The sequence below is a fragment of the Candidatus Woesearchaeota archaeon genome (genome assembly GCA_021734105.1).
Lineage (GTDB): Archaea > Nanobdellota > Nanobdellia > Woesearchaeales > SKGA01 > SKGA01.
In genome coordinates this window covers 1-47846 of record JAIPJP010000007.1, presented here as the reverse complement: position 1 = coordinate 47846, position 47846 = coordinate 1, and the positions used below count along the sequence as shown (strand labels likewise).

Here is a 47846-nt window from a genome sequence, read left to right as displayed (position 1 = left end):
AGAAAAACGCGCAAAAATAGAAAAACTCAAACAACAGCGTGACGCAAAAATAGAAGCCTATCGCAACGGTAGTAAAAAGCCGCCTTTCTTAGGATTTTTCATGAATAATATTTCTTTATACATTATGGGGGCTGTTGATTTTGCACTGGGCTGGATACCATTTGTTGGTGATTTTATTTCATTTGGTATTTCAGCATTTATTTGGTTTATTCCTTGTCTTATTCTTTTTGATTTAATGACGTACATTAAGATTTTAGGATTTTTGTTCGTTGACTTGTTTATAGGATTAATTCCGGGAGTGGGCGATTTAGCAGATTTAGCTCCTGAAATTCTTTTAGCAAAATGGGGACCTCCGGCTCAATTAAGAAAATCATGGGAAAGTAAACTACCAGGAGTACTTGAAAGAATACGACAAGATTATGATCGTAAAATAGCAATTGTTCAAGCTGACGAGAAAAGCAAACTCGATAAACGACTTGCCCGAATACGAGGACATTTTAGCGGCCTTGCAGCAGAAAATCAGAAGATAGTTTTTTTACTAGCATTTATTGGTATTATTGTTTTAGGACCGTTTGGTGTCGGGGCATTTTCAGAAACACAAATTCTTTCCTCACTGCCAGTTGTTGGTGTTATTATTTTACTTTTATTATTAGGAACTAAACTAGGAATGCTCGAACAAAAAGAAATGTTTGGTTTAATACTTTTTATGGCACTTAATGTTTTACTTAGTGTGATGCTCAAAGCAAATGACTTTTTATCCAGTATTTTTAAAGATAATACTGTTATTGTTATGATACTCTTTGCTGTTTTTAGTTTATTATTCGTTCTGAAAACAATGGACCTAGTAAACACAAAAACAATTATTATTATTATGGTTCTTCTTATTTTAGGATTATCCAGTTTTAATATGATTGGTTATTTTTCAGGAAATCAATTTCAAGCAGATAAAGAACAAACAGTTGCGCAACGAGAGGCCTCATGGGAAGATGCGAATCTACTAGAAAAATTACAATTATGGGTTGCCGAACAAAAACTCAAAGGAAGTGGCGAGTATCTTCCAGATGGAGAAACAGAATCAACGTATGAATTTATGGGTGTACGAATGGAAAACCCAGACCCTTTTAAAGATATATTTTATTCAACAGAACCTGTGCAAATAGATATTGACTATGCAGCAAACTCATATGAACCCATAAGTATTTCTACAAGCTGTCGAACAGGAACGTATATGGGCGAAATACAACCAAGCTATCCTGTAGAAGCAACAGCAAGTTTTTTTCCGCGAGTCAGTTGTATTTTTGAAAAACTTCCTGTGGGAACACATAATGTTGCTGTTAAAGGAGTGTATAATTATCGTTCAACAGTACGATTACCCATTCAAATTATTTCAACAGACTTTGAAACTATTCTTCTCGCTCACAAAAAAGACGCGGGAACAACACTTGATTTGCAAGAGTTCTTAGAAGAATCAAAAGCAATCACTAGTGCAGGACCAATACAAATAGGTGTATCAAACACTAAAGAAATGGGTGCGAATGTTTTAAGGATGCCTATTGCAATGGATGAAGACTCAATTATTTCGCAAGGTCAAGATAACCGTGTACACCGACTTAAGTTTCAACTTCAATTATCCCATGATGATGAAAATGGTAAACAAAAAATAGAACGCGTGACTAAAGCGCAATTTAACATGCCAGAAGGACTAGCTATTTCAAATTGTAATTTCGCACCAGATTTCGACCTGCAACCGTTAACAGAAGACGGTCGATGGATTTACACTGTTATTGATAATTTTAATAAGTGGGAAATTTTTACAACAATTGAATGTGATGTAGGTGTTGATAAACAATATGCAGACGTGTTTTTTCCAGAAGGCGTTGACTGGAGCAAATCAACGATGCTTTTTACTGTTGATTATGATTATAGTATTCAAAAATCAGCAATTGTGAGGGTGGAAGCATGAAACGATTATTATTGCTTTTACTCGTGCTTATTTTATTTCTAGCAAGTTGTACTTCAGGACCTGTTTTTGATAGACGATCAAGCTTTACCCAAGTAGATTATTTTACTGGTAAAGAAGGGCTTTCTATTTCTTTTTTAGAACAAGCACCTCCGGATAAAGTTTTTGAAGGAGCGCCTCTTGATGTTCAGCTCCTTGTTGAAAACAAAGGATCATTTGACATTACTGATGATTATATGGCCTCATTTCACTTAACATTTGACACGTTGGAAATGCTTCGACAAACAACATCTGCACAAGACAGTATAAAGCCAGTCACAACGCAATTACAAATTCATGGCAAATCAACAGCATATCCTGAAGGCGAGCTTTATTATTTATTTAGTGAAGATAATGAGCAATACTATGATCGATATGGAGGCTCTGTGGTTACTTTTAATGCAAAACCAATTGTAGCAAATTTTGAAAAAAATCAAGCAACATTTTATGCAACTGCCTGCTATCCCTACAAAACATTTTTTTCAGACGATGTCTGCATTGATACCGACCCACAAAATGTCGATGTCCGCCAAAAAGTATGTGAGGCAGAAGATAAAAGTTATTCTAAAGGCCAAGGAGCGCCAGTAGCAATTACTGCAATTGAAACGAATATGGTACCTAGAGGCACCTATGTACTTCCCCAATTTGTCGTGCACATCGAGCATTATGGTGATGGAATAGTTTCTGACTTTATTATTGATACTAATGGTGCTTGTAAAGAAATTACTTCAACAGCTGTAAATACTTTTAAAATAGATGCGCGTTTGGGAAATGATTCTTTAGCTTGTTATCCGGAAGTTGTGCGCTTTAGAGATGGAGAAGCAGAAACAGTCTGTAAATTAGAAACAAATTCCATTGACTTAGTAAGTACGAATTATTTATCATCGCTTGTAATAGAACTTTCTTATTTATACACAGAAACTATTTCAAAAGATCTTATTGTAGAACGAATACGACCATTAAATCTTTTTGAAGAAACAGAATTCACAGAAGACTTTTGTCATTCATGGGAGGTTTTTATTCCAGGAGTAGATCGAAATAAAGGAAAATGTATTTCGAAATGTGAAGCTTACGCAATGCAACAAAACACACAACCATTTAGAGATGTTGCACTAAATGATGATCTTAACAATCCACAAGCGAATACTTGGCCTATTTTACAACAAGGAGTTTCTAATCAAGAACTTGCTAGCGCGTGGGATACGCTTAATTGTGTGTATGGCGATGAAAGTCTTTGCCGACAAAACCCTTCAACTTGTATTTTAGCAAATGATTTTTGTCAACCAGGAACGTTTTGTGGATGGCCGACTTGTTTTGAGCGAAATAATAAACCGCGAGTGGAAGAAATAACTGCTACTGATTCATTTATATCTTGGTCTTGTAGAGATGCAGATGATACTATAACGCTTGATCCTCAACAAACCTGTGGTTGTGACACTATTGCTTATTGGACATTTGTAGAAAAACGAATCTTGCAAACTCTTGTTAACGGAGAAATTCCTGGTTGCGAGGATATTCCTGATTTTAAATATGCAGAAAACGAAGTAGAAGGATCTTATGATTCTAATTATAAAGCAATGGATTTTCAAATAGCAACGCCATCATATAATTCAGATGAGACAACAATTTGCCTTAAAGTTGTTGATAAACAAGGAAATGCTGCTTATCAGCGTGTTAACAACTTAAATAGATAATCATAACCAAATAATATATAAATACTTGATTATCATATAAAGAGTGTGAGGACTATGAGACTACCTATACTATTAACGATTTTACTGGTATCCCTGCTTTTTTTAAGCGCTTGTTCAGGAGGAGCATTTCCTGGAGCCAATAGAGATAACCCTAATAAGGATTATTATAGGGGTACGGAAGGAGTTTATATGCGATTTTCAGATCCGTCAAGTCCACCGCCAAACCTATATTATTATCAAGGTGCATCACGGAGCGAAAATGGTTTTCAAGTTCTTGTAGATTTGCAAAATAGAGGCTCTTCGTGGACAAAAGGAGGACTTTATGTTTCAGGATATAATCCTTATATGATTGAATTTGATGGCGTTATGATAGCTAAATATGGCGGGAGTTGGCAAGATTGCCATCTTGATTTAGGTTCATTAGGCGGAACTGCAACAGGACTACTTCGATGCTCAGAACTAGGTCTTGACGGCTATGCAAATCAAGCAGGCGCAGGTCTACGAGTAAATAGTGTAGGCTCTTTACTTCAGCAATTTGGCCTTGCAAAACAAGATACGCTTTTTAACAATATTATTGAAAATGTTGGTTTTAGTCTTGAAAATGATGGCTTAGGGGGACAAGTAAGTGTGAATTTACAAGATATTATTGATATTGACTTTATGAATCATGGAACTGGCATGCTAGTTTTAATTGATAGACTTTCCTTAGACAACTATAATGGTTATGAATATGTCCTTGCACCAAACAGCCCAGAATATCCGGGTGGAGAAAGTGATGTTGTTGCATTTGATGGAAATGTAGTTGGCTGGCAAACAGGAGATGACCGAGCAGATGCGTCGTTTATGGTAACAAATTGTTATGCGTACGCAACATATGCAAATCCTCAAATTTGTGTTGATCCAGATCCTTATAGCGAAAACAGAAAAGTTTGCACGCCAAAGAAAATCACTTATAATGGTGGTAATGGTGCGCCAGTTGCTGTAACGACCGTTGAACAAGAAAACACAAAACGAGGTATTTATTTCACTATTAATTTTAAGAACGTTGGCGATGGGAGTGTCTTTGACTTTGGTTATTTAGAACGATGCAGTCCTTATTATCCAGGAAAACTCACTTCGCAACAACTTGATAAGATTTATTTACTTGATGTGCGGGTGAATGATCAACAACTTGATTGTACGCCAAAACGAGGAGAAGGAATTAGACTTGTTAACGGTCAAGGAAGTGTACGATGTTATTATTCATATGAGTATTTGACATCAACGTCAGCTTATGAAGCGCCATTACACATAGAAGCAGCTTATGGCTATGCAGAATATATACAACGAAATTCCATTATCACTCTAGCAAATTAATGAATTGGAGGAATTATTACTATGAAAACTAATACCATACTCTTGATTGTTTTAACAACTCTTATGCTCTTTGTTACAGCATGTAGTGGTGGCGAAACAAATACGGGAAGCACAAATCCCTATGTGGGTGGAACTAAAGGAATACAAGTAGAATTTGTTGAAGGTATGCCGCCAACACAAGAAGGTGCAATTCTTGACGCAGGAAAAACACCGTTTAGCATTGGGACAAAACTTACTAATGTCGGAGAACATAATATTGCGGAAGGTGATTTCTTGGAGTTACGACTCAAAGGTATTCTTGCTGAACAATTTGATATCACGCCAAATGATATGATTATACAACTCGAAGATCCGCTTCCAGGAGCAAAAAAAGGTTCTGATGGTTCAACACAACAAGGACAATTTACAACGCTCTCATTTGATAATTTACGTTACTTACCGGACTCTCGAGGAGATTTACAAAAAACATTCCAAGTCGAACTTTGCTACGATTATAGTACATCAACAACAACTGCAATTTGTTTAGCTGGAGATACGACGAATGCAATTACTAATCCTAACGCACAAGAAATTTGTAAAATCTCTAGTTTACAAACGACGATGAATTCTGGCGGACCTTTGCAAATAAAAGATTTTAAACAAATTCCTCAAGGAGACGATAAAATAAGTGTTACGTTTACTATTTCCTTAGTAGATACTGTTGGAAAAATTTTCAAACAAGGAAGCAGTAATGGTTGTGATTTAAGTATTACCAATACGGATAAAAATATTGTTCATTTAACATTGTCTTTACCTGATGAAAGCAACGCACAAATTAATTGTCCGGGAATCTCAGGAGGCTTTGGTAGCATTGCACAAGGCGATATTAATTTATATGATGGTGGTCCTCGAGTAGTTACTTGCACAATTCAAGGAAATGCCCCTGCAGATGTTATCTATGAAGATCTTTTAAATATAGACCTTGATTATCGTTTTGGACAAACGGACCAAATGTCTATAACCATTAAGGATTTAGGAACATCGAGTAGTTAGAATTAATTTTTTTCTTTCTTTTTTTTAGATTTTTTATTCTCCAAACGTATTTAGTTATTTTTTATTGTTACTCGTTTTCAACGAGGAGAATAAGATTAGCAAGTAAAGACTCTAATTGAATGTATTCATCGCTACCTTCAACCATTCGAAATTCTGTTTCGCCACAGGCTTTCACAAAATCAAGTTTGGTATGTTTGTTAAAACCAGTAGCATTCCAAATTTCTTTTTGCAACTGAATAACTATATCAAGACCACTCATGCCATATTGGAGCATAATATTAAGAAGCACTTTTCGAGCTATATTAAAATCTTTTTTAGCACATGCGTCGAATACGTGCTCAAGTTCTTTAGGTTTAGCTAATGAGGCAATAGAAAATACTGCATCTTCGGTGATTGTTTTATCAAACGTTGCTGTACTTTGCAAAATATTTTCAACGCGACGAAGATCACCATGACTTGCTTCATAAATAGCTTGTTTAGCGTCATTACTAATGGTTAAGTCTTCTTGTTGAGCAATAACATCGATGAGTTTGAAAATCTCTTCTTTTTCAATTGGTTTAAATTTAAATACTGCACAACGTGATTGAATAGGATCAATAATTTTAGAAGAATAATTACATGAAAGAATAAAACGACATGATGCAGTGTAGTTTTCCATGGTTCGACGTAGTGCTTGTTGCGCTTCTTTCGTTAACGCGTCACACTCATCAAGATAAATAATTTTAAAAGGCACATCGCCTAGCGCTTTAGTTCTTGCAAAGTCCTTAACTTTATTTCGAATAACATCAATACCGCGCTCATCACTAGCATTAAGCTCAAGGAAATTATCGCTCCAAGAATCACCAAATAATTGCTTAGCAACAACAAGCGAAAGGGTTGTTTTACCAACGCCAGCAGGACCAGCAAATAATACGTGAGGCATGTTTTTTTCTTTTACAAACGCTTTGAGTTTTCCAACTACATGCACTTGACCACGAACTTGATTAAACGTTTGAGGTCTATATTTTTCAGTCCAAATAGTGCTTTCTTTCATAATTAGTTGTAATGAGAAACACTATATAATAGTTTTGCTAAAACAATAATAAGAAATAGGGAAAAAAGAAATAAAGACCTTGTATCATTCAGGGGGTAGCGTTCGTCAAACATTAAATAATGTCTTCCTCAGCTACTACAAGGAAATCACCCATTGCAATAACTGCACTGAAAGGAATAAGTGCTTCGCCTTCCTTTGTCTTTTCTAGCTCGAGCTTTTTAGTATACACCGTTGGTTCACGAAGAACTATATGGATGAGCTCGCCAGAGGAAGTTTCAAAAATGATATCTCCCACTTCGCCGAACCGCTTACCGGTCTTTGAAACCACTGTCTTATTAATGAGTTGCTTTGAGAATTTTTTTTCGTCATCAGCCATGAGTATAACCCCTAAACACAATACTACTACCAATTAGGAGGAGTATTTAAACCTTTCGAATACGAAGCCTCTCTTAGGGTCTTTACAACATATTTGCAGAGGTTTTTAGATCTTTTTTACAAGAATAAGACCTTGATTAGATTGTGCGACCATAACTTTATCATCGGGCTTTAAATTATCTTTTGAGAATATATTATTGCTCATTCTTACTGCTTGAAATGTTTCTGGATCAAGCACGAGCAGTTCAGGAATAGTTGCTGCAACCTGTGTTTCTTGAAGTGTTGCAACCTTAATATCTTTAGCAAATTTATATTCAAATGCCATGCTTTTACCTGTTAATAAATCAACGCCTTGAGAAATTTTGCCTAGTCGCTTGATAAGCACGATTTTTTGTTCCTCTTTACGTCGAGCACCAACAGGAATGAAAAAAATAACATCGCCTACTTGATAAGAAGGTAATTCTACTATTACATTTAGACGATAAATATTCTTTGATGTTTGATGATTATGAGAAAATAATTGGGGATTGAGCTTTAAGTTCCCACCAAACTTTGCATGAATTTTTTGTGCAAGTAAACGAATGTATGATTTATTAGTTAAGTATAAGTCAACACCCGTTTTTGTTTCTACACTTTTTGTAATAAAAACTCCCTTATGAGCAATTTTTTTTAACTCTTGTTCAATAAATGAAAAGACCGTTTTAGAGCTGTTACGCAGTTGCAAAATACCTTCGTAATATTGTGTTTTTTCTTTCTGACCAAAATCACATTGCATATATGAAAGCTTTACAGGAAGCCTTACTTGTTGACCATTAATTTCTGCAAGCGCGTGTAGTGTTGTTTTATTTTTTGACTTGGGCTCAAAAGAAAAAGGCTCAAGTGTTAGAGTGATTTTTTTACCTACGGCTTCTTGAACGCGTTTGATAATAACTTCTTCTAAATCATTAAAAGGAATCCAGCGACTTTTGTAGTACTCTCTATTAAACTCAGAAACTTGAACTAAGGGTGTTTTATAATTAAGCTTTTTAACTACGCAATCGCTGCAAAAAACACCTGATTCAATAGCTACGCCGCATTTTGGACAGAATCGCTTTGTCATACAAGAAAAGAATGAAAAGTTCTTTATAAATACACCCTTCGTTAAATCTTGTTCTTTATTATTGTATTGCTCTTAAAAATAATTCTTTACTGCATGCCTGATTGTATTTTCTGAACAAAGAATTGTTATAAGGCGTTTTTACTAAAGAATTTTCATTGTCTACTACGAAGAGATGCTTATTTGCTTTGCAAGGATTAAGTTTTAGTATCATCTACAACAAATTCAATACCGTTGTAGCAAAGCGGACCACATCATTGCCGTTTGTATTTCTTAACAAACCTTTCAAGTGACGAACCAAGTGTCTCCTTAGTAAATCCGTCTTTTTTATAACAACCTTTTTATAGTCTTTCTTAGTCTACGTACTAGATGAAAGCGATGAAACCTGGTAAAGCGAAGCGCAATACACCAAAACGATACAAAAAAAGCACTGTCGAAATGAATTTTTTTCAACGAGCATGGCATTTTATTTGGTATGATGACTCTGCGTTGAGTTGGATAGCAAATATTCTTATCGCATTTATTCTTATCAAATTTATTGTTTATCCACTTCTTGGTTTAGCTTTAGGAAGTGAACTTCCGGTTGTTGCTGTTATTACTTCAAGTATGGATCATCAACCCACAAAAAATTGTTTAATTAGTACACCTGACGGACAATGTTTGCAAGAACAACAAGATAGTTACTTGCTTTGTACAAAAGAATTTAATGAAAAAGTTCATTTGAATAAAGATGAATATTGGCTTTCGTGTGGTGATTGGTATGAAGATAAAGGCATTACAAAAGATATGTTTTTTGATTTTCCTTTGAAGAATGGTTTTAAGAAAGGAGATGTTATTGTTCTTACACGAGCAACCCCTGAAAAATTAGATGTGGGAGATGTCTTGGTTTTTCATTCTGATAGACCATATCCTATTATTCATAGGATTGTTGCCATACAAGAAACAACGCAAGGTTATGTATTTACTACAAAAGGAGATCATAATGCAGATTCAATAAATAGAGATGGCTTTAATGAAGTAGAAATATATGCGGATCAATTAATTGGTCGAGGAGTAGTTCGCATACCCTTTGTTGGCTATCTAAAATTATTTTTTGTAGATTTTTTACGGCTTTTTGGCATAACGGCAGGCTGATGCGAGTTGCATGTTTATGGATAAAACAACATTACTAGCAGGTCCGCATATTGGTAGCGATGAAACGCTCAAAGGCGATACTTTTGGCGGTATAGTAGTTTGCGCTTGTTATAGCGAAGGCACAGAAGATTTTTTAGGGCTAGGCGTAAAAGATTCAAAAAAACTGACTAATGAGCAAATAGCTGCTATTGCAACACAACTTCTTAAGCAGTATCCTCAAAAGTTTGCATGGATTTCATTAGAACCAAAACACTATAATGAATTATTACGCACACATAATCAAACACAACTTCTTAATAAGCTTCATGAACAAGTAGCTCGTGATCTTTGGAAGCGGTTTGGCAAAGTTCCTTTTATTGTTGATAAATTTCCTGGATGTATAGTGGGTGATGTTGCTCAAACTCAAGCAGAGACGCTTTCGTTAGCTGTTGCAGCAGCGAGTATTGTAGCGCGACAAAAAGGAATGGAACAATTCGCAATGCTGCGTAAGCGAGCAGGATTTACTTTACCTTTAGGCTCAACGCATGTAGCACAAGCACTTAGCCAGATTATAGCTTCAGGAAAATCACCTTCTTTATTTGTTAAGCTTCATTTTAAAAATGTACAGCAAGCACTCCGACATGCAAGGAAGGGCCAAAAAACGCTTAGAGACGACTTTTAGCGCTTCTATCATGGTTTTTAATGAGCATAATCTTTATAAATGAAGGCACATCAATTCTTCATGGTGTGAGGGAATACTATTGACTCATATTTTACGAATGGAAATGAAGGGCTTTAAGTCCTTTGCAACAAAAACTGAAATTCTCTTTGATAAAGAGGAAGCTGATGAGCAAGGCAATAAATTTAATTGTATTCTCGGACCCAACGGTAGTGGTAAATCTAACGTTTTAGATGCTCTTTGTTTTGTACTTGGAAAAGCTGGAGCAAAAGGCCTTCGCGTAGAAAAATCAAGTAACCTTATCTATAATGGTGGTAAAACTAAAAAACCTGCAAAAGAAGGAGAAGTTTCTATTTGGTTTGATAACAAAAAAAGAGTTTTTTCCTCAGTTGATGCTGATGAAGTTAAGATTACTAGAATTATTAAAGGAAGTGGTCAGGGAGTCTATAAAGTTAATAATAAGACCACAACACGAACCGCAGTCGTTGATTTACTTAGTTTAGCAAGAATTAATCCTGATGGTTATAATATTATTCTGCAAGGGGATATTGTGCGACTTATAGAAATGAGTCCAAACGATCGAAGACAAATTATTGAAGAAATAGCGGGCATTAATGTTTATGAAGATAAAAAACAAAAAGCCGTACGAGAACTTACGCGTGTTGAAGAAAAACTTAATGAAGCGGATATCATTTTAGCTGAACGTGACTCTTATCTTAAAGAACTCAAAAAAGACAGAGATAAAGCACAAAAATACAAAAATTTAGAAGATAACAGAAAGCGAAATAAAAAAACGCTCATTGTTGATGCAATTGATCAACGAGAAAAACAAATAGCGAAAATTAATCAGGATATTGCTCAAAATAATGATAAAATAAAGAAATTAGAAGATGAGATAACAAATATCAGGTCGGATGTCGCTACGCGAAAAGAAGAGATTATCACCATTAATAACGAAATTGAAGCAAAAGGCGAAAAAGAACAAGTGAAGATGCATAAACTTGTTGAAGAACTCAAGGTAAGTGTTGCTGTTAATAAACAACGACTCCAAACAATTGATACTGAATTGGAAAAACTTGCTGCTCGACAACAAGAACTTAAAACAAGTCAACAAGAACTAGGCGATAAAACAAAAGACATAGAAAAACGAAAGGTAGAACTACAAAAAAGAATACGCATTAGAGAACAAGACCGCACACATATTGAAGAAAAAATCTCGAATTTTAAGAAAAAAAACAATCTTGAACAAGAAACAGATGCAGACAAACAAATTGATAAACTCGATAAGGAATTAGAACAAATTCAAGAAGAAATGAATGATTTGCGTCTTAAACAACAAGATATATTCAGAGAGAAAGATAAGGTCGATTTACAACTCCAAACTATTGATGATAAACTTGAAAAACTTGCGAGTATTAAAGCTGAACATACAAAAGAACTTGAACAACTCAAAGTCAAAAAACAAGAATTCAAAAAAGCGACAATAGAACTTTCAAAAGCATTATCTTCTTCATCAGATTATTCATCACAACTCGCAACTGCAAGAAGCAAACTACTTAGTCGACAAGAAGAACTTGCAAAGCTTGAAGCTAGGAAAGCAAATATTCTAGAATCTATTGCTGGAAGTAGTGCTATTAAAGCAATTTTGGAATTAAAGAAAAAAGAACCAGGTATTCATGGCACGGTTGGTGAATTAGCAAATGTAAAAGAAGGTATGAGTCTAGCACTTGAAGTTGCAGGAGGCAACAAAATTAAAGCACTTGTTGTTGAAGATGATAAAGTAGCTGCAAAATGTATTCGACATCTTAAAGAGAATAGACTTGGCGTTGCAACATTCTTACCTATGAATAAACTCAGAGCACCCCCTATAGATCAAGCTGTTCGTAATATGAAAGGAGCAGGAATTAAAGGTATGGCTCTAGATTTAATATCATTTAAACCACAATATAATAAAGTTTTTGAATATGTTTTTGGAAATACGCTTGTTGTAGAATCAATAGAAACTGCACGAAAGGTAGGTATTGGGAAATTTCGTATGGCAACAATAACTGGCGATATCGCAGAAACTAGTGGTGCTATGCAAGGTGGATTTCGTCAAGCAAAACAGCAAGGACTCTTCGGACAAGAAGAAGTTAATAAAAAAATTCAACAACTCGAAAGCGTTGTTGCCGATGAACAACAAGTTATTTCGCTTCTTGAACAAAAATCCTCTGAGAACGAAGAACTTATTACTCGCCTTCGAAATCTTAAAGGAGAACTTGAAGGAGATATAATTAAAACCGAAAAAGCATTACATCTGGATAGTGCCGATGCAGATTTAGATAAGGATGGTAAAAAAGCACTACAAGAACAAGCAAAAACATTAGACAAAGAAATTGATTCTATTCAAGAAATCATTAGCCAGAAAAATAAATCATTTGCAACACTTAAAATCGAAAGACAACAACTTAGGGATAAACTTACGGATCTTCGAAATCCAGCAAAACTAGCTGAACTTAAAACCTTTGAAGAAAAGAAAATAGAACTTTCCCAAGAAATTATCGCGCTTCAAAGCGATGCAAAACATGTAGCTGCAGAAGCAGAAACGATTATCGGTCCAGAAGAACGAAAAATTCTGGAAATTATGAAACAACACGAAAAAGAAGCAACAGGATTTAAAGCAGAAAAAGTAAAACTGCAAGAAACTATTAAACGTGATGAAACCGATTTAAAGGCGAAAGAAAAACAAGAAGCAGCATTTTACGCACAGTTTAAAGAATTGTTTACCAAACGATCAAAACTAACAGATCTAGTTAGTAAAGCAGAGAATAATATTGCTCAACATAATACAACTCAACGCGGTATTGAAATGAAAAATAATGCATATGCATTAGAAAATGCACGAATTAAAGCTGAGCTTGCGGGCTATTATGAAGAAGACAAAGATTATCAAGGTGTTGAATCATTCACTAGTAAAAATAAAGAGATAATAAAGCGAGAACTTAATGAATTTGATAGACTTACAGCAGACCTTGGCGCAGTTAATATGCGTGCACTTGAAATTTATGAAGAAGTTGCAGAAGAGTACACTAATTTATTGGCGAAAAAAGAAACTTTGCGAAAAGAACGAGAAGATGTACTTCTCATGATGAATGAAATTGATAGCAAGAAAAAAGAACTTTTTATGAAAACATTCGAAGCACTCCAAGAAAACTTCAAACGAATATTCTCAACACTTCTGATGAAAGGAGAAGCAAGCATTGTTTTAGAAAATTCAAAAGACCCTTTTGCAGGAGGCGTAGAAATTAAAGTACGACTCACCGGAAAACGATTCATGGATATTCGAAGTCTTTCCGGCGGCGAGAAAACAATGACAGCATTGGCATTCCTCTTTGCAGTCCAAGAATACGAACCAGCAAGCTTCTATGTACTCGACGAAGTCGATGCAGCACTTGATAAAAAGAACTCGCAAAAACTCGCTGAACTTATTCGAGGTTACTGTGAACACGCACAATATGTAGTTATTAGCCATAACGACGGCGTTATCAGCGAAGCAGACAATCTCTACGGCGTCTCCATGAACGAACACGGTATGAGTAAAGTTACTACCTTGAAGATTTAAAGATTATTTCTTAACCAAAGAACTAGTAGTTATATTGGTTTTCTCTTTATATTACTACAAATTAATAAAAAAAAGATAAAAAAGAAAAAATAATCAGAATTGATTCTGATTAAACTGTTGTCCTTGCGGATTACCCAAACCTTGCTGTTGCTGAGTTGGTTGTGGAGCGGGTTGAGGGATTGGTTGCGGGCTTGGCTGAGTAGTTGGCACTTCCTCTTCTTGCTTGGAATCTGCAGAATTATACTCGAGCGTTTCATCTTCCTCATCCTCAGATTCTTCGTCATCTTCATACTCTACATTATCATCATCGTCATCATCAGCATAATCAATATGGTGCATAATTCCTTGGTGAAGAAAACCAACTTGCAAAATAGTATTTTTCGTTGGATTATCAGTATCTTCTTCATCTTCACCTTCAGTGATGTAGATAACTTTAACACCAAGATTCTTTGCAAACATGAAGAACTTATCCACATCTTCAGGCTCAGCCCATTCTAAATTTGGCATGAAGCTCTTATCGCCGACAACCTCAGTTGTTTTATAGACTGCAAAATTTCCTTGTACGTTACGAATAACCTTTTGTTCGAATGTCTCGCCAGAGACACCAACAACTCCGTTGTTTTGTGTTTCTTCCATTTTATTTACCTGCATTGTATTGTTTAATTTTGTTTTTTGTATTATTATAAGTTTTTTTTAATTGTCGTAAAGTATAGTGTATTACACTTTCGCTCTCTTGTTTAGGGAGAAAATTAATGAATGTTTCTACTTCTTTATCTGCATCAGCTTTCGTTTTTATTCTGCCATAGGCAAGTCGCACATTAGTACAGTTAGAATCGAACGATTGTGGTTTATACTCTTTTTTTTCTTTTCGATGTGTTTTAAAATTCAAAAAATCATCTACTTGTTTTTCTACTTCTTTTTTAGTTACTATGTCTGGAATATCTTTTCTAAATTCTTGATTTGTGATATCGCTTAGCTCTTTGTTTATCATATTCTTTTCCTTTTTTTATACGTATAAAAACTTGTTGTTTATTTAAAAATAATTGCCCAAACTTGTTTGTTGACTACTCTTTTTTTCTTTTTCTAGTGCTTCTATTGCATGATTAACTCGTTCTGTTGAGAAGTCATGGTCTTCCACTAATAATTTGTTCAGGGCTTCTTTATCAATTGATTTCCATTCTAACTCATACTCGTCAGTTGTGGGCATTTTAGCAATAGTATCAAAGACGTCTTTCCAATAAACAGCACATTCTTCTTGAAAATTAACTTCTGTAAATAACCCTTCAAGATCATCACCAAACTTTTTGACTAATGTTAAACCTTTTTTTGGACCAAGACCTTTCACGCCGCCAATATTAAAATCAGTACCAACAAGCATAGCAAGAGCTCGCAGTTGATGAAGAGAAATATCTAATTCTTTAAGAACGTGATTTAATGTGATAATTTCTGGTTGGATAGTTTTATACGTAAGTGCATTAATTTTTTTCCTTTTTGGCGAAAGACCCAGATTTCGAATCATTTTAGGACCGCCATAAATTAAACAATCAACATCTTGCGAGGCAACAAAATCACAATCGCCTCGCGACACCATAAATGCAGCTTGCGCTTCACCTTCACTTGGTGCTTGTATAATAGGAATACCTAAAGCTGTTAAGAGGTCTTTACTTTCTTGAATTATTTCAGAAGTAATCTTTGCAGTTCTGCTCGAAAGTTTTTTCATTTGGGTAATATCTCGGTTTGCTGTTGCTTTTTCTAATTGCTCGCGAGCTTTTTCTTTGAGCTCATTACGTCTTGCACGTTCGGCAGCCTTAAGCGTTGGCATCTCGCCATCGAAGACAAAAACAAGCTTTAGTCCTTTTTGGAGCATGCGGGTTGTCCGTGCAAAAAGACCGGTGAGATGACTGGTGATATTGCCCTTGCTATCTTTAAGCGGCGTACCATCTTGTTGACGAATGGTAGTAACGAATTGATAGAGCATGTTCATAGCATCAACAGCAATTACTTTGTCGTGTAACTCTTCAATACTTGTTTCTTGGGCCTTAAGAAGGCCGCTCATTGCAACACCCATGAATCTTCTTAGCGAGTTTAACTATAAAAATGTGCTGTTTGCACTCACACAAACCTTTTTAAATGGACTTTGACTCTGTATATTTATGCCTGCAAAAAAGACTACTACAAAAACTGCTGCAAAAACCACTCCTCAAGTGGCTACAAAAACTGCTGCAAAAAAAGTAACTACAAAGGAACGTAAAAAAATTGCTAGTGCGCAGAAACAAAAAATTTCTCGTGAAGCTAAAGCAACAAAAGAAGAGCAACCAGTAACAAACCCCCAATTATTAGTAGTTGATAATGCAAGCAAGAAGCAAAAAAATATAGGTCCAATAAAAACGACGTTTGCTCGAGAACGAGTTATTACTGAAGATACGGATCTTGCACGAGAACTTTTTAACCAAAGTGCGTTTGGAACAGTGCTTGAAGATGGGAAGGTACAACTCTCTTTAACTGAAGCATTATATTTAATGGAAAAAAAGAAAATTGTCGTGCTTAATGGAAAAAATAATCAACTTGATTTTCCAAGCTTTGTTTCAAAAGCAAGTAGAGTAGAACCAAAATTCTGGATACGATATGCTGTTTACAAAGACATGCGAAACAGAGGTTATGTTGTTAAAACTGCACTTAAATTTGGAGCAGATTTTCGCGTATATGACAGAGGAATTAAACCAGGACAAGACCATGCACGATGGATAGTCTATCCTGTGCATGAAGGCGAAAAATATACTTGGTTTGACTTTGCAGCAAAAAATAGAGTGGCTCATTCTACAAAAAAAAGACTTATGATGGGCGTTGTTGACGATGAAAACGATGTTACCTACTGGGAAATTAAATGGGTCCGCCCATAACTACGAGTTGCTCACCGGTAGTCCGAACTTAGCATATTCTTACTTTTCCAAAGGTATAAAAAGTCAAGGCTTCTCTTAATTTCTGATGGATAAAGATAAAATTCTTGCTCTTTTAAAGTCTAAAGGGCCGCTTGTGCCTAATGATATTAAAAAAGTACTCGGTGCTGATACGATGATTGTAGGAGCTGTACTGAGCGATCTTGCAGGACGAGGATTTGTCAAAATTTCTCACTTAAAAAAAGGCGGTAGTCCCTTTTATTATCTTGAAGGTCAAGAAGCGCAACTTGAAAAATTCACCGAATATCTTAATCCAAAAGATCAAAAGACTCAGCAACTCTTAAAAGAACAACAAATACTACGAGACCACTCTCTTGAATTATTTTATCGTGTGTCTATACGGCAAATAAAAGATTTTGCAAAATCGTTCACTATGCAAACAACAAATGGAGATGTGCTTTTTTGGCGTTATTATCTACTTTCCGAAACAGATGCAAAAAATATACTTATGGCTGGTAATAAACCAAAAGAAGAACCAAAGCAAGCAACTGCTCCAAAGCCAATACTTGAAGTAGCCTCTGCTCCAGAACAATCAACACCACAACCAGCATCTCAAACTACTGCGCAACCAACAGCAACACCTAAACAACAATCAACACCACAACCAGCAGAAAAGCCGGCTGCAGAGCAAGAAGTACAAAAGCAAAAACCGGTTAATGAAGCTCAACAACAACTTGATGTTAAAACAACAATAGAATCAACGCCATTTTATGAAGACGTTCTAGATTATTTTAAACAATCAGAAATAACCGTTATTGAAGAAAAAACCGTTGCAAAAAATAGAGAATATGAATTTATTATTCGCATACCATCGGCTGTTGGTCAAATGGATATGTTTTGTCTTGCACGAAACAAGAAAAAACTCAATCAAAATGATGTTGCGCCGGCTCTTCTTAAAGCAAAACAAAAAGATATGCAGTGTTTTTTCTTAACTAACGGCGAGTTCACTAAAAAAAGTAAAGATATTATTAAACAAGAATACAAAGGTGTTATTGTAAAGACGTTCTAGATTTTGTTGTTGATGATTTATTAATTTGTTGACGAAAGAGGCTATTTCATTTCTTTGTTTGCGCACATATTTATAAATGAGCAATGGTTTTATTCTTTGTATGGAGCTTGTATTTTTAGGAACTGCAGGGATGGTGCCTACTAAGGAACGCAACGTACAAAGCATTTACTTAGATTATAAAGGAGAAGGCATATTGCTTGATTGCGGCGAAGGAACTCAGCGTCAAATACAGCTTGCAAAACTGAATGCCCAGAAAATTAGAACTATTCTCATTAGCCACTGGCATGGTGATCACGTCTCAGGTCTTGTTGGATTACTTCAAACAATAGGAAATTTTAGTGGACATGACACCAAATCACTTCGACTCTTTGGACCAAAAGGAACAACAAAACATTTGAATCATTTAATGAATAGTTGTATTTTTGAAACAAAAGTAGATTTAGATGTTACTGAAATTGATGCTCAAGAAGTTAAAACAATTTTTGAAACAGATGAGTACACTATTTCCGCAATTAATCTAGAACATTCCACGCCTTGTCTTGGCTATAAATTTGCAATTAAACCAAAACGACGAATGAATCAAAAAAAACTTGTCCAACTAGGCATCACAGGACCAAACGTTGGCAAACTTCAAGAAGGAAAAACAATTACGCACAAGAAGTTAGAAATAAAGCCTGATGAAGTCTCAACAAGTATTCCAGGAAAATCAATTGCATTTATTTTCGATACGCTTTTAACTGATGCTTGTCATGAACTAGCAGCAAATGTAGATTTGGTTGTGAGCGAAGCAGTTTATTTACATGAACTTGAACATAAAGCAGAAGAATACAAGCATATGACTGCACAACAAGCAGCACAAGTAGCAAGTATGGCAGGAGCACAAGAATTAATTCTCACCCACTTCTCACAACGCTACAAAGAAACAACGCAGCTTGAACAAGAAGCAAAAGCAGTCTTTCCTAACACTATCTGCGCTTATGATTTTTTTAAAAAAAAGTTTTAATAAAAAAAATTATTTTTTAGTGGCTTGCAAGTCTAATATCATCAGCCTTGACTGTTTTTCGACCAGCATGTGCTGCAAGCTTATTTGCTTCTTCACCAATTTCTATGGCAATATCTTCTAACACTTGACGAAGTGCTACTTTTGCCTCTTCAGAAACTCTGTGTGCTCCACTGTTCTTTAAAACCCGCTCCATAGCGGCTAAAGGAATTGCATGTTTCATAATTTTCCCCTCCAACTAAGAAATGAGCAGTAATTTGCCCTTTTCTCATCCAAATAAGATAAAAAGAGGTAGTTTGCTATATAAATATTTGTGTTCTGACCTAGAAACGCCGCTGGAAAGCTATATAAAGTCATAATAAGGAACTACGCATTATGTCGAAGCGAAAAGGAACTAATGCAGAGCGAGAGCTTGTGAGAACGTTCTGGAAAGAAGGTTGGGCAGCAGTACGCGTTGCAGGATCGGGATCGAGTCATTATCCGAGTCCTGATATACTTGTTGGGCGAGAAGGGCGAAGGCTAGCAATAGAAGCCAAAATAACGGTTGATGAGAAAAAATATTTTCCACAAGACGAAATTAACCAACTCAACTATTTTGCCAGAACGTTTGGAGCAGAAGCCTGGATTGCAGTCAAATTCAACGGAACGCCATGGGCGTTTTTTTCGCTGGAAGACTTATGCGCAACAACAAAAAGTTTTGTTATTAGTAAAACAGATGTTGACTTGAAAGGATTAAGTTTTGAAGATGTAATAGGGAATTAAAAAATAAAAAATTATTTGTATTGAAAAATTGTTTTTTTTATGTTATTTTTCACTTCGGCATACAAATCGAAGAATTTTTTTACTGAGGGGAGTTCTTTGTGCTTTTGAAACTCTTGAAATGCATATGTATTCGGACGCAAAAAGTAAAAATCATCAAGTTCTACTTTTTTGAGTGAATTAATATATTTTTTAACTTGATTATTGATTGCTTCTTGCGCTGTTTCTCCATGTGAAGCGTTAATACTTTCATAGGTGAATTCTTGAATTCCACATCCGCCAATCATTCTTTCTGTTTCTGCATGGTGAGCTAATTCTTCTTCCCAATTTGTTGAATGATGGGTTTTTTCTCCAATCCTATTGGGGTCTTTGATAGCTTCGCCTCTATAAAATTCATTTGTGAATACGGTCCACATATATGTTCCTACGTCCACTTCTTCTGCCGAATTCTGAAATGCTACTGGTAATTGTATTTGTTTGTTTTCGTAGCCTGGAATTTTATCGAGTGGTTTGTGTAGTATGTACACGTGCTCAGATTCTTCGTAGCCGTATTTTTCTACAATATCGATTAATTCTTGTTCATTTACATCAATAGTATTTGTTTTTTTCATTTTGTTGTTCTCTTGATTGTTTACATCCATCGATAGCTTCCGCTATCTTGTTCTTTGGCAATTCCAACATATTGTTGATTCTCTTTGTTGAATATATATCGCCAACAACCACGTCCTGATTGGTTATCGTGTTTGTTCATTGATTTAGCATCGGCTGCGAGATAGAGCGTGTTGTTTATTGGAACTGCATGTAATCTATAGTTTCCTTTCTTGAATTCTTGCTGCTCGATGAGTTCTCCGATGTCTGTTACTTCTTGTTTTATTTTCGGTAGCACTTTCTGAAACCGCTTTAATTTTTTGGTCAACATTGTTATCGCCTCGTTTAATGAATCAATGTTTACTACTTTTAAGTAGCATCAGAAAAGTATATAAAAACTAGTTGTCATAATCTATGACTACTATAATGGATTTTACAGATTTTGTGGCTATAGGTTTTAATGTTAATGAAGCCAAAGTCTACGTAGTGCTTCTTAGCTATGGTAGAGCTGACGCTAGAACGCTTGTTAAGGAGCTAAAAGTGCATAAGAATATTGTATATGATAATCTTCAAAAGTTAATGGATAAAGGTGTTGTTTCATCTATTATAGAAGGTACTAGGTCGGTTTTTTTCCCTGAACCACCATCTGCTTTAGAAGATTATTTGCATCAAAAAGAAAATCAATTGAAGCAACAACAAACACAATTGAAGCGATTAACAAAAGATATTACTCTACTAAAACAAAAAACTTTGCAAACAGAAGAGGCGAGAATTTTTCAAGGAGTACAGGGAGTAAGACGAGCATTTCACGAACTATATGCTGAAGCATCATCTTATGTTGCTTATGGAGGCGCTCTTACTTCTGTTGACGTGATGGGGGATGCTTTCTGGCTTCGCAATCATGTTATTCAACAAGAAAAAAATATTTCTTGTAAATTAATATTTAATGAATCCTTGCGTTCTTGGATGAAACAAAGCAAAGCATATACTGATGAAGATTTACGTTTTTTAGAAAAAGAATTTGAACCATTGACAGAAACAATTATTTGGAACGATAAGACGATGATTATTATTTGGACTAATGAGCCGGTTGTCACGTTAATTCATAATAAGGTCGCAGCTGATTCGAATAGAGCTTTTTTTAATTTACTGTGGAAGCAAGCTAAGAATTAATTTTTTACTTGACTTTAGCCCAAATCATATCATCAAGATATTTACCATTCATGAATTTGTTTTTTCTTAATGTACCTTCATGCTCATAACCAGCATTAGCTAATACTTTTGCTGATGCTTTGTTGTGTGTTCTACAATATCCAGAAATGCGTTTTAGTTTTAGTTCGTTAAGTCCATATGTGGTGATTTTCTTTAACGCTTTTGTTGCAAGGCCTTGCCCTCGAAAATCTTTATGGATTCCATAACTAATATTTGCTGAATGTTTATAGCGAGGATGGTTAGTTAGTTCTAAATTGATAAAGCCTGCAAATTTGCCTTCAACGATTATTGCAAACTTTTTATTTATTGCATTTCGTTCTTTCTTACCTTCAAGAATTTCCTCTTTGGCTTCGTGTATTGTTGTAGGAACTGAAGTGAAATTAGCTTTAGCTTCTTTATCTTCATGACACTCGAGATAGCCCTGCGCATCGCTTGCTCGAATAGGTCTGAGCGTAAAATCTTTAGTTTTGATAATTGTCATGCTTCTTTTTCTTTTAGTTTATGTATTTAAAATTTTAGCATTCATCACGTTTACTGACCTTTAGAATTGGTTTGAGCTGCAGAAAATCTGGTTTGAAGACATAACTTGTTTTTTCATCAAAATAACCGCACATAAAATTTTCAAGCGGAAGACCAATACGCGTTGCGAGCATAATAGCATACATCAAGACTTGCGTATCAGCAAATTTTTCTTTTACAGCTTTTGGTTTATAATCCCAAATCCAAATCTTATCATCTTCAATTCGCACAATATCGATGTGTCCTGTGAGTGGGCCGTCTTTTTCAAACTGAAGTCCGAGTGCTTGGTACTCATCTTTGTCTAACCATAATGGTACTTCAACACCAATAGTTTTAGGATCATTTTGCAACATGTGTAATTGTACATTGCCATGAGCAGTTCCTTGTAAGCCCCACGCATTGCCTTGCGTTGCAAAGTGACACACATCATTATTTGGGATTTCTGTTAGTGTTGCACCTGACTTCATTTTCAGACTGCTCGAGCGAGGCCCATCTAAAAATTTATGATGTGGACATGCATTAAACATGGATTCTAAGAATGAATGTAATTTTTGCGGCGTATAAAGATGTGTTTTTTGGACATCAACGTAGTAATGGTAAAACCAAGGATGTTTTAACGCAGTATATTTTATGGCAGAGTTCACGTTACGCACCGAATAGGATATAAGAATATGCTTAAACCAGATATGTATTTTCAGTATAAAAAACAATTTCTTGTTTTTTTGTGCAAGAAAAGCAAAACTTTTCTTCATACCTAAGCAAAACTTATGAAATAAAAAAAATTAGTGCTTATTCTTCTTCATCTTGACGATAGGAGGGAATAGCTGTTTTTGAAATAATCATAATATCGCCAATGGACTTCACCAATTGATGTGGTACGATAACTCCCTTAGCACTACCCAGCACTTTGTTAAGAAATGAGTTTTTTGTTGCTCGGACTTTCCAACCAAAAATCTTTGTCTGTGTGAGAATGGATTCTTCAATATCTCCAAAATAATCTCCAGCATCAGTAAATACACGCATATCGTACGTCTCGCTAATTTTTTTCATCTTAAGCATTATATCACCCTCAAAAAACGTCACTAGGACAGGATAGTACAAAGGACTTAATTGTATTTAAATATTTTTCGTTTCGAGGGCCCTTTTCATCAAAATCAGAGCTTCTAGCAAGAGAACTTTAGTTATTTTTAAGCTTTATTTGGCGATAGATTTATATACTCTTCTGGCGTAAATCAGTATATCATATGAGGTGAGATTTTAACAATGGCAACTGATACTGTTATTCTGGGCATAATTATAGGTACTCTTGCAGCAATTGTTTATAGTTTACGGGTTCTCATTCTTTTAGAGCGAAGAATTGCACGCATGGATTTAAACATTGAGGCATTAACAAACAGAGTTCTTCAAGAGGAGCTGAAAATAGAGCGAGAAGAACGCGCAATTGAAGCAAAGCTAGGTAAGCGAGGCGCTTTAACAAAGCCAAAAAAGGCTGCTAAAACGAGCTCAACTAAGAAAGCAGCAAAAAAGAAACCCGCTAAAAAACGCAAGAAATAGGTTTTTTAAGCTTTTTAGTTTTTTTTATTTCTTTTTTTCTTTTAATTTCTTCTTTTTACACAGATTTAAAAACTAGTTCGTTCTTTTTCTGTTTACGATGCCTGCATCAGAATCATTGCAAAAATTAGTAAAAACAGTAGAAGCAGTTAAACCAAAACGAACACAAGAATGGATCTTAATTGCTTTACTAGTCATTGTTTTGACTGTTAAACTCTATTTTGTTCTACAAAGTCCAGTTCCTGCATATGATGCTTATTATGGTATACGTCAAATTGAACACATTCACCAAACAGGTTTCCCTCTTTTTGTTGATGATTTAAGTTATCAAGGAAGAATTACTTATAGTGGAATTGTTTTTTACACTATTCTTGCAGGTGTTGCAGTATTTATTCCGACATTATTACTCTTTAAGTATGGTAGTATTATTTTTGGTCTGCTTGTATTATTTTTGGTTTATAAAATAACTCAACGAGTAACTAAAGATAGATGGGTGGCGCTTCTTACAACAATTATTGCAGCACTAAGTCCAAGCATACTCACTACGCATTTAAACACTTTGCTTCCTTCCACTTTATTTGCTGTTTTATATTTACTTCTCATTTTCTTTTTTTTCGAATCAAGTAAAAAGAAATTTATTACGTGGCTAATTATTGCATTTGTTGGCGCAATGCTCATAAGTTCTTTAACTTTAGTGTTTGTGGCTGGTTTTGGTCTTTATTTATTACTTCTTAAACTGGAAAGTCTTGCTGTTCGCAAACGAGAATTCGAATTTCTTATTTTTTCAAGCGTTCTTATTATTTGGTTTCATCTCTTGCTTTATAAACCATTATTTTTTCAATATGGCTCTACTATTTTATGGAAAACCATGCCTCGAGAATTAGTTGTTAGTACTTTGCAAGGCTTAACCGTTCCTTTAGCAGTATCTCTTGTTGGTATTGTACCTTTACTTTTAGGGATACACACTATTTATCGGACGTTATTTGTACAACGCTCGCGCTTACATCTTTTTCTTACTTCATTAGCATTTGTATTTAGTATCATTACGTGGTTTGGATTTTTACCTTTAGCAGAAGGGCTTTTCTACACCACACTAACGTTCATTCTTCTTTCAGGACCTGCAATTAAACAGCTACACCTTTTTACCAAAAAAACAATTATTCCTCATGCAAAATTTTTATTTCTTGTTGGATTTTTTATTCTAGTTATTCTTAATTTTTTACCTGTTCTTATTTATCAAGACACCATTACACAACAAGCACCATCACTTGATGAAGTGAATGTTTTTACTTCATTAGACGGCATGTTACCTTTAGACGCAACGGTTCTTGGCCACATTACTGAAGGACATTTAATATCTGCTCAAACTCACAGGAAAAATTTTTATGATATGAATTTTATTCTTGCGCCGAATGCACAACAACGGTATACAGATGCAAAAACGATATTTCTATCACAATCGCAAACGACAGTTCTTAAAACACTTCAACGTTATGGAATAACGCACGTTTTAATAACTCCATTAACTATTCAGGATTATCCTAAAGCAAAACGTTTATTTGAAAACAGCAATTGCTTCTTACCTATTTATGAATGGAAAGAAGTAAGTGCATATGAGGTAAAATGTCGCGTAAACGATTAAGCACACAACAAAAAGGAATGCTTTTTTTAAGCATGGTAGTCTCTTTTTTTATCACAGTACTTATACCACTACTTCGAAATGCAAAAGGCAATCCTTTCTCTTCAAATTTGGAAACATATACTCATCTCATTGCTGGGCAATCAATACCTTTGAATTTTTATGATGCAATTATTAATTTTTTTCTTCAATCTTTTTCACCACAACTCGTTGTTATACTTATCCCTTTATTACTTGCTTTAGGCTCACTTATACTCTTCACAGTACTTATTTTTCACTCAGTAGAATCCATGCCTGAACTTATTGCATCTTTACTTGTTTTTGTATTAACTCCTGCATTTTTAGCTATGCATGTAGGATTAACTCTTTACTCAGCTTTATTGTTTTTTAGCTTATTGGCCATTTATTTGTATTTGCTACGCAACTATTTTTATCTTTTATTTTTGGGAGTTCTTTTTTTACTCAATCCTTTTTATGCAACTCTTTTGTTTGCAGGAATTTTCTTTTTAGAATTTTTTAAAAAACAAAACAAAAATGCCCTACTCTTGATTGTTACCTATGTTGTGATTCTTTTAGCAAGCGGTTTTTTGCCATTTCATATCGTATTTCATGCTCCACTTCAATTTAATTTAGATTCATTTTTTAGTTTTCTAGGTGGGCGCTATGGTTATTCGCTTTTCCTTATTTTATTGGGTATTGGAGGATTTTTAGCAATGCATGTGAAAGTAAAATTGCGTGGACAACGAGCCTTGCAAGCTTTATTACTTATTTTTTCAATTGTATACGAACCTTTACGAATACTGGGTATAGCTCTACTTTCTTATTACGCAGTACAAGGGTTTGTGTTACTCTTCTCCAAAAAATGGCACACTCATTCACTACAACAATTAACAGCCTTACTTTTTGTTTGTATTCTTCTTTTTTCAACAACAAGCTATATACAAGAAGAAATACGTCAAGCGCCAACTCAACAACATGTACAAGCCCTTACTTATTTACGTGCATCAATTACAGATAATCCTCTTTATAAGAACGCATTAATTCTTGCACCTTTAGAAAAAGCTGATTTTATTGAATTTTTTACCGGGTTGTCTGCTTATCGAGATGATACCTCCCCGCTTTTTGATTCTCAAAGTTTTTCTTATGTTTCTTTGTTATTAAATCGACATGATGTCGCATTTATTTTTATTGATCCCGCGATGCTTCAAGGTGCTGTTTGGCAACAACCAGAGGAAGGATTACTTTTTGTAATGAAATATAATGAACAATTTAAGAAAATTTATGATGTTGCGGGGTATGAAATTTATTATTTTTTAGGATGGGATAGCCCTATTTCTTCGTAAATGATTGTTTGAGCAAATCACCCATTGTTAAATATTCTTCGTTGTTATTTGTTTGAAGAAAAGTATTATCTTCTTGTAGAGACGTTTGTTGAATAAGATTTATTCCAAAGAATTTTTCTAATTTTCTTGCAGTTTCGAGTCGAGGTTTAAACTTGCCTGATTCAATGTTATGAATAAGTGATTCTTTTTCATTAATTTTTTTTGCAAGTTGTTCTTGTTTTAAACCTTGTTTTTCACGAGCTCTTTTAAGAAGATTTCCTGCGTTTGAAACAATGCTTGCATCTTCATCAGAATTTTTAAACTCTTTAGGCGCATAATTTCGAATAACTTTTGCAGAAACTTTTTTAGGCATGGCAACTTCAGTGCCATAGGTTGCGCACCCAACACAAACGGCCATAATAGTTCCTTCTATTTTAGCTTTTTTAATGCCCTCGCCCGGTTTGCCACACATTTCACAATCAACCATTAGATATCCCTTCTAGATACAATTGTTTCAGATATATAAAAACTTTATGAATGATGTGCCTTTTAAGGGGAGAATATTAACAAAACAAATGTCGCATCGCCTAATTGAAATGCTTGCTCGCTTTTAAAGGTTAATTTATGTTTAATTGCGGCTTCTTTGAACACTTCAGGACGATTCACAAAAACACCCAATGTACCTTTTTTGTTTAATAAATACTTGCTTTGGTAACATAATTCATCAAAGAGTTTGCGTACGTCTTTTTCATTATGTGTCCGCTCGCTTATTATTGGTGGTTGCGTGATAATTATATTAACTTCTCCTTCTTGAAACTTTGCATCAACCCAATCGATGCTCACTTTTGAAAATGAAACACCATCTTTTATACCTGCAATTTTTGCATTTTGTTTTGCGCCATTCATCATTTTAAGTTGGCTATCAAAACCGAAAATTTTTCTTTTTTGAACTTTTTTATTTTTTTCAAGATTTGCTTGTTTTTCAAATTCTTTTTTGAAAAAAGAAATACTGAGTCCTGCAAATTTATTTTCAAAATGAAACGGAGACATTTCTTGTTGATAAAGTGCAACTTCAATAGGAATAGTACCTGTTCCGCAGAATGGATCAAGAACAACACTTTCTTTTGTTAAACCTGCACACTTTGCAATACCATATGCGATACAACCATTTAATGAAGCAGGATGTTGAAATAATTTATAAGGTCTTTTACATAAACGAAAACCGATAACATCTATGCCGACAAAATATTCTTCATCATTAGCAACAACGAGAAAAGTTATATCTGGTTTTGTTAATGAAACTTGAGGGCTGATATTGTTTTCTTTTAACCATTTACTAACACAAGCACCTATTTCTTCATGGAGCTCTTCTGAACTTAATTTTTCATTTTTTGTTTTGATTGAACGAACAGCGAATTTCATTCCTTCTTGCAATGAATTTTTGAAAAGTTCTTTATCCATTAAAGTTAACTTATCAATGTGTTTTCCTTTTGTTAATAATGGAAGAATACTTATTCCTGATTGTAATACATAAGCCAGTTTAGCTATGTCTTGAGAAGTAATATTTTTTACCAAACAAAATTGCTTGCCTATTATTGCTTTCTTTTTTATTAATTCGAAGATATCTGCTGCACAAATAGTTTCTAAGCCTTTTAGTGTTGGTATGAGACAATCCATATATCTGTTAATCTTGAGTTCTTCTTAAAGGTTTGGTTAAATATAAAAAGAAGGACGTTTTAACATTTTTATGAAAAAAAACTTGCAGCTAGGACAACATTTCATGGTTGATGAGAACTTGCTTAAAGAGATTGCTGTTGCAGCACACATCACTTTAACTGATGATGTTGTAGAAATAGGTTCTGGTCATGGCGCACTTACTCGATATTTATATGCTGCAAACCCCCGAACGCTTGTTTGCATCGAAAAAGATAAACGATTTACGTTGCCTGTTCCTGTTCGACTTATTACAGGAGATGTACTTGAAGTCATTGATCAGTTATCATTTAACAAAGTTGTTGCAAATATACCATATCATATAAGTGAGCCGCTGTTTATTAAATTACTTTTACATAAACCTCATCAGATAATTTTAGTTGTTGGCAAAACATTTGCGCAAAAGCTTTTAGGAAAAACAATTTTAGGACTTGTTGCGCAATCCCAATATACTATTGAGCACATTAAGGACATACCTCCCACGGTATTCTCTCCAGCTCCAAAAACGACTTCTGCTCTCATTGTAGCAACAGTTAAACAAACAAGTCTCACTCCTTTTCTTAGTTCTTTTTATACTCATCAACGACAAAAGGTAAAGAATTATATACTTACAGTGACTAAAGATTTAATAACAAAACGAGAAATTCGAAATCGAATGACTGATTTAAATCTTTTACTTGATAAACAATTATATACGCTTTCCACAAGCGAATTTATGCAACTTTATACGTTCCTTTGTACATTGGTGAATTAAACAATGGAAAAAACATTTAAAGATTTACTGCAACAATTACTGCCACTTAAAAAACGGCATCGTATACAACTTAACCAGCTAAAGCAATTCCTTTCTTCTGATCAACTTAGTGATGTAACATATTTACTTAAAACTAAAAAAATAGGTCTTACTGATAGTGCAACTCATATTAGTAAAAAACTAACAGAGATATCATCTATTAAACAATTCGTTTCGCTTGTAGAAGACGTTCCTGTAACAACGCTTATCAAAGATTTAAATAGTATTATTCGAGAACAAACATTTGCACATTCTTTTAACCAATTCTCGTCTCATGCAAAAGAACGCATGTTACAATATATCGCACCAAATATTTTGGGTATGGACGATATTAAATATGCAACTCTTCTTCAGTTATTTTCCAAAGAACGTTTTCATATTCTTCTTTTAGGCGATCCCGGAACAGGAAAAACAGATATTCTTCGTAGTAGTAGCGTAATTAGTCCAATTAGTTCATTTGGCCTCGGGTCTGGAACGAGCGGTGCAGGTCTAAGTGTTTCTATGAAAGGAAGAGATGTTCAAAAAGGATTGCTTCTTTTAGCACATAATGGTCTTTGTTGTATTGATGAATTAAACCTTATGAAAAAAGACGATAGGGCTGCATTTTATAGTGCTATGGAAAAAGGTTTTATTACATATGATAAAGGGGGTTCACATAAAAAATTTCAAGCAAACGTACGCATTTTAGCAACGGCAAATCCAGAAGGTGATAGATTTGTAGGCAAAAGTTTTTCTATTATTAAACAACAAGTGCCTTTTGATTCTGCGTTGCTCTCTCGATTTCATCTCGTTTATATTGTTCGAAAACCAGGTGTACAAGAACTTGTTTCTATCACTCGAAAAATTATTAAATCATCAACAACCCGGTTGCGTGAAGAAGATTTGGATTTCTTAAAATCGTATGTTGAGCACGCTTTAGAACTTGATGTAACTTTTGATAAAAAACATACACAACTTGTCGCACATTTTATTGAAGACTTAAAAACAAATGAACAAAATTATTTAGTAGATATAGGTCCTCGACTTGTTCATGGTATTATGCGTATGGCTCAAGCAAGGGCGAGAATGTTTCTAAGAACCACCACCATTAAGGAAGATGTTGATGAAGCAATTGTTCTTGTGAAAAAAAGTTTGATTGTCGATGGGGTCGTTCGAGCGTAAAATTTAAATAAGTTTTTTTTTTAATGGATTACCATGATTATTATATTCAGATAATGTTTTTTTATTTGATTATTGTTGGTTTGCTGATGATGATGTTATTCCCGTCTGATTTTTATGATGAAGGATATTTTGCTGAAGCTTTTTTTGGCACGCCAGAAAACGTTGTTTTCTTCGCGTTCCCGTCTGATTATATCATAAATAATTAACATTTTCCTTTACAAAAGATTTATTAATGGTTACCATTAGAATACTTATTAGGTGAAGCTAATGCGCATAACTTTTTTTGAAGTTCAACCAAATGAAAAACCTTTTTTTACCAGTAAACTTGTTGGTCATGATTTAGTTTTTGAAAAAAATCCTTTAGGAAAACGAAACGCAAAAAAATTTAAAGACACAGAAGCTATAGCTATTTTTATTCTTTCTAAAATTACTAAAGACGTTTTAGACCAAATGCCCAGACTTAAATTTATTACTACGATGTCAACAGGATTTGATCATATAGATTTAGATGCATGCAAAAAACGAGATATAAAAGTTTCGCGAGTTCCTGTTTATGGTCAAAATACCGTTGCAGAACATGCTTTTGGCTTATTACAAGCTCTTAATCGACATATCGTTGAAGCAGTCAAACGAACACGTGAAGGAAATTTTTCTTTTCAAGATTTACTAGGGCAAGATCTTGTTGGAAAAACAATGGGGATTATTGGGACAGGAAATATTGGTGAATACATGGTGCGCTATGCAAAAGTATTTGGTATGCGTGTTGTTGCTTATGATGCATACAAGCGAGCGGATTTAGCAAAAAAACTTGGTTTTTTTTATGTCTCACTTAACGAACTCTATAAACAATCAGATTTCATAACGCTTCACGTACCTTTAAATGATGCAACACGCCATTTGCTTAATACACAAGCATTTCGAAAAATGAAGAAAGGAGTAATTATTATTAATGTTGGGCGAGGACCCTTAGTAGATACAAAAGCGCTTATTAAGGCATTAGATAGTGGAAAAGTTCGTGGAGCGGCACTTGATGTTTTAGAATTAGAGTCTGATTTGAAAAATGAAGCAAAACTTTTGGGTCATTTAAGCAATGATAAAAAACGTTTATTAGTGCTTGTTGAAAATCATGAGCTTTTACATCGAAAAAATGTTATTGTAACGCCGCACTTAGCGTTTTATACCGAGCAAGCATTACAACGAATACTAGATATCACTCTTGTTAATTTGAAAGGACATATTACGAAACGATATAAAAATAAAGTTTGTTGTTAAACTTTTTTTAATCTTATTTTTTTTCTTACTCTGTTTTTTTTATAGTGTATAAATTTGCTTTGTTGTTGGTATTTTTTTTGCTTTTTTTTAGATTTTAAATTATCATTATACTTATCATTTAAGATATTTATTCGCCCTTTTTTTAATGAGCTAGCAATAACTTTTATTCTTACATTTTCACAATAATTATAAATTAAATCGTATTCGTAGTTTTTATTATGGCATTTACAGATATATTACAAACACAAATCGGCGGCAACAATGTTGTTCAATGGCTTTTATTCATAGGGATTTTAATTTTGGCTTTTGGCAGTATAAAACTTATTTATTTTATCTTTGAGAAAATATTTAAAACACTCACTAAGAAAACTAAATCTCAAGTTGATGATCTTATAGTAGATGCATTACGTGGACCAATAATTTTTGCAGTTATTTTGGGCGCAATACATTTTGGAAAAGGGGTATTAACGTTATCAGATGCGGTAACTGGTTGGTATTTGAAAGTATTTGTTGTACTTGTTGCAATAAATATAACTTGGCTCATTGTTCGTATTATAGATATTATTCTTGCAAATTATGTACAACCAATGACTAAAAAATCATCAATACCTTTAAGTGATACATCATACCCTGTTTTAAAACGACTTATTAATTTTCTTATTTATGTTATTGCAATTATTGTTATTCTTCGAAATTTAGGATTTGAAGTCAGCAGTCTTTTAGCAGGACTAGGAATAGGAGGTTTAGCATTTGCACTTGCCGCGCAAGATATCTTAGGTAATATGTTTGCTGGTATTGCAATTATTAGCGACAAACCCTTCAAAGTAGGCGATCGTATCTTGGTTGATGGACAAGATGGTTTTGTTCGAAAAATAGGTCTTCGAACAACAGCACTGGAAACATTTGATGGCACCAACATTATTATGCCCAACAGGCGACTTGCAGATTCAGTGTTAGAAAATATTAGTCGAGAACCAACACGACGAACGAAAGTAGTTTTAGGAGTAGAATATAGTACCTCAACAGCAAAACTCGAAAAGGCAAAAAAACTTTTGGCAGAGATTATTAAAAAAAATAAAAGCACAACCGATGAAAGTCTCATTCATTTTATTGGCTTTGGTCCTTCAAGCTTAGATATTCAAGTTATTTATTGGATTAAAGATTTAAACAATATTTTGGGCGCTCGAGATGAAGTGCATTTTGCAATAAAAAAAGCGTTTGAAAAAGAAAAAATTGAATTTGCTTATCCTAGCCAAACAATTTATGTCAAAAAATAATTTTTATTTTCTTTAGCTTTGTTTATCTAGTAATTGTTCTTGTTTAATTCTTATATGCTGAAGCTTGCTTGTTTGCATTTCAAAAATTAATGTTTTATCAACAAGAATGCAGTGCAAGACGTTTTCTTTAATGGATAGTAACAAATATTTATAAAGCAATTTATGTCTGGTTTACTTATATAATCTGCAAGTGAGAGGGTTGGATTATGAACCTGTTCTTCATATGTAGGAAAGTACTAAAAAAGAGGTAACATTTATGGATAAATCGACAGCTTTCATTCTTTGGTTTGATCAATTAACAATTGAGGACGTACCCATTACAGGCGGAAAAAACGCTTCATTAGGAGAAATGTACTCCAATCTTACAGCGCATGGCGTTAAAGTTCCTAATGGCTTTGCAATAACTGCATATGCCTATCAATATTTACTTGACCACGCAGGAATTCGCGATGAAATTCAACATATTCTTGCTGATTTAGACACTAGTGATATGTCAAACCTTTCGGAACGAGGACGAAAAGTACGTGAACTTATCCGAACTGCCTCTTTTCCACAAGAACTTGTTGATGCGATCGTTGAAGCATATACTCATTTAGGAGTCCAATATGGACCAAACCCAGATGTTGCAGTTCGAAGTAGTGCAACAGCAGAAGACTTGCCTGATGCAAGCTTTGCAGGACAACAAGAAACATATTTGAATATTTCAGGACGTGATGATTTAATTATGGCTTGTAAAAAATGCTTTGCAAGTTTGTTTACTGATCGTGCAATTAGTTATCGGGTCGACAAAAATTTTGATCATTTTTCCATAGGACTTTCTATTGGCGTACAAAAAATGGTGCGAAGTGATAAGGCAACAAGTGGTGTTATGTTTAGCATTGACACGGAAAGCGGATTTAAAGATCTTATTTTTGTAACTGGCGCATACGGTCTTGGAGAAAATGTAGTGCAAGGAGCAGTAAACCCTGATGAATACTACGTTTTCAAACCTACTCTTCGAGAAGGAAAACGAGCAATCATTAGCAAAAAAATAGGAACAAAAGCAATCAAAATGATTTATGATCATGGCGGGAATAAACCTGTTAAAAATGTCGATGTCGATATTAATGATAGAAAACGATTTTGCTTATCAGACGATGAAGTGCTTACTCTTGCAAATTGGGCGCAAATTATTGAAGATCATTACTCGCAAAAAGCAGGCAAATTCAAACCAATGGATATGGAATGGGCAAAAGATGGTGTGAGTGGCGAACTTTTTATTGTCCAAGCACGACCAGAAACAGTACAATCACAAAAAAATGCAAATATCTTGCAAACCTATAAGATGACTCAAGAAGGAAATATCTTAGTTGAAGGACGAAGTGTTGGACAAAAAATAGGTGCAGGACCGGTGCGAGTTATCAAAGACGTACATAATATTCATGAATTCCAAAAAGGAGATGTGCTGGTAACAGAAATGACTGATCCTGATTGGGAGCCTATTATGAAAATAGCAAGTGCGATTATTACCAATCGAGGTGGTCGAACTTGCCACGCAGCAATTATTAGTAGAGAATTAGGTATTCCTTGTTTAGTTGGAACAGAAAACGGCACTGAAAAACTTCAAACAGGAATGAGAGTTACTGTTGATTGTAGCAAAGGAGATACAGGATATGTTTATGAAGGACATCTCACTTATACTATTGAAGAAGTTAAACTAGATAATCTGCCCAAAACGAAAACAAAAATTATGATGAATGTTGGTAATCCTGAACAAGCATTCGAGGAAAGCTTCATTCCAAACGCAGGTGTAGGTCTAGCGCGAGAAGAATTTATAATTAACTCAGATATTAAAATTCATCCACTAGCATTAATTCATTATGATACGCTAGAAGATCAAGAAGCAAAAAAACAAATTGATGAACTTACTACAGGATATCCTGATAAGAAATATTATTTCGTAGAAAAATTAGCGCATGGTATTGCAAAAATTGCGGCGGCATTTTATCCAAAACCAGTTATCCTGAGAATGAGCGATTTTAAAACGAATGAATACGCAAACCTTATTGGTGGAAAACAATTTGAACCAACAGAAGATAATCCCATGATTGGCTGGAGAGGAGCAAGCAGATATTACAAAGGTAATTATGTAGAAGGTTTCGCACTTGAATGTCAAGCAATCCTTAAAGCACGCAACGAATTTGGATTAACAAACCTTGAAGTCATGGTGCCATTTTGTCGAACAGTACAAGAAGCACATAGTGTTATTAATGAAATGGCAAAGAACGGTCTTCGAAAAGGAGAAAATGGCTTACGCGTTATAGGGATGTGTGAGATTCCTTCAAATGTCATTTTGGCAGATCAATTTCTAGAAGTTTTTGATGGATTTTCTATTGGAAGTAATGATTTAACACAATTAACTTTGGGACTTGATAGAGACTCAGAGATTGTAAGTCATATTTATGATGAACGAAATGAAGCGGTAAAAGCACTTATTAAGCAAGTAGTAGAAGTTGCAAACAATAAAGGAAAATATATTGGTATTTGCGGTCAAGCACCAAGCGATTATGAAGACTTTGCAACATTTCTAGTGGAATGCGGAATTCAATCAATGAGTCTTAATCCGGATACGGTTGTTAAGACAACACTTAAGATTGCAGAAAAAGAACGACAGTTAGGAATAAATCCAGAATAAAATTATGGTGTATGATATAATGGTAAGAGTAGCAATTAAGGCACGAAAAAATGTTCGAACGTTTTTGGCGCCATTTATGGCTTTGGATGCTGACTTTGATTTCTTACGAGGTGTAGGATTATGGTGAGAGTGGCCATAAATGGTTTTGGTAGAATTGGTCGAATGGTTGTTCGAGCAGGGATAACTAGAGATGATATTGAATTTGTTGCTTGTAATGATTTAACAGACAAGAAAACACTTGCTCATTTATTCAAACATGATTCTTCACAAGGAAAATTTTCTGGTGATGTACATGAAACAGAGCAAGGAATTAGTATTAATGGCAAAGAAATCCTTGTTTTTGCAGAAAAAAATCCTTCTCAACTCCCTTGGGGCGAACTAAACATTGATGTTGTTATTGAGTCAACAGGGATTTTTCGAACCAAAGAACAAATGCAACTACATGTGCAAGCAGGAGCAAAAAAAGTTATGCTTAGCGCACCAGCGAAGGGAGAAGAAGTGAAAACATTTGTTTTAGGAGTTAATGAACATGAATATAACTCAAAAACCGATAATTTTGTTAGCAATGCAAGCTGCACGACCAATTGTCTAGCGCCACTTGTAAAAGTACTTGATGACAATTTTGGTGTAAAAAAAGGCTATATGACGACTATTCATGCATACACAGGCGACCAACGACTACTCGATGCACCACATACTGATCTTAGACGTGCACGATCAGCAGCAGCGAACATTATACCAACAAGTACAGGAGCAGCAATAGCAGTTGGAAAAGTAATGCCTCATTTAGCAGGAAAACTTGATGGCATAGCTATTCGAGTACCTGTTTCTGTGGGTTCAGTAACAGATTTTGTTTGCGAACTTAGTAAAGAAACATCAAAAGAAGAAATTAATTGGTTAATGGCAGAAGTAGCGCAACATCATCTTCATTCAATCGTAGAATATTCAGAAGCGCCTTTAGTAAGTAGTGATATTGTAGGTAATCCGCATTCTAGCATTTTTGACTCTAGCCTAACATTTGTTAATGGTACTATGGTAAAAATAGTCTCCTGGTATGATAATGAATGGGGTTACTCAAACAGAGTTTGTGATTTTGTAGCGCAAATGATGAGGCAAACACAATGAGATTTAAAGTAGCACCATTATCAGGAACCTTTATGCTTGTTTCCATTTTTGGATTTGTTTTTAGTGTTATGGTATTAAGTAAAGTATCCCCTACATGGGCGTTTACCATAGGTTTTTTGAGTGTTGCAGCATTTACAGCATCGATGATAAGTATGACTTATGCGCCAGTAGAAGCAGAATTAGCACTAGATGAACACCATACAAATAGAAAAACTCGTGTGCGTATAGAAAAACCCGCGAGGAAAAAGAAAAGATGAATCAAAACAAATTGAGTCAATATTTTTTTATCGTGGCAGCAGTTGTAGCAATACTTGATAGTGCTTTTCAACTTGATGCAGCCATGCAATCAGTCAAATTTATTCTTCTTGTCTTTTCAGGGATAGTTGTTGGAGCACTTCGACATCATGATCAAAAAGAATTTTTACTTAGTGGTGTAGCGGTCATTATCACTGGATTTATTCTTACTGAAGTACTTGCGGGAACTCTTGCAAATTTTTCAGTGATGATATATAATTTTATCATATTTCTTTCAGCAGCGATAGTTGTTGTGGGAATAGAGCAAATAGCAAACATTATTACATTTGAACATAAAGAAGAATCTTCAGAAGAACAGGTGAAGAAATTTAAAAATATGTCTTCGCACGAAATCAAACACGCAACGTTTGAACATATATGGGGAGTAATTATTCTTATTGCAGTAGCCTTAACGTTTATTGTGCTTTTAGCACAATCATTTTTCGATGTATCAAGAATAGCTGATGAACTATTTATGGTTGAAGCATTCATTACCATTCTTTTCATTGTAGATCTTGTTATTCTTTATGAAAAAGCGGGAAGTTTCTCAAAATTCTTACACAAAAATATTTTTGATATTATTGCAGCGATACCTTCATTTGGTATGCTTCGAGGACTTAAACTTATTAGAGCAGTTCGTATTATTCGAGTGATGAATAAGAGTACGCAAGTTACCAAAATTGCCAAAATGTATAAAACATCTAAATTCTTCAGTGAAGAAAGTGCCTTTAACAAATTGGAGAACAAAGAAGCGCGAAAACGATTACCAAAAAAACAAAAACAGAAACGAAAAAAACCTTCGGTACGAAATAAACCAATTGTTAAAACAAAAGTAAAAACGGTGTCTGTTAATAAAAGAGCGCCTGTAAAAAAGAAGTCACTGAAGAAAACAGCATCAAAGAAAAAAACTCCTGCAAAGAGAAAACCTGTAAAAAATAAACGATAAACCTATAAACTTGCTTTTTCTTATTTATTCTTATGAAACATAAGCCATCAATTATTACGCTCCTCTTACTCTTCTTTGTCCTAGCTCAAGTTATTGGTTTAGGGCTTATTAATTATGATGCTCAAGTTGGTGAGTTATCAACAGATAATCAGACACTTATTGTGGAATTTAGTGAAACAGCAGCAGGACCGCGGCCAGAACTTAGTGGCGTTGGCACTATTATTTATTTAGCAGTTGGTATAGGAATTGCAACAATAGTTCTTCTTGGTCTAATTAAACTTAAATTCGGAGGGAAACTTTGGAAAGTATGGTATTTTCTAGCAGTTACAACCGCACTCACTATTGCTTTTGGAGTTCTTATTCCCTCCTTGATTGCAATTATTGTAGCAGTTCTTCTTGCAGGACTTAAAATATGGAAATACAATTTTTATACTCACAACCTTACAGAACTCTTTATGTACGCAGGACTTGCTGTTCTTCTTGTGCCTTTACTGTCTGTTTTTTGGGCCATTATCTTATTAGTACTTATTTCACTTTATGATGCGTACGCGGTCTGGAAAAGCAAACACATGGTGAAACTCGCACAATTCACATCAAAACAAGAACTCTTTGCAGGACTAGCAATAAATTACGCTGAAGAAGGGTCCAAAATCAAGACAAAAAAATTAGTAAGCAAAAAAGAAGCGAAGAAGAAAAGCGGTAGCAAGGTGAAACTGCGACAAGCAATTCTTGGTGGAGGCGACATTATTTTTCCACTTCTTTTTATGGGTGCAGTACTTATTTGGCTCTTGCAAACAGGATTTACTAAACTCGTAGCATTTAGTTTGAGTCTTATTGTGCTGGCAGGCGTTACAACAAGTCTTGCACTTCTTTTTATCAAAGGCAAGAAAGATAAATTCTATCCGGCAATGCCTTTTCTTACAGCCGGCTGTTTAGCAGGATATGGTGTATTGCTGCTAGTATTGTTATTTCTTTGAAGAAATTTTCTTTTCATCACTGCATGTTGTTAAATAGAAATAAAAGTGGCGCGCAGCAAGGTGGACAATGAATAACATGCACAGTATACCTTCTGAGTCTCTCCTCTCTGCAACCCTACAAACACCGATACAATCACGTATGGCTGCTCCCGTCAAGGCCTGACCAGATTGATGAACATAACGACCAAGTAGGACAGAGTATCAACAATTCCCAAAAGACTGCGACACACTATCCTTGTCGCCCTCGCTGCTTCGGCCCGTCCAACGATCCATTTGACGCGACAGGTGAGGATCAACCACCCGGCCTAGCCAAAGAGTATGAGGAGTCATTTCTTTATAAATATTGAGGTAGAAAGAACTATTTTTTAGGAATTAACGCCAGGAGTAAGAATTTTTGAATAGACTCTTCAGAGATATCGTCTGGACTGCTGTCACACGCTTCAAAAAGTTGTTTTTCAAGGGCTCTAAAACCATCTTGCACACGTTTTGCTTCCTCATCAGTTAAACGAAACTCGGGAGGCTTTTGTTTATACCGTCTTTCTAAATCATCAAAACGCTCTTGCAGCGTTAACACACTTGCCGGTCCCGCACGATAATCAGCGTACAAACAAATTTTTGCATTCCAATCATTACCCTCTACGACATCCCAGACCTTATCATTTTTTGCCGTGCTGATGAGTCTTCTGAGCTGTTCTGGAATATCAATTTCTTTAAGCATATTGGCCGTTGCTTCATCATCAAAACGACCATACTTCTCAATGATTTCTTTTTGCTTTACTGCCCAGAAGTCTTCACTCTTTTCTTCATAAGCTGATAAACGATGGACATTAGATTTGACGATGTTTCCTATGTCATGCAAAAGTGTTGCATCGCGAATAAGATTTTTATTGAGTTCTTTATTACAGTATTTAGTAATCTGTAACGCAATAGCGCTGACTCTAAGCAAATGATTTCTAATGATGTTAGGAACGAAGAATTGATCGCAAATTGTTGTGAATTGCTTAGGAGTCATCGTGTTGTTTGTGCTTTTTTGATTGCGCGATATAAGCCTTTATGCCTTGGAACAATGATTGCACTCTTAGGTACTTCATCACGCGTTTCTGATGTTAAGAGACAAAGGCAATCAATACCAGCGCGACGAGCAGCAATTACGCCATTGGCCGCATCTTCAATAATGATGCACTCTTTTTTAGGAATGTTTAGTTTTTTTTGTGCATGCAAAAATATGTCTGGATTTGGTTTTGAATGCTTCACTTCGCTACTTGAGACAACAACATCAAAATAGTCTATGATGTCATTATTTCTTAGAATAGTCTTTACATAAGTAATGTGAGATGATGAAGCAACAGCCATGTAATAGCCTTCTTTTTTAAGTTTTTTAAGAAGTGGTTTTACGTTAGGAAATACTTTAATTTTAGAAAGGTCGGCTTTATACTTAGGAAGATGATTTTTTTTCATTGCTGCATTCACTTGCTTAACATTGCCCAAATAATGCTTCATAATAGTATGATAGAATTCTAGTTCTTGAGAACCATTACACTCTTCTTCAAAAAACTTTTTAGTTAAGTTAATGCTGTACTCTTCTTTAAAGAGTTTCTGATGTCGTTTGAAATGCACAGGAATAGAATTAACAAGCGTACCATCCAAGTCCCAAATTACTGCTTTCTTCATTATCTCACGTCTCTTTTTGTTGTTGAATGTTTTTTATTCTATCACTATTGCTGGCTTTCCTGGTGATGCTTGACTTGCTTTAGGATGATTGCTTTCTTCTGCAATCAGAATAGAAACTTTACACTTATTAAACTTGCTTGCAATTTTTTCTATATTTTTTTCTAAAGCATTTTTTTCCGTATTTGCATCAAGAACAACTTCTGGCAATTTGCTCGCGTCCTTGAGCGCGCTTGGAATAATTTTCGTAACATCTTTTCCAAAAGGTTTAAACTCATCTTTACTCATCATGTTTTTGATAAGCTCACCACCATTACGAGTTTTTTCAATTTCTTTTTTTAGTTCTTTGAAAAATAAATATTTCCAGGCTGGACTAATAATTAATGTTATTTTACTTGGCTTTTCTATATTGGCAAGTTTTAAGACTTTCTCAACATCTGTCATTACTTGATAATCAAATGAGTAAATCATCTCAGCACTTAGATTTATTTTATTTTCATTAGCCTTTGGCCAGGGAGCTACGCTGAGTAAATCTTTGTTTCCTATTTTCTCCCACCATTCCTCAGTAATATGAGGGCAAATAGGATTAAGCAATTTAAGGAATGCTTCTAAATCTTCTTTTGCAATTTCTGATTCAAATGAATTAAACAACGTTCTTAGTTGGATTACTGCCAAGTTATATCTGAATTTTTCAATGTCTTCTGTTACTTCTACAATTGTTCGATTAACAATACTTTCAACTCGAGGACTACTTTTTCCAAACTTAACGTTCGCAATGAATTCATCAATTTTTTTTACCAATCGAAGACTGCCTTCAATACCAGTAGTACTCCAGTCAATGTCTTTATCAGGGCCGGCAACAGAAACAAGGAACAACCTTGCCGTGTCAATACCATATTTTTCTGAAACTGTCGCAGGTAAAACAACATTGCCTCTTGACTTACTCATCTTATTTCCATCTTCACCATGCAACATTCCTTGATGGAATAATACTTTTGCAGGTTCATCAAAATTAAGGAGTCCTAAGTCTCGCAAGAATTTAGTATAAAATCGAAAATAAATCAGATGCATACAGGCGTGTTCTGCACCGCCAATATACATGTCAACAGGAGTCCAATAATTTACTTTATCTTTATCAAAGATTTCGTTATTGTTATTAGGGTCTGTGTAGCGAAGAAAATACCATGAAGAGTTTACGAATGTATCCATAGTATCCGTTTCTCTTTTTGCAGGCGCGCTACATTTTGGACAAGTAGTATTAACAAATGATTTGCTGGTAGCTAAAGGATTACCTTGACCAAAAGTTACATCTTTAGGAAGTGTTATTGGAAGGTCACTTTCAGGAACAGGAACTGCACCACATTTTTCGCAGTGGATAATTGGAATAGGCGTTCCCCAATATCGTTGTCGAGAAACTCCCCAATCACGAAGTTTGAAATTAAGAAATTGTTTTCCTGCGTTTTTTTCTGCAAGCCAGGCGGTTATTTTCTCTTTTGCCTCTGCAGTTCCTAAATTGTTAAATTGATTTGAGTTCATTAATTTTCCATATTCAGTAAACGCTCGCGTTTCTGTAATTTCTCCTTGTATAACTTGTTTAATTGGAATATTATATTTTTTTGCAAATTCAAAATCGCGTTGATCATGAGCAGGAACAGCCATTACCATACCAGCGCCATAATCAGCAACAACAAAGTTACCAGCGTAAACGGGAACCTTCTCACCTGTTGCAGGATTAGTTGCATAACTACCTGTGAAGACGCCAATTTTTTCCATAGTTTCTAAATCTTTTTCAGAAACGGATTTAACTTGCTTAAGAAATTTGTTAACTTCCTCTTGTTGTTCTGGCGTTACAAGCGATTGTAATTTTTTATGCTGTGCTGACACCACCATAAAGGTCACGCCAAATAATGTATCTGGACGTGTAGTAAAGATGGGCCATTGTTCTTTATTAATATCAAATAAGATTTCAGTACCATAACTTTTGCCAATCCAATTCTTTTGCATGGCTTTTGTTCGTTCAGGCCAGTCTAATGCATCGATACTATCGTAGAGTTCTTCAGCGTATGCGGTCGTTTTAAAGAACCATTGTCGAAGTTGTTTAACTTGAACAGATGTGTCTTCATGGCGCCAACATTTACCATCATGAACTTGTTCATTAGCAAGCACGGTATCGCATTTCGGGCACCAATTTACTGCTGACTCTTTTTGATAAGCTAAACCTTTTTCGAAAAGTTTGAGGAAAATCCATTGATCCCATTTGTAAAATGAGGGATCTGCAGTATTTACCATGCGAGTCCAATCATAGGTTAAGCCGAGCGCTTTTTGTTGTTTAATATAATGTTGAATAGATTTGTTTGTGTAGTCTTCAGGATGAGTATCTTCTTTAATTGCAGCATTCTCAGCAGGAAGACCTAAAGCATCATAACCCATCGGATGCAAGACATTAAAGCTGTTCATAATTTTGTAACGAGCAAAGATATCGCCAATAGTATAGTTTAAAGCATGACCCATATGCAGGCCAGAACCAGAAGGATACGGAAACATCTCTAATACGTAAAATTTGTCTTTATTGTCATCTTCTTTGACTTCGAAGACTTTTTTATCTTCCCATTTTGCTTGCCATTTTTGTTCAATTGCTTTAAAGTCCATAATATATCACTTCTATATATAGAGATGAAGTATGAATGGTTTATATATAATAATTGTCGTTTTCGCCCTCTCTTATCTTATAAAAACCTTTAAAAAGCACCTCTGGCTTCTAGAGCTTAGTATAACTTAGTATCTTTATACTTCGTATATGGTGGCATTAGTGTAATCTGGTTAGCACATGAGACTGTGGATCTTTTAGTCCGGGTTCAAATCCCGGGTGCCGCCCCATTTTCATTTATGCGTCAACCGGCATTTGAACATGCTGTCACTGACGTTCCTGCACCCCTTCGCAAGCAGAGCTTGCTTTATGGAATCCCAGGCGCCACCCCATACTCATTTAAGCGTTGCTGGTATTTGAACAAGCAACCCTATGGTTTTATAAAGGGCAAGAAGTTTCCTACCCTTATCATCCCGAGTTCACGCGTTGAGGGAATGGCGATTACACAGCCTCTTTCTACGCAAAACTAACTCGAGAGCAATCAAAATGGCAGAACGCGAGAAAATGAAATTTTCGGCGCTCGAAGAATCAAAAAAGGATTCTTCTGAGTTTAGACATATTGTACGTGTAGGTAATACCGATCTAAAAGGTGAGAAGGTACTCTATTTATCACTTCAAAAAATTAAAGGAGTCGGTGAAAACTTTGCAAGAGCAATTTGTGTTGCAGCAAAAATTAACTACATGGCCAAAACTGGCGAATTAAACGATAAACAAGTAACCGCCTTAGAACAAGTTATAGATGCGCCAGCAAAAGCAGGCATCCCAACTCACTATTTTAACGTTCAACAAGATTACGAAACAGGCGAGACCAAACACCTTTTCTTATCAGACCTTGACTTTCACAAAGACCAAGATATTAAACGACTACGTAAAATTAAATCACGACGAGGTCTTCGACATCAATGGAGATTACCGCTTCGAGGTCAACGAACACAATCAAACTTTAGACCTAACAAAGGTAAAGCTACTGCTGTAAAAAAACGAGCAGTAACAAGAAAATAAATATTACTTAGGAATACAAAATGGGCGATCCAAGAAAAATCAGAAAAAAATACCAAACACCTAGTCATCCATGGATTAAAAGCCGAATTGATGATGAAAAAAGACTTTCAAGACAGTTTGGTACACGAAACAAAAAAGAAATTTGGAAAATGGATACTGTTCTTAAGAATTTTAAAACGCAAGCAAAAAAACTCATTGCACTTAATTCAGATCAAGCAGTTATTGAAACACAACACTTATTTCGACGCGTAAAAGAACTTGGTTTGGTAAATGGAGAAGTAACTTTTGATGAAATTCTTGGTTTAACTATTGATGATGTGATGGCTCGAAGATTACAGACAATTCTTTTCAAAAAAGACATGTCTCGAAGTGTGAAACAAGCGCGACAATTTATTGTACACGAACATGTTTTAGTAGGAGATAAAAAAATTACTTCGCCATCGTATTTAGTAACTGTTGCTGAAGAATCATCTATTTCATTTGCAGTCTCTTCACCGCTTATTAGCGAAGATCATCCAGAACGAGCAAGTACTGAACGTCTTGCTGAACAACGAGCACAAAAAGAACTCTTAGCAAAACAAGCTGCAGAAGAAGCAGCAAGAAAAGCTGAGCGAGAAGCTCAAGAAAAAGCGCAAGGTATTGAAGAAGTAGCTCCATCTGAAGAAGATGTAAAAAAAGCAGAAGAAGAAGCGCTTAGGAAAGTTACTGAAGAAACTGCAGTAGAAGAACAACCATCAGAGGAGGAGAAATCAGCATGAGACACGATCCAAATATCCGATGGGGAATAGCAAACATTTTTGCTTCATATAACAACACAATCATTCATATTACTGATGTAACCGGAACAGAAACACTGGCACTTGCAAGTGGTGGACAAGTTGTTAAAAGTCACCGACTAGAATCAAGTCCAACAGCAGCAATGACTGCAGCGAAAAAAGCAGCAGAAATAGCAAAAGAAAAAGGGATTACCGGTTTACACATCAAAGTGCGAGCTCCAGGAGGACATAATGGTCCAATGAATCCTGGTCCGGGAAGTCAAGCAGCAGTTCGAGCATTATCGCGAATGGGTCTGCGAATTGGCTTTATCGAAGATGTTACACCAATTCCACACGGCGGTTGTCGAAAAAAAGGTGGAAGACGTGGACGACGAGTATAAGCGAGGCAACAAACAATGAATATCTCCGTGTTAGAACAAACCGATGCAAAGTTACGTTTTACAGTGCAGGGAGTATCAGCAGCATACGCAAATACTTTACGAAGACTCATGATTGGAGAAGTTCCAACCCTTGCGATTGAAAATCTTGTTATCAATCGAAATGATTCTGTCTTATACGACGAAATCATCGCACATCGTTTAGGATTAATAGTTTTAAAAACAGATCTGGACTCATACACAATCAAATTTGATAAGGACGGTAACCGAGTAGATGGTCCGCACAGTCAAGTAGCAATTAGTCTGCGCGTTGAAGGACCAAAAACAGTTTATGCAAAAGAATTGGTAAGTAAGGATAAAAGTGTAACTCCTATTCATCCAGAAACGCCGATTGTAAAATTAACTGAAGGACAACAACTCGAAATTGAAGCAGTAGCAACGCTTGGCATTGGTAAAGAACATAGCAAATGGAATCCAGGTCTTATCTGGTACTACAACGAACCAATCATCAAAATCAATAACAAACATAAAGACTTTGCAACCTTTAAAGATAACTTTCCCTTACAAGTATTTAACGCGAAAGGAGAAATTGATGCAAAGCAGATAAATACACCAGAACTCCTTGATGCATGCTCCGGTGTACAAGATGAAATCATATCCATTACCTATAACAAAGACGTATTTGTCTTTGTAGTTGAATCATTCGGCGCGCTAAGTGCAAAAGAAATAGTTTTGCGAGCAATGGAAGTATACGAAAAGCAGTTGAAAGATTTTACCGCAGCTCTTAAGTAAATACCTTCGCGTGGGTGCGCGTTAGAATCCCTCAGTGCACGAAAATCGAAGATTTTCGGCAACCCGAAGGTATTCACTGGCACCTAATCGGAATAAAATTCCTCGCGGGAGTGCCGGAGTGGTCAAACGGGCTAGGTTGAGGATGACTGGCAGTTGGTGTATAAAACACTGATTACGGCGATCAAAAGCCTAGTAGCTTAGTGCTTGCGCGTGTTCGAACCACGTCTCCCGCATTCATCAAAACACAGTCACTGTACAAAAATTCAAAAATATAAGATTTTTGAAAGTCAAACAAAAATTAACAAAATCAAAAATTCAACAAAATGGCAAAGAACAAAAACGAGCAAATGACGGCGCTTATTACAGCTCTTAAAACACTCGCAATTCAAAAAGAAAGCAAACTTTGGAAACGAATTGCAACTGATTTAGAGAAAGCTACGCGAGCTCGACGAGAAGTAAATGTCTATAAAATAGATACGTTCGCAAAAGAAGGCGAAATAGTCATCGTGCCAGGAAAAGTACTTGGCTCGGGCGCTCTCTCTAAAAAAATCACTGTTGCTGCACTAAGTTTCTCAGAAAGTGCAAAAGATAAAATTCTTGCAAACAAAGGTGAAGTACTTACCATTACAGAATTAATGCAAAAGAACCCACAAGGAAATAAGGTTCGGGTTATGGGATAAAAATGATAGTAATAGATGCAACTAACTTGATACTTGGACGTTTTGCAACGTTTGCAGCAAAACAAGCACTTTTAGGAGAGGACGTTAGAGTAATCAATGCAGAAAAAGCAATCATCTCAGGATCAAAAGCAAAATCAATTGAAGATGCAAAGGTACGACGAAATAGAGGAACGCCGGCAAAAGGACCATTCATTCCTCGTGTTGCCGACAGATACGTTAGGCGTACCATTCGAGGCATGCTCCCTCACCGACAAGCAAAAGGAGCTGAAGCATACAAACGAGTACTTTGTTATGTAGGAAAGCCAGAAGAATTCAAAGACGTTACACCAGTTTCACTGCCCCATGCAGAAGCAAACAAACTTCCAAATCTTAAATTCACAACAGTTGAAGAAGTTATCAAAAACCTTTAGGTGAAGAATTATGAAATCAATTATAACAACCGGAAAACGAAAAGAAGCAATTGCGCGAGCGACACTTAAGAATGGAACCGGTAAACTGAAGATTAATAACCTTGATGTAACTGCATTCCAACCAACAATTGCACGATTAAAATTACAAGAACCGCTAATTTTAGCAGGAGCAAATGTAGATAAAATTGATATTAGCGTTACTGTACAAGGTGGTGGATTTATGGGCCAAACTATTGCAGCACGACTTGCAATTGCACGCGCCCTAGTTGAAAAATTTCCTAAATTAAAAGACACATTCCTTAATTATGACAGACAACTTTTAGTTGCAGATGTTAGGCGTAAAGAAGCTCGAAAACCTAATACGCAAGGTAATGCGCGAGCAAAAAGACAAAAATCCTATCGTTAAAGGATTTTTGTTTGTCAAGCATTTCATGCTTAACACGGCAGAAATCTTATCGTTAGATAAGATTTCTTGGTGTCAAACCCGTCAGGTTTAACACGCCAAAAATCGTACCGTTAAAATCAAATTAAGGAGAGGCAAATAAAAATGATCATTCCAGTTCGATGCATGAGTTGCGGAAAACCAATTGGCCACCTTTGGGAAGAATTCAAAGAACGAGTAGCGAAAGGCGAAGACCGTAAAAAAGTACTTGATGAACTAGGTCTAGAGCGTTATTGTTGCCGGGCAGTATTTATGGGTCATGTTGACTTAATTGATACCGCAGCTG

At 35.3% G+C, this 47846-nt stretch carries 50 protein-coding genes, 1 tRNA gene and 1 other RNA gene; 34 read left to right on the top strand and 18 right to left on the bottom strand.

Going from position 1 to position 47846, the window contains the following annotated elements; translation table 11 throughout:
* The 4 genes from K9M74_02155 to K9M74_02140 form a co-directional block, all read left to right on the top strand.
* Nucleotides 1–1963, top strand: a 1963-nt coding sequence (locus tag K9M74_02155; GenBank protein MCF7798682.1) for a DUF4112 domain-containing protein, incomplete at its 5' end; no start/stop codon positions are given.
* Complete coding sequence (locus tag K9M74_02150; GenBank protein MCF7798681.1) at nt 1960–3693, top strand: hypothetical protein; 1734 nt, start codon at nt 1960–1962, stop codon at nt 3691–3693. The genes K9M74_02155 and K9M74_02150, both read left to right, overlap by 4 nt.
* 54 nt (nt 3694–3747) lie before the next feature.
* Complete coding sequence (locus K9M74_02145) at nt 3748–5049, top strand: hypothetical protein (GenBank protein ID MCF7798680.1); 1302 nt, start codon at nt 3748–3750, stop codon at nt 5047–5049.
* A gap of 21 nt (nt 5050–5070) precedes the next feature.
* Nucleotides 5071–6081 (top strand): hypothetical protein, encoded by a 1011-nt coding sequence (locus K9M74_02140; protein MCF7798679.1) that lies wholly within the window; start codon nt 5071–5073, stop codon nt 6079–6081.
* A gap of 67 nt (nt 6082–6148) precedes the next feature.
* Here the strand turns inward: K9M74_02140 and K9M74_02135 are convergent, their stop codons facing one another.
* The 3 genes from K9M74_02135 to K9M74_02125 all read right to left on the bottom strand — a co-directional run bounded on the left by K9M74_02135 (nt 6149) and on the right by K9M74_02125 (nt 8588).
* Nucleotides 6149–7114 (bottom strand): replication factor C small subunit, encoded by a 966-nt coding sequence (locus tag K9M74_02135; GenBank protein MCF7798678.1) that lies wholly within the window; start codon nt 7112–7114, stop codon nt 6149–6151.
* Between the two features lie 112 nt (nt 7115–7226).
* Nucleotides 7227–7490, bottom strand: a complete 264-nt coding sequence (locus K9M74_02130; protein MCF7798677.1) for a PRC-barrel domain-containing protein — start codon at nt 7488–7490, stop codon at nt 7227–7229.
* Between the two features lie 105 nt (nt 7491–7595).
* Entirely contained in the window at nt 7596–8588 is a 993-nt protein-coding gene (locus tag K9M74_02125) for a hypothetical protein (protein MCF7798676.1), read from the bottom strand.
* Between the two features lie 366 nt (nt 8589–8954).
* On the opposite strand from K9M74_02125, the gene K9M74_02120 reads away from it, so the two are divergent.
* From K9M74_02120 to smc, 3 genes are all read left to right on the top strand, one after another.
* Nucleotides 8955–9719, top strand: a complete 765-nt coding sequence (locus tag K9M74_02120; protein ID MCF7798675.1) for a signal peptidase I — start codon at nt 8955–8957, stop codon at nt 9717–9719.
* 16 nt (nt 9720–9735) lie between these two features.
* Nucleotides 9736–10380 carry a hypothetical protein gene (locus tag K9M74_02115; protein ID MCF7798674.1) on the top strand — a complete coding sequence of 215 codons (645 nt, stop codon included), beginning with the start codon at nt 9736–9738 and terminating at the stop codon, nt 10378–10380.
* Nucleotides 10381–10459: 79 nt separating this feature from the next.
* A complete protein-coding gene (gene smc / locus K9M74_02110) occupies nt 10460–13978 on the top strand; it encodes a chromosome segregation protein SMC (GenBank protein ID MCF7798673.1) in 3519 nt (1172 codons plus the stop codon).
* 93 nt (nt 13979–14071) lie between these two features.
* Here smc and K9M74_02105 read toward each other — a convergent pair whose 3' ends face one another.
* Genes K9M74_02105 through fen form a run of 3 tightly spaced genes read right to left on the bottom strand, consistent with a single transcriptional unit; the run spans nt 14072 to nt 16046 of the window.
* Nucleotides 14072–14614 carry a hypothetical protein gene (locus tag K9M74_02105; protein MCF7798672.1) on the bottom strand — a complete coding sequence of 181 codons (543 nt, stop codon included), beginning with the start codon at nt 14612–14614 and terminating at the stop codon, nt 14072–14074.
* A gap of 1 nt (nt 14615) precedes the next feature.
* Nucleotides 14616–14969: a hypothetical protein gene (locus tag K9M74_02100; GenBank protein MCF7798671.1), complete on the bottom strand. Its 354-nt coding sequence runs from the start codon at nt 14967–14969 to the stop codon at nt 14616–14618.
* A 42-nt stretch (nt 14970–15011) separates the two neighbouring features.
* A complete protein-coding gene (gene fen / locus K9M74_02095; GenBank protein MCF7798670.1) occupies nt 15012–16046 on the bottom strand; it encodes a flap endonuclease-1 in 1035 nt (344 codons plus the stop codon).
* An 85-nt stretch (nt 16047–16131) separates the two neighbouring features.
* Between fen and endA the strand changes: the two genes are divergently transcribed.
* The 3 genes from endA (at nt 16132) to K9M74_02080 (ending at nt 18947) form a co-directional block, all read left to right on the top strand.
* Nucleotides 16132–16878, top strand: a complete 747-nt coding sequence (endA, locus tag K9M74_02090) for a tRNA-intron lyase (GenBank protein ID MCF7798669.1) — start codon at nt 16132–16134, stop codon at nt 16876–16878.
* A gap of 85 nt (nt 16879–16963) precedes the next feature.
* Nucleotides 16964–17944 carry a hypothetical protein gene (locus K9M74_02085; protein MCF7798668.1) on the top strand — a complete coding sequence of 327 codons (981 nt, stop codon included), beginning with the start codon at nt 16964–16966 and terminating at the stop codon, nt 17942–17944.
* 100 nt (nt 17945–18044) lie between these two features.
* Complete coding sequence (locus K9M74_02080) at nt 18045–18947, top strand: ribonuclease Z (protein ID MCF7798667.1); 903 nt, start codon at nt 18045–18047, stop codon at nt 18945–18947.
* Between the two features lie 16 nt (nt 18948–18963).
* Here K9M74_02080 and K9M74_02075 read toward each other — a convergent pair whose 3' ends face one another.
* Nucleotides 18964–19167 carry a histone family protein gene (locus K9M74_02075; GenBank protein MCF7798666.1) on the bottom strand — a complete coding sequence of 68 codons (204 nt, stop codon included), beginning with the start codon at nt 19165–19167 and terminating at the stop codon, nt 18964–18966.
* A 152-nt stretch (nt 19168–19319) separates the two neighbouring features.
* Between K9M74_02075 and K9M74_02070 the strand changes: the two genes are divergently transcribed.
* The gene (locus K9M74_02070) at nt 19320–19706 is read left to right on the top strand and encodes a Holliday junction resolvase (GenBank protein ID MCF7798665.1); all 387 of its coding nucleotides are present in this window, start codon (nt 19320–19322) and stop codon (nt 19704–19706) included.
* Nucleotides 19707–19717: 11 nt separating this feature from the next.
* Here K9M74_02070 and K9M74_02065 read toward each other — a convergent pair whose 3' ends face one another.
* Together K9M74_02065 and K9M74_02060 are read right to left on the bottom strand one after the other, a co-directional pair.
* A complete protein-coding gene (locus K9M74_02065; GenBank protein MCF7798664.1) occupies nt 19718–20344 on the bottom strand; it encodes a hypothetical protein in 627 nt (208 codons plus the stop codon).
* Entirely contained in the window at nt 20335–20589 is a 255-nt protein-coding gene (locus K9M74_02060) for a hypothetical protein (protein MCF7798663.1), read from the bottom strand. Before K9M74_02060 ends, K9M74_02065 begins: the two co-directional genes overlap by 10 nt.
* 116 nt (nt 20590–20705) lie before the next feature.
* Between K9M74_02060 and K9M74_02055 the strand changes: the two genes are divergently transcribed.
* The gene (locus K9M74_02055) at nt 20706–21464 is read left to right on the top strand and encodes a helix-turn-helix domain-containing protein (GenBank protein ID MCF7798662.1); all 759 of its coding nucleotides are present in this window, start codon (nt 20706–20708) and stop codon (nt 21462–21464) included.
* A 4-nt stretch (nt 21465–21468) separates the two neighbouring features.
* Here K9M74_02055 and K9M74_02050 read toward each other — a convergent pair whose 3' ends face one another.
* The 3 genes from K9M74_02050 to K9M74_02040 form a co-directional block, all read right to left on the bottom strand.
* Nucleotides 21469–21984, bottom strand: a complete 516-nt coding sequence (locus K9M74_02050; GenBank protein ID MCF7798661.1) for a GNAT family N-acetyltransferase — start codon at nt 21982–21984, stop codon at nt 21469–21471.
* 34 nt (nt 21985–22018) lie between these two features.
* The gene (locus K9M74_02045) at nt 22019–22666 is read right to left on the bottom strand and encodes a PD-(D/E)XK nuclease family protein (protein ID MCF7798660.1); all 648 of its coding nucleotides are present in this window, start codon (nt 22664–22666) and stop codon (nt 22019–22021) included.
* A gap of 145 nt (nt 22667–22811) precedes the next feature.
* A complete protein-coding gene (locus tag K9M74_02040; protein MCF7798659.1) occupies nt 22812–23081 on the bottom strand; it encodes a PRC-barrel domain-containing protein in 270 nt (89 codons plus the stop codon).
* Nucleotides 23082–23285: 204 nt separating this feature from the next.
* Here K9M74_02040 and K9M74_02035 point away from each other — a divergent pair, with 204 nt between their 5' ends.
* The 3 genes from K9M74_02035 to K9M74_02025 all read left to right on the top strand — a co-directional run bounded on the left by K9M74_02035 (nt 23286) and on the right by K9M74_02025 (nt 26555).
* Nucleotides 23286–23576 carry a hypothetical protein gene (locus K9M74_02035; protein MCF7798658.1) on the top strand — a complete coding sequence of 97 codons (291 nt, stop codon included), beginning with the start codon at nt 23286–23288 and terminating at the stop codon, nt 23574–23576.
* Nucleotides 23577–23673: 97 nt separating this feature from the next.
* Nucleotides 23674–25215 (top strand): glycosyltransferase family 39 protein, encoded by a 1542-nt coding sequence (locus K9M74_02030; protein MCF7798657.1) that lies wholly within the window; start codon nt 23674–23676, stop codon nt 25213–25215.
* Nucleotides 25197–26555 carry a hypothetical protein gene (locus K9M74_02025; GenBank protein ID MCF7798656.1) on the top strand — a complete coding sequence of 453 codons (1359 nt, stop codon included), beginning with the start codon at nt 25197–25199 and terminating at the stop codon, nt 26553–26555. The genes K9M74_02030 and K9M74_02025 overlap by 19 nt, the downstream gene beginning before the upstream one ends.
* Here K9M74_02025 and K9M74_02020 read toward each other — a convergent pair.
* Together K9M74_02020 and K9M74_02015 are read right to left on the bottom strand one after the other, a co-directional pair.
* The gene (locus K9M74_02020) at nt 26542–27021 is read right to left on the bottom strand and encodes a multiprotein bridging factor aMBF1 (protein MCF7798655.1); all 480 of its coding nucleotides are present in this window, start codon (nt 27019–27021) and stop codon (nt 26542–26544) included. The two genes, K9M74_02025 and K9M74_02020, sit on opposite strands and share 14 nt — an antisense overlap.
* 62 nt (nt 27022–27083) lie before the next feature.
* A complete protein-coding gene (locus K9M74_02015) occupies nt 27084–28211 on the bottom strand; it encodes an RNA methyltransferase (GenBank protein ID MCF7798654.1) in 1128 nt (375 codons plus the stop codon).
* Nucleotides 28212–28281: 70 nt separating this feature from the next.
* On the opposite strand from K9M74_02015, the gene K9M74_02010 reads away from it, so the two are divergent.
* The 10 genes from K9M74_02010 (at nt 28282) to K9M74_01965 (ending at nt 38766) form a co-directional block, all read left to right on the top strand.
* Nucleotides 28282–29001, top strand: a complete 720-nt coding sequence (locus K9M74_02010) for a hypothetical protein (protein ID MCF7798653.1) — start codon at nt 28282–28284, stop codon at nt 28999–29001.
* Nucleotides 29002–29004: 3 nt separating this feature from the next.
* On the top strand, nt 29005–30201 hold the full coding sequence (locus K9M74_02005) for an ATP-binding protein (GenBank protein ID MCF7798652.1): 1197 nt from the start codon (nt 29005–29007) through the stop codon (nt 30199–30201).
* 23 nt (nt 30202–30224) lie between these two features.
* The gene (locus K9M74_02000) at nt 30225–30407 is read left to right on the top strand and encodes a hypothetical protein (protein ID MCF7798651.1); all 183 of its coding nucleotides are present in this window, start codon (nt 30225–30227) and stop codon (nt 30405–30407) included.
* Nucleotides 30408–30468: 61 nt separating this feature from the next.
* Nucleotides 30469–31473, top strand: coding sequence for a hydroxyacid dehydrogenase (locus K9M74_01995; protein MCF7798650.1), 1005 nt, complete (start codon nt 30469–30471; stop codon nt 31471–31473).
* A gap of 218 nt (nt 31474–31691) precedes the next feature.
* Nucleotides 31692–32750, top strand: coding sequence for a mechanosensitive ion channel family protein (locus K9M74_01990; GenBank protein ID MCF7798649.1), 1059 nt, complete (start codon nt 31692–31694; stop codon nt 32748–32750).
* A 256-nt stretch (nt 32751–33006) separates the two neighbouring features.
* Entirely contained in the window at nt 33007–35424 is a 2418-nt protein-coding gene (gene ppsA / locus K9M74_01985; protein MCF7798648.1) for a phosphoenolpyruvate synthase, read from the top strand.
* A gap of 120 nt (nt 35425–35544) precedes the next feature.
* Entirely contained in the window at nt 35545–36549 is a 1005-nt protein-coding gene (gene gap / locus K9M74_01980; GenBank protein ID MCF7798647.1) for a type I glyceraldehyde-3-phosphate dehydrogenase, read from the top strand.
* Nucleotides 36546–36806: a hypothetical protein gene (locus K9M74_01975; protein ID MCF7798646.1), complete on the top strand. Its 261-nt coding sequence runs from the start codon at nt 36546–36548 to the stop codon at nt 36804–36806. The genes gap and K9M74_01975 overlap by 4 nt, the downstream gene beginning before the upstream one ends.
* Nucleotides 36803–37789 (top strand): hypothetical protein, encoded by a 987-nt coding sequence (locus K9M74_01970; GenBank protein MCF7798645.1) that lies wholly within the window; start codon nt 36803–36805, stop codon nt 37787–37789. The genes K9M74_01975 and K9M74_01970 overlap by 4 nt, the downstream gene beginning before the upstream one ends.
* A 32-nt stretch (nt 37790–37821) precedes the next feature.
* The gene (locus K9M74_01965; GenBank protein ID MCF7798644.1) at nt 37822–38766 is read left to right on the top strand and encodes a hypothetical protein; all 945 of its coding nucleotides are present in this window, start codon (nt 37822–37824) and stop codon (nt 38764–38766) included.
* Between the two features lie 42 nt (nt 38767–38808).
* Here K9M74_01965 and ffs read toward each other — a convergent pair.
* From ffs to leuS, 4 genes are all read right to left on the bottom strand, one after another.
* Nucleotides 38809–39082, bottom strand: an RNA gene (ffs, locus tag K9M74_01960) — signal recognition particle sRNA.
* A 42-nt stretch (nt 39083–39124) separates the two neighbouring features.
* Nucleotides 39125–39778: an HD domain-containing protein gene (locus tag K9M74_01955; protein MCF7798643.1), complete on the bottom strand. Its 654-nt coding sequence runs from the start codon at nt 39776–39778 to the stop codon at nt 39125–39127.
* Entirely contained in the window at nt 39775–40437 is a 663-nt protein-coding gene (locus tag K9M74_01950) for an HAD family phosphatase (GenBank protein ID MCF7798642.1), read from the bottom strand. Before K9M74_01950 ends, K9M74_01955 begins: the two co-directional genes overlap by 4 nt.
* A gap of 33 nt (nt 40438–40470) precedes the next feature.
* Nucleotides 40471–43083, bottom strand: a complete 2613-nt coding sequence (leuS, locus tag K9M74_01945; GenBank protein MCF7798641.1) for a leucine--tRNA ligase — start codon at nt 43081–43083, stop codon at nt 40471–40473.
* Nucleotides 43084–43234: 151 nt separating this feature from the next.
* Here leuS and K9M74_01940 point away from each other — a divergent pair.
* From K9M74_01940 to K9M74_01900, 9 genes are all read left to right on the top strand, one after another.
* Nucleotides 43235–43311 (top strand) — tRNA-His (locus K9M74_01940).
* Between the two features lie 256 nt (nt 43312–43567).
* A complete protein-coding gene (gene rpsM, locus K9M74_01935) occupies nt 43568–44083 on the top strand; it encodes a 30S ribosomal protein S13 (GenBank protein MCF7798640.1) in 516 nt (171 codons plus the stop codon).
* 20 nt (nt 44084–44103) lie between these two features.
* Nucleotides 44104–44841 (top strand): 30S ribosomal protein S4, encoded by a 738-nt coding sequence (locus tag K9M74_01930; GenBank protein MCF7798639.1) that lies wholly within the window; start codon nt 44104–44106, stop codon nt 44839–44841.
* The gene (locus tag K9M74_01925; protein MCF7798638.1) at nt 44838–45239 is read left to right on the top strand and encodes a 30S ribosomal protein S11; all 402 of its coding nucleotides are present in this window, start codon (nt 44838–44840) and stop codon (nt 45237–45239) included. The genes K9M74_01930 and K9M74_01925 overlap by 4 nt, the downstream gene beginning before the upstream one ends.
* A 15-nt stretch (nt 45240–45254) precedes the next feature.
* Nucleotides 45255–46028 carry a DNA-directed RNA polymerase subunit D gene (locus tag K9M74_01920; GenBank protein MCF7798637.1) on the top strand — a complete coding sequence of 258 codons (774 nt, stop codon included), beginning with the start codon at nt 45255–45257 and terminating at the stop codon, nt 46026–46028.
* Nucleotides 46029–46351: 323 nt separating this feature from the next.
* Nucleotides 46352–46708: a 50S ribosomal protein L18e gene (locus K9M74_01915; protein MCF7798636.1), complete on the top strand. Its 357-nt coding sequence runs from the start codon at nt 46352–46354 to the stop codon at nt 46706–46708.
* A 2-nt stretch (nt 46709–46710) separates the two neighbouring features.
* Complete coding sequence (gene rplM, locus K9M74_01910; protein ID MCF7798635.1) at nt 46711–47118, top strand: 50S ribosomal protein L13; 408 nt, start codon at nt 46711–46713, stop codon at nt 47116–47118.
* Nucleotides 47119–47128: 10 nt separating this feature from the next.
* Entirely contained in the window at nt 47129–47524 is a 396-nt protein-coding gene (locus K9M74_01905) for a 30S ribosomal protein S9 (protein MCF7798634.1), read from the top strand.
* A 141-nt stretch (nt 47525–47665) separates the two neighbouring features.
* Nucleotides 47666–47846, top strand: a 181-nt coding sequence (locus K9M74_01900) for a DNA-directed RNA polymerase subunit N (protein ID MCF7798633.1), incomplete at its 3' end; no start/stop codon positions are given.

Bases quoted from the DNA above. Each gene is read 5' to 3' on its own strand.
- K9M74_02150 (MCF7798681.1), top strand. From the start codon at position 1,960: ATGAAACGATTATTATTGCTTTTACTCGTGCTTATTTTATTTCTAGCA.
- K9M74_02145 (MCF7798680.1), top strand. From the start codon at position 3,748: ATGAGACTACCTATACTATTAACGATTTTACTGGTATCCCTGCTTTTT.
- K9M74_02140 (MCF7798679.1), top strand. From the start codon at position 5,071: ATGAAAACTAATACCATACTCTTGATTGTTTTAACAACTCTTATGCTC.
- K9M74_02135 (MCF7798678.1), bottom strand. From the start codon at position 7,114: ATGAAAGAAAGCACTATTTGGACTGAAAAATATAGACCTCAAACGTTT.
- K9M74_02130 (MCF7798677.1), bottom strand. From the start codon at position 7,490: ATGGCTGATGACGAAAAAAAATTCTCAAAGCAACTCATTAATAAGACA.
- K9M74_02125 (MCF7798676.1), bottom strand. From the start codon at position 8,588: ATGACAAAGCGATTCTGTCCAAAATGCGGCGTAGCTATTGAATCAGGT.
- K9M74_02120 (MCF7798675.1), top strand. From the start codon at position 8,955: ATGAAAGCGATGAAACCTGGTAAAGCGAAGCGCAATACACCAAAACGA.
- K9M74_02115 (MCF7798674.1), top strand. From the start codon at position 9,736: ATGGATAAAACAACATTACTAGCAGGTCCGCATATTGGTAGCGATGAA.
- K9M74_02105 (MCF7798672.1), bottom strand. From the start codon at position 14,614: ATGGAAGAAACACAAAACAACGGAGTTGTTGGTGTCTCTGGCGAGACA.
- K9M74_02100 (MCF7798671.1), bottom strand. From the start codon at position 14,969: ATGATAAACAAAGAGCTAAGCGATATCACAAATCAAGAATTTAGAAAA.
- fen (MCF7798670.1), bottom strand. From the start codon at position 16,046: ATGGGTGTTGCAATGAGCGGCCTTCTTAAGGCCCAAGAAACAAGTATT.
- endA (MCF7798669.1), top strand. From the start codon at position 16,132: ATGCCTGCAAAAAAGACTACTACAAAAACTGCTGCAAAAACCACTCCT.
- K9M74_02085 (MCF7798668.1), top strand. From the start codon at position 16,964: ATGGATAAAGATAAAATTCTTGCTCTTTTAAAGTCTAAAGGGCCGCTT.
- K9M74_02080 (MCF7798667.1), top strand. From the start codon at position 18,045: ATGGAGCTTGTATTTTTAGGAACTGCAGGGATGGTGCCTACTAAGGAA.
- K9M74_02075 (MCF7798666.1), bottom strand. From the start codon at position 19,167: ATGAAACATGCAATTCCTTTAGCCGCTATGGAGCGGGTTTTAAAGAAC.
- K9M74_02070 (MCF7798665.1), top strand. From the start codon at position 19,320: ATGTCGAAGCGAAAAGGAACTAATGCAGAGCGAGAGCTTGTGAGAACG.
- K9M74_02065 (MCF7798664.1), bottom strand. From the start codon at position 20,344: ATGGATGTAAACAATCAAGAGAACAACAAAATGAAAAAAACAAATACT.
- K9M74_02055 (MCF7798662.1), top strand. From the start codon at position 20,706: ATGACTACTATAATGGATTTTACAGATTTTGTGGCTATAGGTTTTAAT.
- K9M74_02050 (MCF7798661.1), bottom strand. From the start codon at position 21,984: ATGACAATTATCAAAACTAAAGATTTTACGCTCAGACCTATTCGAGCA.
- K9M74_02040 (MCF7798659.1), bottom strand. From the start codon at position 23,081: ATGCTTAAGATGAAAAAAATTAGCGAGACGTACGATATGCGTGTATTT.
- K9M74_02035 (MCF7798658.1), top strand. From the start codon at position 23,286: ATGGCAACTGATACTGTTATTCTGGGCATAATTATAGGTACTCTTGCA.
- K9M74_02030 (MCF7798657.1), top strand. From the start codon at position 23,674: ATGCCTGCATCAGAATCATTGCAAAAATTAGTAAAAACAGTAGAAGCA.
- K9M74_02025 (MCF7798656.1), top strand. From the start codon at position 25,197: ATGTCGCGTAAACGATTAAGCACACAACAAAAAGGAATGCTTTTTTTA.
- K9M74_02020 (MCF7798655.1), bottom strand. From the start codon at position 27,021: ATGGTTGATTGTGAAATGTGTGGCAAACCGGGCGAGGGCATTAAAAAA.
- K9M74_02015 (MCF7798654.1), bottom strand. From the start codon at position 28,211: ATGGATTGTCTCATACCAACACTAAAAGGCTTAGAAACTATTTGTGCA.
- K9M74_02010 (MCF7798653.1), top strand. From the start codon at position 28,282: ATGAAAAAAAACTTGCAGCTAGGACAACATTTCATGGTTGATGAGAAC.
- K9M74_02005 (MCF7798652.1), top strand. From the start codon at position 29,005: ATGGAAAAAACATTTAAAGATTTACTGCAACAATTACTGCCACTTAAA.
- K9M74_02000 (MCF7798651.1), top strand. From the start codon at position 30,225: ATGGATTACCATGATTATTATATTCAGATAATGTTTTTTTATTTGATT.
- K9M74_01995 (MCF7798650.1), top strand. From the start codon at position 30,469: ATGCGCATAACTTTTTTTGAAGTTCAACCAAATGAAAAACCTTTTTTT.
- K9M74_01990 (MCF7798649.1), top strand. From the start codon at position 31,692: ATGGCATTTACAGATATATTACAAACACAAATCGGCGGCAACAATGTT.
- ppsA (MCF7798648.1), top strand. From the start codon at position 33,007: ATGGATAAATCGACAGCTTTCATTCTTTGGTTTGATCAATTAACAATT.
- gap (MCF7798647.1), top strand. From the start codon at position 35,545: ATGGTGAGAGTGGCCATAAATGGTTTTGGTAGAATTGGTCGAATGGTT.
- K9M74_01975 (MCF7798646.1), top strand. From the start codon at position 36,546: ATGAGATTTAAAGTAGCACCATTATCAGGAACCTTTATGCTTGTTTCC.
- K9M74_01970 (MCF7798645.1), top strand. From the start codon at position 36,803: ATGAATCAAAACAAATTGAGTCAATATTTTTTTATCGTGGCAGCAGTT.
- K9M74_01965 (MCF7798644.1), top strand. From the start codon at position 37,822: ATGAAACATAAGCCATCAATTATTACGCTCCTCTTACTCTTCTTTGTC.
- K9M74_01955 (MCF7798643.1), bottom strand. From the start codon at position 39,778: ATGACTCCTAAGCAATTCACAACAATTTGCGATCAATTCTTCGTTCCT.
- K9M74_01950 (MCF7798642.1), bottom strand. From the start codon at position 40,437: ATGAAGAAAGCAGTAATTTGGGACTTGGATGGTACGCTTGTTAATTCT.
- leuS (MCF7798641.1), bottom strand. From the start codon at position 43,083: ATGGACTTTAAAGCAATTGAACAAAAATGGCAAGCAAAATGGGAAGAT.
- rpsM (MCF7798640.1), top strand. From the start codon at position 43,568: ATGGCAGAACGCGAGAAAATGAAATTTTCGGCGCTCGAAGAATCAAAA.
- K9M74_01930 (MCF7798639.1), top strand. From the start codon at position 44,104: ATGGGCGATCCAAGAAAAATCAGAAAAAAATACCAAACACCTAGTCAT.
- K9M74_01925 (MCF7798638.1), top strand. From the start codon at position 44,838: ATGAGACACGATCCAAATATCCGATGGGGAATAGCAAACATTTTTGCT.
- K9M74_01920 (MCF7798637.1), top strand. From the start codon at position 45,255: ATGAATATCTCCGTGTTAGAACAAACCGATGCAAAGTTACGTTTTACA.
- K9M74_01915 (MCF7798636.1), top strand. From the start codon at position 46,352: ATGGCAAAGAACAAAAACGAGCAAATGACGGCGCTTATTACAGCTCTT.
- rplM (MCF7798635.1), top strand. From the start codon at position 46,711: ATGATAGTAATAGATGCAACTAACTTGATACTTGGACGTTTTGCAACG.
- K9M74_01905 (MCF7798634.1), top strand. From the start codon at position 47,129: ATGAAATCAATTATAACAACCGGAAAACGAAAAGAAGCAATTGCGCGA.